This is a genomic window from Sphingopyxis granuli, assembly GCF_001559015.1.
GTDB classification, from domain to species: Bacteria; Pseudomonadota; Alphaproteobacteria; order Sphingomonadales; family Sphingomonadaceae; genus Sphingopyxis; species Sphingopyxis granuli.
Genome location: NZ_CP012199.1, coordinates 4585911 through 4643581 on the forward strand (window position 1 = coordinate 4585911; position 57671 = coordinate 4643581).

The following is a 57671-nucleotide window of genomic DNA, read 5'->3' on the forward strand; positions in this document are numbered from 1 at the left end:
TCATTTTTGTAGTGCTGGCTGCCGCGCGAAATTCGTCGGCGATCCAGAACATTATCTGATCCCGGCGGCCGTCCGGATGGTGGATGCCCCGCCGGGGACGATCTGGACCTGCCCGATGCACCCCGAAATCCGGCAGGACCATCCCGGCGCCTGTCCCATCTGCGGCATGGGGCTCGAGCCGGAAATGGTCACCGCCGACGCTGGGCCGAGTGCCGAACTGATCGACATGTCGCGTCGCTTCTGGATCGCGCTGGTGCTGACCATCCCCGTCTTTGTCCTTGAAATGGGCGGCCATCTGTTCCCGGCACTGCATCATCTTGTGCCTGCGAAGCTGTCGACCTGGGTCCAGTTCGCGCTGGCGACACCGGTGGTGCTGTGGGCCGGCTGGCCCTTCTTCGAGCGCGGCTGGGCCTCGCTGAAAACGCGCAACCTCAACATGTTCACGCTGATCGCGATGGGGACAGGGGTTGCGTGGGCCTATAGCGTTGTAGCGACCCTGGCGCCCGGCATTTTCCCGGCAGCCTTCCGGGCTGGTGATGGAACTGTCGCCGTCTATTTCGAAGCGGCCGCCGTGATCACCACCCTGGTACTGCTGGGCCAGGTTCTCGAACTGCGGGCGCGCGAGCGGACCTCCGGTGCGATCAAGGCGCTGCTCAATCTGGCCCCTAAAACCGCGCGCCGCATCGCCGAGGATGGCAGCGAAGAGGAGGTTTCACTTGACTTGATCGCGGTGGGGGACCGGCTGCGGGTGCGGCCGGGCGAAAAGGTGCCGGTCGATGGCATTGTCGAGGAAGGGCGATCGGCGCTCGATGAATCGATGGTGACGGGCGAATCCATGCCGGTCACCAAAACCGTCGCCGACGTGGTGATCGGCGGGACGATGAACCAGAGCGGCGCGCTGGTGATCCGCGCCGACAAAATCGGGCGCGACACCATGCTCGCGCGCATCGTCCAGATGGTCGCTGAAGCCCAGCGGTCACGGGCGCCGATCCAGCGCATGGCCGATCAGGTCGCCGGTTGGTTCGTGCCGGCGGTGCTGGCGGTCGCGGTTGTCGCCTTTATCGCCTGGGGCATCTGGGGACCGGAGCCACGTCTGGCGCACGGGTTGGTTGCAGCAGTGGCGGTGCTGATCATCGCCTGTCCCTGTGCGCTGGGGTTGGCGACGCCCATGTCGATCATGGTCGGCGTCGGGCGCGGCGCGGGGCTTGGCGTGCTCATCAAGAATGCCGAGGCGCTGGAGCATATGGAGAAGGTCGACACGCTGGTCGTCGACAAGACCGGGACGCTGACCGAAGGCAAGCCCGCCGTTACCCGGATCATCGCGGCGGACGGCTTCGAGGAGCGCGACCTGCTGCGGATCGCCGCCGGTGTCGAACGCGCGTCGGAGCATCCGCTGGCGCTGGCGATCGTTGATGCGGCATTGGCCCGCGACATCGAGATCCCGGCGGTCAGCGACTTCGATTCGCCGACTGGCAAGGGCGCGTTGGGCACGGTCGAAGGCAAGCGTATCACGCTGGGCAATGCCCGCTTCCTGGAGGAAGAGGGCGTCGCCACCTCGCCCCTTGCGACGCAGGCCGACCAGCTTCGCGCGGATGGTGCCACTGCGATCTTCATGGGCATCGACAATCGGGCCGCAGGCGTGTTCGCCATCGCCGATCCGATCAAGCCGACCACGGCGGAAGCCTTGGCTGCGCTTCGCGCCGACGGCATCAAGGTGGTGATGCTGACGGGCGACAATCGCACCACGGCCGAAGCGGTGGCGCGTCAGCTCGGCATCGACGCGGTCGAGGCGGACGTGCTGCCCGATCAGAAGGCGGCGGTCGTCATGCGGCTGAAAGCGGAAGGGCGGGTCGTCGCCATGGCGGGCGACGGGGTCAATGACGCGCCGGCGCTCGCAGCGGCGGACGTCGGCATCGCGATGGGGCATGGCACCGACGTCGCGATGGAAAGCGCGGGCGTGACCCTGCTCAAGGGCGACCTCAACGGAATCGTCCGCGCGCGCCAGCTCAGCGAGGCGACGATGGCCAACATCCGGCAGAATCTGTTCTTCGCCTTCGTCTATAACGCGGCGGGCGTGCCGATCGCGGCGGGGCTGCTCTATCCGGTCTTCGGCATCCTGCTCTCGCCGATGATCGCGGCGGCGGCCATGGCGCTGTCTTCGTTCAGCGTCGTCGCCAACGCGCTGCGCCTCAATCGAGTGCGGCTGTGAACATCGGTGCGGCCTCGAAAGCGAGCGGCGTCTCACAGCGCATGATCCGCCATTATGAGAAGATTGGCCTGATCCCGGCGCCGCTACGCCGGGACAGCGGCTATCGCGACTATACGGATGCCGATGTCCATCGTCTGCGGTTCATCGCTAATGCACGGGATCTCGGCTTTCCGATCGAGGATATCCGAGGTCTGCTGGGGCTGTGGAGCAACAACCAGCGTGCCAGCGCCGAGGTAAAGGCCCTCGCTATCGCCCGCGCCGAGGAACTGGGCCGCAAGGCCGAAGCGCTTCAGGCGCTGCGCCGGACATTGCTCGAACTGGCTGAACGCTGCCATGGCGACGACCGGCCAGACTGTCCAATTATCGAGCGTATGTCCGGCGACGCGGACGGTGCAATCAGTTACATGTGAAGTTTTGGGTCACAGCCAATGTAGGTGAGCGTGTTGGACTCCGCCGCCGGAATCAGGCGGCACCTCTCAACCGGTAACCGCTGCGGGCCATTCGTGTGCGAAACAGGATCTTCGAAATCTGAGCCTGTGCAGCGCGCCCAACCGACGGATGCCATTCGCTGATCCTTTTGAGCATCTGGCGTCTGCCGAGCGTCTGCCGTCGCGCTTGCTTGAGGCGCTTCTCGTCACCCTGCGGATGCTGGTGGTAGTAGCGTTCCCAGCCATGCGACCAAAGCGAGGATGAGCACCGCAGCGCCACCTTCGAGCCAAAGGCTTCGACGCAGCCGCATTACGGCCCCTTCTATGTTGCCGTCCTCGATTCCTGTCGCCAGCGCCGGGGTCAGGTTGAAGCGATTGCTAGCTGCCAGCGCAAGCATCAGTCCGAAAAGAACGAGCTTTATGAAAAGCAGCTGGCCATAGGCACTCTGGAATAGCCCCGATATATTTTGCGGCCCGATCAGCGCGTAGCTGTTCACGATGCCCGTCACGACGACCAAGCCGACGATGACCGTGCCAGCAGTGGCGAACCCGGCGAGCGCACGATGCGCTGTATCGAGTTGCTCAAAGATCGGTGAGCGGCGTGACAGCATCAGGATAAAGGCGGCCAGGGCCCCTATCCACGCTGATCCGGCAAGCAAATGAAGGATGTCACCGGCAAGATGGACCATCCCAGTGAGTCCTTCCGACGCGGCACCATGACCTGACCAGGCGAGGCTGGCGACGGGGATAGCGGCAATAAGGGCAAGAATTGTTATCCCCGTCCCTCGGAACGCCCAGGGCGCAAGGACGGCAGCGCATAATATCGTCAGCGCCAATATACGCGCGAGCAGAGCCCAACCGACGGGCGTCTCGGTCAATATCATCATGACCGAGGCATGGTCGACGTCCTTCAACGCGACGCCAAGCATCGCTGCGACGGCAAGAACGAAGCTCAAGCCGCTCAGCACGATGCCCAACCCGGCCAACGCTGTTGTCAACCAGCGGAGCGGGAGCAGCCTCTCGCGCTCAGACGCCTTCAGGGCATAGAGCGCGAAGAGGAGCAACCCGAACAGCAGCCCAAGATCCGCATAGAGAGACCAGCGGATCGCGACGAGCGAACTGTCCATTCTTCAGCGCACCGTAAAGGTCAAACTGCCAACGATCCGGTGGGTGTCGGCTGCGACGGCGTGCCAGTCGACCTTGTAGCTGCCAGCGGTCAGCGGACGCGCCAGGGTCACGATGAGCGTCTTGCCATCCTCTCTGAGGTGGTCCCGCCTATTTGGACAGTTTGGCGGCTAAGTTAAGCTAATCCCGGTTGTCGTTCATGCCGCCTGTTTGATCATCAGATCATGGGGGGCATGCCCCCCATGATCTGATTGCCCGATCCGCCGATAGGCCTCTGCCGGGGTCCTCCCGGCAAGGCCCGAGTGTGGACGCTGGGTGTTGTAATAGGTGATCCACCGGCCAAGACCAGCCCGCAACTCGGAGCCGGTCTCGAAGGCGTGCAGATACACGCATTCGTATTTCAGGGAACGCCAGAGGCGCTCGATGAAGACATTGTCCATCCACCGCCCCCGGCCATCCATGCTGATGCGGACCTCTGCGTCGCGCAGCACGCTGGTGAAGGCAAAGCTGGTGAACTGGCTACCCTGATCGGTATTGAAGATCTCGGGGCTGCCGAAGCGCGTCAGCGCTTCCTCCAATGCCGTGACGCAGAAGCCCGCGTCCATGGTGTTCGACAGTCGCCACGCCAGTACCTTTCGGGTGGCCCAGTCCATGATCGCGACCAGGTAAAGGAAGCCCCGGCGCATCGGGATATAGGTCACGTCAGCGCACCACACATGGTTGGGCCGCTCGATCGTCAGCTTGCGCAGCAGATACGGATAAACCCGGTGCTGCGGGTGCGGATCGCTCGTGCGCGGCCGCTGATAAATGGGCGATAGCCCCATCTTCGCCATCAGCCGCCGCACCCGTCGTCGCCCAACGTCATGACCATTACGGCGCAGATGCCGGACCATCTGCCGACTGCCGTACCACGGCATGTCGAGGAACGCCGCGTCGATCACCCGCATCAGCGCCAACGTCTCCTCGGTCTCCGGCACTGGCGCGTAATAGTAGCTCGACCGGCTGATCGACAGCAGTCGGCATTGCGCCGCGATCGACAGGCGACGGTGAGCAGCCTCGATCATCGATCGCCTCCGTGCCACGCTCATCGACCGGAGGCTTTCGCTAAAAATCCCGCTCGACCAGCAACTGCCCGATCTTCGCATGCAGCTTGTCCACTTCGGCCTCGCTGGCCGCCCTGGCCGCTTCACCTGCGCCGGAAAATGTGCCTGCCATCCCCGCAATCGCCTGCCGCTTCCACGACGCAATCATCGTGTGGTGAACGCCATGCTTGGCTGCCAGCTCCGCCAGCGTCAGATCGCCCCGGATCGCTTCAAGCGCAACCTTCGCCTTGAAATCCGCGCTGTACCGCTTCCTCGTCGTCTTCATTCCCGTACCATTCCTTCAGGTCGGGACTAGCTTAACACCCTGTCCAGAAAACCGGCACCACCTCACTCCAACCGCAGTTGTCGCTCCGCCAATCTTCATCGGGGCATGGTTTGCCATGCCCGGCATACCGGTCATCGCAAGATCGACACCGGACAGGCGCGGCATCAGTCGCTCGCTGAATGTCAGCGTCAGGCGGTTCGTGGCACCAACCGTCGCACTGGCCGCTGGCGTGGAGCTAACGAGCTTGGGATGGGCCAGCGCCGGCGTTGACAGGCCGATTGACAGAATTGCCAGAAGGGCTGCGAATTTGGTCTTTATCTTCATCGAACATCTCCGTTGGGTTCGATGTACATTACGCAGCCTTGACGCTTACCCCTCATTACCAAGCTTCGATTAGCGATGAGGGGTTTTCCGCTACCATGCGTAAACTACCATGCGTAATGTGGCGGATTGGGGCGGGAGTAGTGAGATGATGGACATAGATGCGGCGCTCAGGCGCTTAAGAGAGCTTCCAGCAGACCCCAGGCTGGAACAAATCGATGGCGCTGTAATGGAAGCGATTGTCTTCCAACGTCGGCATGGCACTCCGTTGTCAAGCACGGCTTTCGGCGTGGCGGCCGTCTTTGCGCTCTCGATCGGATTGCTTGGCTCTGTGATACCAGCACATGAGACCCGCGCCCCATCGATCGCTCCTCTCGGCGCACCGCCGGCATTGGCGCCCTCGACGCTTCTCGGTGCGAGCGAATGACGGACCGTCGTCGCCTATTGCTCATCGCGGTTATCGCCTTTCTCGCAGCGATAGCGGGTGCGTTTATTGGCCGCGCGTTCATTGCCGCGCCGGCACCAGTCGAAAATGAACTTCACTCCTTGCTTCACCATAACCTTAAACTCGACCGCGCACAGCAAACGCAAATGGACGAGATCGAGCGTCGTTTCGCTATCCGTAGGCAGGCACTGGAGCTAGAGCTGCGCGCTGATAATGCCAGGCTTGCCGATGCCATTCAGGCCGAACACGGCTATGGCCCTGCTGTTGGCGCTGCGATCGACCGTTCACATCAGGCGATGGGCGAGCTTCAGAAGGAAACACTTGAGCATGTCTTTGCTATGCGGGCCGTTCTCACACCTGAACAGGCCGCCAAGTTTGACGCCACAGTAGTCAGGGCGCTGACGGCCAAGGAACGGTGAGTCTCGATCTCGCCGCCTGCTCGGACGGCGAGCTGGCAGCGCTCGCGTTGGGCGGACGACAGCCAGCCTATAGAGAATTGATGCTCCGTCACCGAGGCAGCGTGTTCCGCTTGTTGCGCAGTCATATCGGTGACGCGGATGCCGCCGTCGACCTTACCCAGCAGAGCTTCATCGCCGCATTTTCGGCTTTGCACAGTTATGATGGCGAACGCCCTTTTCGGCTATGGATCTCGCGCATCGCAATCAACAAGGCGCGGGACTGGGCACGACGCCGCGCCGTCCGCCGCTTCTTTACCTTTGCCCGCCCTATTGAAGAAGCGTGGCACATTGCGGACGGGACCGCAGGCGCCGATGTCGAATTGGCCGATCGACACGAACTGGAACGCACGATGGCGGCTATTGGCACATTGCCGGCCAATCTCCGAGAAGTGCTCGTACTCCGCACGATCGAGGAGTTAAGTCAGGCCGAAACGGCAGGAGCGCTTGGGATTAGCGGGAAGGCCGTAGAAACCAGACTCTATCGCGCCCGTGCCAGGCTTGCAGAAATATTGAGGGGTTGAGGCTGGCTATGCGTAATCCCTGAAAATTCAGGACAGGGATTGCGGGTTATGGAGTTTACAAACCTCGATCGCCGAGGGCTTCTGCGAGGAATAGGGTTTGCAGGCGGCGCAGCCGCATTCGCTGCCTGGATGCCAGCATGGGCTCAGCCTGTATCCCTGGGCCTTGCCGCTCCTCTTCCGACTGTGTCGGGCACCGACATTACCCTGCGGATTGCGCAACACACCATGGTCATCGACGGACGCCAGTCCGCTGCGATCGGCGTGAACGGCACGGTGCCTGCCCCCCTCATCCGCCTTCGCGAAGGCCAGATGGTGCGTCTCAACGTGATCAATGATCTCGACGAAGACAGCTCCATCCACTGGCACGGCTTGCTCCTGCCGCCCCAGATGGATGGCGTGCCCGGGGTCTCGTTCTCCGGCATCAAGCCACGCTCCAGTTATCTATACGAATTCCCTGTCCGACAGAACGGCACCTACTGGTATCACAGCCACTCCGGGTTTCAGGAGCAGCTTGGCCATTACGGTCCAATCGTGATTGATCCCGCTGGGACCGACCCTGTTCAGTTCGACCGCGAACATGTGATCGTACTTTCAGATCATAGCCCGATCTCGCCCGAAGCAATTTTCAGACGAATGAAGGTGGATGCCGGGCATTTTAACTATCAACGGCAAACCCTGGCTGGCCTTCTCGCTGGCCGAGACCAGCGCCTGAAAGATCGCCTTGACTGGGGTGCCATGCGCATGGACCCGACCGACATTTCGGACACGACGGGGGCTGCTTACACCTATCTCGTCAATGGCCATGGCCCGAAAGACAACTGGACCGCCCTGTTCTCTCCCGGTCAGCGTGTGCGTTTGCGGTTCGTCAACGCGTCAGCGATGACGACCTTCAATGTCCGCATTCCTGGGCTGCGCTTCACCATCGTCCAGGCCGATGGGCAGAATGTCATGCCCATCGAGATCGACGAGTTCCAGATCGGCGTCGCCGAAACCTACGACGCTATCGTCACTCCCACTGAGGATAAGGCGTTCACACTGGTTGGAGAGGCCATCGACCGTTCGGGCATGGCACGCGCGACCCTTGCGCCGCGCGCCGGTATGACGGCTCCCGTGCCACCTCTACGCCCGCGTCCGATCGCGACGATGAAAGATATGGGCATGGATATGTCCGGGATGCAGGGCATGGAAGGAATGGACATGTCCGCCGGTAAGGGTTTGACACGAGGAATCGATCCGACAGCCGAGCAGAATGCTTCCGCGAAGCTTGCAATAGGCGTTGCCGCGGCCGTCGCATCCCAGACTGGAATGGCCGGAATGGATCATTCCAATATGCAGGGCATGCCGGGAAACAGCGGGACAATGGACCATTCTGCAATGGGTCATGGCGCCATGGCAGGCGATCAGACCATGGCCGGCATGGACATGGGTTCGATGAACATGCGGGACTTCTCCAAGGCGCCGCAGGTCAAACGCGGTCCCGGTGTACAGACAATCTCGCCGATGCCGATGGATCGCACGGGCGAGCCCGGACAAGGGCTGGAGGACGTCGGTCACAAGGTTCTCGTCTACAAAGATCTCATAGCACTCGACCGCAATCCCGATGTGCGGGCGCCCTCGCGGAGCATCGACATTCATCTGACGGGCAACATGGAACGTTTCATGTGGTCGTTCGACGGCCAGAAGATGTCCGACGTGCATGAACCCATCCCCTTCATTGAGGGCGAGCGGGTGCGCGTGAACCTTATCAATGACACCATGATGGGCCATCCGATCCACATCCACGGCCATTTCTTCGAACTCGTCACCGGCCATGGTGATCACGCTCCGCGCAAACATACGGTAATCGTCCAACCGGGCGGTAAGGTGACTTGGGATTTTACCGCTGATGCGGTCGGCGATTGGGCGTTCCACTGCCATCTGCTCTATCACATGGAGGCCGGCATGATGCGGATCGTGAGCGTGCGACCGAAGGGAGAGGCGCAATGATCCGTCTCGCCGCGGCCTTAACCGCATCAGCCTCGTTGCTGGTCAATCAACCGGCGCTTGCGCAGGACCATTCGCGGCACCAGGGTATGAGCATGCCGGGTATGCAGATGCCCACGCCGCAAAAACCTGCGGCCAAAAAGGCCGTAGCGAAAAAGCCTGGAGTGAAGAAACAGCTCCGCCGGCAAGGAAAGCCCACTCCGGCCCTCAAGCCGTCACCGCAGGCGCCGACTAAGCCCGATGAAGCGATGAAGGGCATGAACCAAGCCTCAATGCCCGGTATGGACATGGCTCCGCCGGCATCGGCAACCCAGTCTTCGCAGTCGATGCCCAACATGGACATGCAGGACCACAGCCAGCACGGCGCCACGCCACAGGCGGCGCACGCCGGAATGGAAATGACCGGGACGGCGCTTCCCGCCGGCGACGCACCCGCGCCACCGCCGCCAAGCGATCATTATGCCGATCGACTGTTCCCTAAGGTGGAAATGGACCGTGCCCGCGCCAAATCGATGCGCGAGCAAGGCGGGCGAACTGTCTACCAGGTGATGTTCAACTTGGCTGAATATCAGGCTCGTGCCGGACGCGACGGCTATCGTTGGGATGGTGAGGCGTTTGTCGGCGGCGACATCAATCGCTTCTGGCTCAAATCCGAAGGCGAAGGCGCGTTCGGCGACCGCCTCGAGAGCGCTGAGGTCCAGGCACTCTACAGCCGTGCAATTGGACCCTATTTCGACCTGCAGGCCGGCGTTCGCCAGGATTTCGGGCAAGGGCCGAACCGGACCTATGCGACGGTCGGCTTCGAAGGGCTCGCGCCCTATCTGTTCGAGGTCGAAGGCGCCCTGTTCCTGAGCAACAAGGGTGATCTGCTCGGTCGGCTCGAAGGCTATTATGACCAACGCATCACCCAGCGACTGGTCTTGCAGCCGCGTGTCGAGCTGAACCTTTCCGCGCAGGACGTCCCTGAGAACCGACTCGGATCGGGGCTCACCAATGCCGAGCTAGGGTTGCGGCTGCGCTATGAAATCACCCGGCAGTTCGCTCCCTATATCGGCGTGTCCTACGATGCGAAGACGGGCAGGACCGCCGACTTCGCACGAGCAGATGGCGAGGATCCCACCACCACGAGCTTTGTCGCAGGCGTGCGGCTCTGGTTCTGAGCCGCACAACACATGATATTGCGAGGAGATGACTATGGACAAGAAATCTCTTCGGCGACACTGGCCGAGTTGGCCGTTCGTCGGTATACTGGCAGCACTCCTGTTCATCTTTACGGCCGCATTCATCTATTTCGGCATTTATAATATCGCGGCCGACGCGCCGCACACAAAGCCGGTCTATGCGTTGCTGGAAAGTCTCCGCGATCGTTCGATCACGGTGCATGCTCGCGGTATCGCTGCGCCCAAAGACCTTGATGCGCCGCAGCGGGTAGCAGTAGGCGGCGGGCTCTACGGCGAGATGTGCGCCGGCTGTCATCTTGGCCCTGGTGTCGAGCGCTCCGAACTGAGCCAGGGCCTCTATCCGCAGGCGCCCGAGCTTGCAAAGCACTCACATCTGGGGCCCGCCGAACAATTCTGGATCATCAAGCACGGTGTCAAGCTGAGCGCGATGCCAGCGTGGGGCAAAACCCATCCCGATCCCTTGATCTGGGACATGGTCGCCTTTGTGCGTCGGTTGCCTGGCATGTCGGCCGCAGAGTATCAGCGGTTGGTCGCCAGTGCACCTCAGGACCATGACGCGATGATGCAGGGCATGAAGGACGAGCACATGCACGGGGAGTGAAAGATTCGGCAGGCGTGGACCGAGTAGGAGCCAGGGACAGACGCTCGATGATCCACGGTCATTCAGATGCGACTCTGATGCGTCGTGGTGCGGACCTGCGCAATGGGCAAGTCACACGGCTATTCGGCCAAATCATCGTATCACGGCGCTGGGAAATCGACGAGATGAAGGCGGTGCTCAATCGAATAGACTGACAATCGACAAATTTCGAGGGATCCGCCTCGCGCGTGCGTATAGGTGGTGGAACATGAGAGGACTCGGAGCATGAGATTTCACCTAGCTGCGGCAGCGTTGATGCTATCCGCAACGGCGGCCAGCGCGGCAGGACCGATCGTGGTGCATCGCGACCCAGGCTGCGGCTGCTGCGAGCAATGGGCCGCCCAGGTGCGGACGCAATTCGACAGGTCCGTCAGGATGGTCGACGATCAGAACCGATCGGCCCTTCAGCGCGCTCGCGGCGTTCCTGCGTCGCTTTCCTCCTGTCATACCGCTCTCATCGACGGCATGGTCTTCGAAGGTCATGTTCCCATGGCAGACATGAAGCGGGTGCTCGCCCAGCGTCCGAAAGGCGTATCAGGACTGGCTGTCGCCGGAATGCCGATTGGATCGCCCGGCATGGAAGTGCCGGGGCGACGCGGCGATCCCTATGTCGTCACGGCCTTCGGCGCCAACGGCACCCGGATATTCGCACGGCATCAAGGATAGGTTGGCAATTGCCGTCAGGACTGGGTTGTTATAGATTGACTTAACCGTGAAACGCTTTCTCGCCTCGCTGCTCCTCATCGGAGCCCTGATCGGCCTCTTCGGAGCTGAGTTGGCCTATGCGCGAAGCGTTCCTGCGACCGCGCCGGCCAAGACAATGGCGATGGACGCGGATTGTATGGCCATGATGGCCATGCAGCAGCCGGCGCCAAAGGAAAAGCCATGCAAGGGGCTCACCCTTGACTGCATCGCGGCCATGGGGTGCGTGGTGCCGTTGATGGCCGCCGATCTAACTGGAAGTATTGCTGCGCCTCATATTCACGGCAAGCCCAATTTCTGGTCGGCAACGACCGTGCTGGCGGGCAAGAATTTCGCCCCCGATCCTGATCCTCCCATGAACCTTGGCTGATTGAGCGATCGCGTCTGTTCGGCGCGCGGCAGTGTCGCGCCCGACCCAGCGATCCCCCTCCATTCAGTCAAAGGATATTCGTGATGACCATGAAGACGCTTTCGGTCGCCCTCGTTGCGGCCCTCAGCCTCACCGCACCTGCATGGGCGGCCGACAACAGCCAGACCACGCCCCAGGGACATTGGGAGTGGCGGTCGGCACCTCAATATGGTCCGCGGGCCACCGGCCCTGCGCAGAAGCGCGTGTGGGTGCCTGATCAGGCACAGATGGCGAACTGCACGTGCGACATGATGAAGACGCATGCCGCTGATTGCATGAAGTCCATGCATGATGGGCATTCGATGCCATCGGCCGGCTAAGATCAGCCCCGGCGCCTTCGGGTCGCATCATTGCCGGGCTGGCGGTGGCGACGGAACGCCCCCCGTTTCGTCGCCACCCATATGCCCGCGATCCTGTCCCGTGCTGCTCCGATCTCTCCACCGGGAGTTTTCCATGCGTTATGTGTTCGTTGCGTTGCTGTCCGCCGCAATGCCCGGCCTTGCCTTCGCGCAGCCGCTGACCTTCGAAGATGCCCTTTCCAGGGCGGAGGCCGCGCCGTCAGTCCAGGCTCGCAGCCTCGATGTCGAGGCGCGCCGGTCGGCCGCCATAGCCGCCGGCCGGCTTCCTGACCCCAAACTTGGCGTCGGTCTCGACAATTTCCCCGTCTCGGGTCCACCCGCCTTCACCTATGCCGGCGACAGCATGACGATGGCGCGCGTGGGCATCAGCCAGGATGTGCCCAATGCCGCCAAGCGTCATGCCCAGCAGGCTCGCGCCCAGGCCGACATCGCGGCAGCCGAGGCCAATGGCTTCGCCGAAGTCCGTCGCGTCAAAGTGGCGACCGCGCTCGCCTGGATCGACCTCTATTATGCCGAGCGGCGTCTTGCAGCGATTGATGCCGTTATCGCGCGGCAGAATGGCCTCGCGGTCGCAGCGCATTCGGGCGTAGCGTCGGGCGCGGCCCGACCCGCGCAAACGCTCGATGTGCGCCAGGCAATTGCTGCGCTTGAGGACAAGAGAAGCGAAGCTGCGGCCGATTCCGCTCGCGCCCGCTCGACACTCGCCCGTTGGACGGGCGATGCGAACCCGGAGGTCACTGGCACTGTCCCCGATTTCGCGATCAATCCGACCGCCTTGCGTGAGGCGGTCGGCCAGCATCCCGATCTGAACGCAGCGATAGCGCGAACACGGCAGGCCGAGGCAGATGTCGCAGCGGCACGCGCCACGAAACGGCCGGACTGGAGTTTCGATGTCGCCTACCAGCGCCGCGCCGATCGCTATGGCGACATGGTGTCGGCCGGCGTCACGATCAGCCTGCCGTTGTTCGCTGGCAAACGGCAGGACCCGATAATCGCGGCCAGCAGCGCGAGCGCGAGCGCGGCGCTGGCCGAGCAGGAAGACATGCGGCGCGCGCTGGCGGCCGATCTCCAAGCAGGGATTGCCGATCATGTCATGCATCATGAGCAATGGATGCGGTCTCGTGACACGCTGCTGCCGCTGGCGCGACAGAAGGTCGATCTCGAGACCGCCAGCTATTCGGCGGGCCGCGCTGGATTGCTCGACGTGATCCAGGCCCAGACGATGCTGGCCAACAGCGAAATCGAAACGCTCGACCGCGAGGCGCTGGTGGCGCGTGACGGCGCGCGACTTGTCCTGACCTATGGGAGCGACCGCCGATGAACCTTGATCTTTCGCCGCGCATAAAGCTTGGCCTCGCCGCTGCCGCCATTGCTCTGACCGCAGGGGGAGCGGGCTATGGGATTGCCACCTTCAGCCATGACCAGGCAGCTGATCCAGGAGCCGATGCGAGCCGGAAAATACTCTATTGGTATGACCCGATGGTCCCCAGCCAGCATTTCGACAAGCCCGGAAAATCGCCGTTCATGGATATGCAGCTCGTCCCCAAATATGCCGACGAGGGGCAAAGCGAAGCCGGGGTCACGATCGATCCGGCACGCACGCAGAGCCTTGGCCTGCGCGTGGTTGAGGCCCGGATGGGATCGTTGGGGTCCAGCATCACCGCCACCGGCACGATCGATTTCAACCAGCGTGATGTCGCTATCGTGCAGGCGCGCGCTTCCGGCTTCGTCCAGCGCGTTTATAGCCGCGCGCCGGGCGATGTGATCGGTGCAGGCGCACCGCTCGCAGATTTGCTCGTCCCCGAATGGGCGGGTGCGCAGGCAGAGTATCTGGCGGTTCGCCGGACAGGCGACGCGGCGCTGACCCGCGCCGCGCGCCAACGGCTCGCGCTGTTAGGCATCCCATCGAGCACCATCGCCGCAGTTGAACGCGGCGGACGGCCGAACAATGTCATCACCGTGTCGGCTCCAACCGGCGGTGTCATCAAAACGCTCGGCGTGCGTGCCGGCATGACGGTGGCGGCGGGCCAGACGCTGGCGGAGATTAATGGCCTTGGCACCGTTTGGCTCAACGCCGCCGTACCGGAAGCCGTTGCGGGCCAGCTCAAATCCGGTCAGCCAGTACAGGCAACGCTGACCGCCTTTCCCGGCCAAACTCTCTCTGGACGAGTGTCGGCGATCCTCCCCGATGTCCAGGCCGACAGCCGGACGCTGTCCGTGCGGATCGAACTGCCCAACCGCGGCGGTCGCCTGAAGCCAGGCATGTTCGCGACGGTATCGTTCGGTGGCAGTGCGCAGACCGCGCTGCTCGTGCCATCGGAGGCGCTGATTCGAACCGGCAAGCGAACGCTCGTCATGCTCGCGCTCGACAAGGGCCGTTATCAGCCGGCTGAAGTGCAAACGGGCCGGGAGTCCGCGAACGACACCGAAATCCTCGCAGGCTTGAGAGAAGGTGAGAAGATCGTTGCATCAGGTCAGTTCCTGATCGACTCCGAGGCAAGCCTCTCCGGCGTGGAAGCACGGCCGATCGGTGGTCGCGCACCAACGGCAGCCGCCAAACCCGTCAACGGGCCAGCGCTCTATGAAACCGTCGGCAGGATCGAACAGATCACGCCCAGGTCTGTGACGTTCAGCCACGAGCCGGTCCCCGCCCTTGGCTGGCCGGCGATGACCATGACCTTCCGGCTCCTCGATCCGACGATCACACGAGGTCTCAAGACCGGCGATCGCGTTCGTTTCGACTTCGACCAACCACCGACCGGGCCAACCGTGCGCCGGATGACCAGGATGGGGGCCGATCGATGATCGCCGCCCTCATCCGCTGGTCAGTCCACAATCGCTTCCTTGTCGTGATCGGGGTCCTTGCTCTGGTCGGCGTGGGGATATGGGCGGTGCGATCGACCCCAATCGATGCGCTGCCCGACCTCTCCGACACGCAGGTCATCATCCGCACCTCCTATCCGGGCCAGGCGCCGCAGATCGTCGAGAACCAGGTCACCTATCCGCTCACCACCACCATGCTGTCGGTGCCGGGCGCCAAGACGGTGCGCGGCTACTCCTTCTTCGGCGACAGCTTCGTCTATGTGATCTTCGAGGACGGCACAGATCTCTATTGGGCGCGCAGCCGCGTGCTCGAATATCTCAATCAGGTGCAGGGGCGATTGCCGGCCGGCACGCGCAGCGCGCTCGGGCCGGACGCAACCGGTGTGGGCTGGGTCTATGAATATGCGCTGGTCGATAAAAGCGGCCGGCACGACCTGTCGCAACTTCGCTCTTTGCAGGACTGGTTCCTGCGCTACGAGCTGAAAACCGTGCCGGGTGTCGCCGAGATCGCAAGTATCGGCGGCATGGTGAAGCAATATCAGGTGCTGCTCGATCCGGTGAAACTCGCCGCCTACGGTATCACCCACGCCCAGGCGGTAGAGGCCATTCAGAAGGCCAATCAGGAAGCCGGCGGCTCGGTGCTGGAGATGGGCGAAGCCGAGTATATGATCCGCGCCTCAGGCTATCTGAAGACGCTCGACGATTTCCGAGCCATTCCGCTGCGCACCGCTGCTGGCGGCGTCCCGGTGACTTTGGGTGATGTCGCTATCATTCAGATTGGACCCGAGATGCGACGCGGCATCGCAGAACTCAACGGCGAAGGCGAAGTGGCGGGCGGTATCGTCATTCTTCGCTCGGGCAAAAACGCGCGGGAGACGATCGCAGCGATTAAGGACAAGCTCGATACACTCAAGACGAGCCTCCCGCCTGGGGTGGAGGTCATTACCACCTATGATCGTTCGCAGCTCATCGACCGCGCAGTGGAGAACCTCACCCATAAACTGCTCGAAGAGTTCGTCGTCGTCGCGATCGTGTGTGCGCTATTCCTGTGGCACGTCCGCTCGGCACTGGTCGCGATCTTTACCTTGCCCCTGGGTGTTTTGGCGGCGTTCGTCGTCATGCGGTTCCAGGGGGTCAACGCTGACATCATGTCCTTGGGCGGCATCGCCATCGCCATCGGCGCGATGGTCGACGCGGCGGTCGTCATGATTGAAAACGCCCACAAGAAAATCGAGCATTGGGGGCAGGATCATCCCAGCCAGCAGCTCGATAATGATCAGCGCTGGGCGATCGTTACAGAGGCCGCCGCCGAGGTCGGGCCGGCTCTTTTCTTCAGTTTGCTGATCATCACGCTGTCGTTCGTTCCGATCTTCACGCTCCAAGGGCAGGAAGGTCGGCTGTTCGCGCCTCTGGCTTTCACCAAGACCTATGCGATGGCAGGGGCCGCGATCCTGTCGGTGACTTTGGTGCCGGTGCTGATGGGCTGGCTGATCCGGGGGAAGATCCCGGCTGAGCAGGCCAATCCGATCAACCGTTGGCTTACGCATATCTATCGTCCCGCCATCGACTGGACACTGCACCGGCCGAAAACCGTGCTGCTGATCGCGGCGCTGGTGTTTGCGACCACAGCCTTTCCGCTATCGCGGTTGGGCGGCGAGTTTATGCCCAATATGGACGAGGGCGATCTGCTCTATATGCCCTCCGCGTTGCCGGGCATGTCGGCGGCGAAAGCCTCGGAGCTGCTCCAGCAGACCGATCGGCTGATCAACACGGTGCCTGAGGTGCAAAGCGTGTTCGGCAAGGCCGGTCGCGCCGAAACCGCAACCGATCCGGCGCCGCTAGAGATGTTCGAGACAACCATTCAGTTCAAGCCGAGAGACCAATGGCGCCCCGGCATGACGCCCGCCAAACTGGTCGATGAACTCGATCGCACGGTGAAAGTGCCCGGCCTCACCAATGTCTGGGTGCCGCCGATCCGCAATCGCATCGATATGCTCGCGACCGGTATCAAAAGCCCGATCGGGGTCAAGGTCTCTGGTGCCGATCTCGCCCAGCTCGACCGCATCGCCCATGATATCGAGACGGTGGCCAAAACCGTACCGGGCGTTAGCTCGGCGCTGGCCGAGCGGCTGACCGGCGGGCGCTATGTCAATGTCGACATCGACCGCTCTGCCGCCGCTCGGTACGGGCTTAACATCGCCGACGTGCAGGCGATCGTCTCGGGCGCGATCGGCGGTGAGACGATCGGCGAGACGGTCGAGGGGCTGGCCCGCTATCCAATCAGTGTGCGCTATCCACGCGAGTTGCGTGACAGTCTGGAGGGCTTGCGCACGCTGCAGATACTGACCCCGTCGGGCCAGCAGATCACCCTTGGCACCGTCGCGAGCGTCTCAATCGCTGAGGGGCCACCGATGCTCAAGACCGAGAACGCTCGGCCTTCAACCTGGATCTATGTCGACGTGCGCGACCGCGATCTTACCTCAGTGGTTGGCGATCTCCAGCGAGTGGTTGCAAAGCAAGTGCCGCTCTCGCCCGGCGTCAGCATCGCCTACTCGGGTCAGTTCGAGTATCTCCAGCACGCCATTGCCAAACTGAAGCTGGTGGTGCCGGCGACGCTCCTCATCATTTTTGTCCTCCTTTATATGACCTTCGGCCGGTTTGATGATGCGGCGCTGATCATGGGCACGCTGCCGTTCGCGCTCACCGGCGGCATCTGGTTCCTTTACCTTCTGGGTTTCAACCAATCAGTGGCGACCGGGGTCGGATTTATCGCACTCGCCGGTGTGTCCGCCGAGTTCGGCGTGGTGATGCTGATCTATCTGAAACACGCGTTGGCGGAGCTTGGCCCCGATCCGGATACCGCCCAGGTCGAAGCCGCCGTGCGGGAAGGGGCGCTCCTGCGTGTCCGGCCCAAGGCGATGACGGTCGCGGTGATCTTCGCGGGACTTTTGCCGATCCTGCTGGGGAGTGGCACCGGATCAGAGGTAATGAGCCGGATCGCGGCCCCCATGATCGGCGGAATGCTCACTGCACCGCTGCTCTCCATGCTCGTTCTGCCGGCAGCCTATCTGCTGCTACATCGGCCGAAATCGAAACCTGTTTCATGAAGGAGAAAACCATGCACTATTTGCGATTAAGCTTCGCCTTGGGCCTTGCAAGCCTGACCGCCGCCTGTGGCCAGAAGGCCGAGACGCCGGACTCTTCTGAGATGACCGGCAGCACGGATAATATGGCGATGGCGCCCGCCGCCGCCACACCGATCCTGGCCAAAGGGCACGGCACCGTCACCGCGATCGACAAGGGAGCGGGCACCATCACGCTGGCGCACGGCCCGATCCCGGAAGCCAAATGGCCGGCGATGACTATGGCGTTCAAGGCAGCGCCCGCAATAGCGGATACGGCGCAGGTTGGTGAGAAAGTGGATTTCGAACTGAAGATCACCGGCAGTGCGGGTGAAGTGACGGCCCTTACCAGACAACCCTGACGGCAACGCGCTTCATTGCTATCATGAAGCAACCATGATGCAGAGAAATGCGCGATGCGGGATCGTCGGAAAATTGGGGCGCCGGGCATAAGGCTGGCGTTGCTGTCGGCGCTTTTGTTTGGCGCCAGCACACCGCTCGCCAAACTGGTGCTAGGCAACGGCGTCAGTCCCTGGCTGCTGGCGGGGCTGCTCTATCTGGGCTCGGGCCTCGGCCTCGCGCTGGTGCATGGCGGCCGCAGGATGACCGGGCATGGCGCGGCGGAAGCCCCGCTCGCCCGCGCCGATCTGCCCTGGTTGGCCCTCGTCATCCTGTGCGGCGGTGCGATTGCGCCGGTCCTGCTGATGGCGGGCCTCGCGACGACGCCTGCCTCAACGGTTTCGCTGCTGCTTAACCTGGAAGGCCTCGCAACGCTTGCTATCGCCTGGCTGGTCTTCCGCGAAAATGTTGACAGGCGGCTGTTGGTCGGCGCGGCGGCGATCCTAGGTGGCGCGCTCTTGTTATCCTGGCGCGGTGGCGGTCCGAATGGTGGTGGGGTGGGGATTTTGGCGATCGCGGGCGCGTGCCTTGCTTGGGGCATCGACAATAATCTCACCCGCAAGCTGAGCAGCGCTGACCCTGTGCAGATCGCTATGATGAAAGGCGTGACTGCCGGTGCCGTCAATCTCGTGCTGGCGCTGATGCTTGGCGCATCGCTTCCGCCCTTGCCTATCCTTGGCGGTGCGGCGTTGATCGGCTTTCTCGGCTATGGCGTCAGCCTGGTGCTGTTCGTACTCGCCTTGCGGCATCTCGGCACGGCGCGATCGGGCGCTTATTTCTCGACGGCGCCTTTCTTGGGCGCACTGCTGGCAATCGCGCTGTTCGGCGAGCCGATCACGGTAACTCTCCTTCTTGCCGGGGTGCTGATGGCGATCGGGCTCTGGCTGCATCTGACCGAAATGCACTCCCACGAACACACCCACGAAGCACTGGAGCACGCCCATCGCCACGTCGATGACAGCCACCACCAGCACGACCACCCGCCCGGCGTCGCGCTCGGCGAGGCGCACAGCCATTGGCACCGGCATCCGCCGATGGTGCATAGCCACGCCCATTATCCCGACCTGCACCATCGGCATCGACATCCGCATTGACGGGTAAGTTCAGGCAGCGAGGCTGTGCGGCCCCAACAGGATGATGCCCGCACCCGCCAGGCAGGTCGCTCCGCCCAGGATGTGCCATTGATCGGTCGTGTGTTTTCCACCGCCCATAAGCCCGCGATCGCGTTAGAGAACTGCGCTGCTCCCCGCTGCAGAGCATCGGGGAGCAGCGCGACGACTAGTGGGCCAGCGTAAATCGCAGCTTCGCTGCTGGAACAACCGGATTACCGAACCTGCTGGCGGCGGCCGACAAGCCGCATACCATTGAGCACGACCAGGAGAGAGGCCCCGGCATCCGCCGCGATCGCACCCCAAAGCGACGCCATGCCAAACAGCGTCAACCCTGCGAAAACGAGCTTTACCGCCAGCGAGAAGCCGATGTTCTGGCGGATCACGAAGAGCGTTTTCCTTGAATGGCTAATGAGCCATGGCAGGCGAGAGAGATCATCCTGCATCAGCGCGATATCCGCCGTCTCGATCGCCGCGTCGCTGCCAATCGCGCCCATGGCAATACCCAGACCTGCGCGCGCCATGGCTGGCGCGTCATTAACGCCGTCTCCGACCATGGCGACGCGGCCATGTTGCGCGACCAGCCTTTCAATCGCCTCGACTTTCTGCTCGGGAAGCAGTTCGGCGTAAACCTCATCGATGCCGGTTTCGCGCGCGATGGCGTTTGCAGGCCCGCGCGCGTCTCCGGTCAGCATGGCAACCTGCGCGATGCCAAGTTCGTGCAGTTGTGCGACGATCTGCCGGGCTTCGGGCCGTGCCGTGTCACCCAGCGTTATCAATCCGACGACCGAATTTTCCTCACCGACAATGATCCCGGTCAGCCCGGCGACAGCGGTGCGATCCAAATGGGCGGCAAGCGCTTCATCGCTCGCGTCCCCAAATCGCTCTTGAAGATAGCCGGGAGACGCTGCCCAGATCTCGCGACCATCAATCGTACCAACGACGCCCTTGCCGGGCAATGCCGTCACGGATTTGGCGGGGATCACTTCCACGCCGCGTTCCGTTGCGGCATCGAGGATCGCGCGCGCAATCGGATGCTCGCTTCGCGCTTCGATAGCAGCCGCAGCCGTCAGAAGCTCAAGCTCGCTCCGCCCGCCAAGCGGGATCAATTCGACCACTTTGGGACGCCCGAGCGTGAGCGTGCCCGTCTTGTCCATGGCGATCGCGGTGAGATGGGCGGGGGCTTCGAGATAAACGCCGCCCTTGATCAGAACGCCCTGCCGGGCAGCCCCGGTCAGTCCCGCGACAATGCTGACGGGCGTCGAGATGACCAGCGCGCAAGGGCAGGCGATGACCAGCAACACCAGTGCCTGATAGAACCACGTCGCCCAACTTTCCCCGAGCAGGAGCGGCGGCACAAGGAAGACCGCCAGCGCTAGCGCCATCACCACCGGCGTATAGATACGCGCAAAGCGCTCAACCCACTGTTCGGTGGGCGCCCGCTTGCTCTGTGCCTCGCCGACCATGCGCACGATGCGCGCGAGCGTCGTATCCGAGGCAGCGCGGGTCGTGACGATTTCGAGCGCGCCCATGCCATTGATGGTCCCGGCAAAGACCGTCGCGCCTTGTGTGACCGTGACGGGGACGCTCTCGCCTGTAATCGGCGCCTGATCGACCGCGCTCGTGCCCGCAATCACATGGCCGTCGAGTGGAACCTTGCTGCCTGGCGGAACGATCACATGCGTTCCGACCGCAACATCAGCAACCGGCACGTCCTGCTCGACACCAGCGGCATCCCGTATCCGGGCCGTGTCGGGCGCGATGTCCATCAGCGCGGCAACGGCGCGGCGGGCGCGTCCCAGGCTCCATGCTTCCAGCGCGAGTGCGACAGCGAAGAAGAACGCTACCGTCGCGGCTTCAAACCACTGCCCGATGCCGATCGCGCCCGCCACTGCGACGATCATCAGCAGATTCATATCTGGACGCAGCCGCCGTGCCGCAAGGATCGCCTTGGGGGCGACGTATCGAACCGCCGAGAGGATCGCCAGGGAATAGGCGAGCATGGCGAGCAGTGGTGGATGGGCCTCACGGGCCAGACTTTCGTGCAGCACAGCGGCAAGGCCGCTCGCACTTGCATGGATCGCAAAACCCGTCGCGACCAGCACGCCGCTCGCGACCGTCAACACCACCTGGATACGGCGCCGACGGTTCTCATCTTGCGCGGCTGCACTGTTCTCGCCCTCTCTCCAGAGTTCGGCGCGCATTCCGGTGCGCTCGACGGCCTGCAATACACCAGCGTGATCCACGCCACCCGTCGCGCCCGCGACCGACATGCGGCCATTGATGAGATCGAACGACAGGTTCTGCGACCCAACGACCGGCCCGACTTCGCGCTTGAGAAGTGTCACCTCGTCAGCGCAGTCCATTCCGTGGATTTTGAAGATGACGCTGTCCGGACGCTCGGGAATCACCTGGTTGGCAGGCGTTGGTTCCCCCGAGCAGCTGTTGCAATCTGTCGGGACGGCACTCGCGGCGGCCTGATCAATCATAATGTCACCTCGACTCTTCGACATGACACCCTCTATAAAGTCTGAAGTCACTAGAGGGTCAACCATTATGTCTGTCGAGCCATTCAGCATCGGAAAGCTCGCGAAAGCGACCGGAACGAAGGTTGAAACAATCCGCTATTATGAAAGCGTTGGCTTGCTCGCCCCGCCTGCGCGGACGAAGAGCAATTATCGGGCATATTCTGCACAACATCTCGCGCGGCTGAGTTTTATCCGGCGGGCACGGGCACTGGGTTTTTCAATCGAGCAGGTTCAGGCACTTCTCAAGCTCGCCGACCAGAAAGACATCTCGTGCAAGGCCGTGGATGCGATCGCCCGCGAACATCTTGCCGAGATCGACCGAAAGTTGCGGGATCTGAATACCCTCAGAGCCGAATTGAGCAGCGTGATCGTCCAGTGCGGACATGGGAACATCTCTGATTGCCGCATCATCGAGACATTGGCGCCAGATCCCGCTGCGCTTCGCTAAGCGGGAACCGAATTGACAACGATAGGCCAGAGATCACTAATGCAAACAAGTCGCAAATGTGCTTGACCCTCTAGCTGCTAGAAGGTCTAAGGAATGGGGATGCTATCGCCCCCGAACAGCCGCTGCTATTTGACGACTCGCAAGCGAGCGACTTCCTTTCACCGATTGATGCTCCGTATTTTGGCCGTGCTTGGGGCGGCGTCCTGTATGTTGGGCACAAGTGCGGTTGGTTATGCCAAAACGGCCGACGTCCAAACCGCATGGCGGCTGTTGGACTATATGGCGGTGGACTATGGCGGTGCGGTCTCCGGCGGTCAGGTCAAGAGCGCGTCCGAATATGCCGAGATGACCGAGTTCGCTGCCTCGGTCTCCGCACGCCTCACCACGTTGCCGCCAACGCCTGAACGCGCCAAGCTTATAGAGGGCGCGACACGACTTCAGGCGATCGTTGCCGCCAAAGGCCCACCAAGCCAGGTTGCCGATCTTGCCCATGGTCTCGCCGGTGATTTGCTCAAAGCCTATCCGGTCCCGCTCGCTCCAGCCAGAGTGCCCGACTTTGCCCGTGGAGCGACCCTTTTCGCCGAGAATTGTGCGAGCTGCCATGGCGCGGCCGGCGACGGTCACGGCCCTGATGCCGCCAAACTCACGACCCCGCCGATTGCGTTCTCCGACATCGATCGCGCCCGCCAGCGCAGCCCCTTTGCGTTCTATCAGGTGATAGATCAGGGCATCGACGGCACCGCGATGCAGAGTTTCTCGTCGCTGCCGAGCGACGATCGTTGGGCGCTTGCCTTCTATACCGGGCATTTCGCCTTTTCGAACGCCGTCGCGAAGGAAGGGGAGCGCCTGTGGAAAACCGATCCCGGCATTCGCCAACGGCTTCCTGATTTGACGGCACTGGCCGGCATGACTCCCGATGCTCTCGCCAAGAACATTGGAACCGAAAGGGCCGATGCGGTCATTGCCTATCTGCGCCGCCATCCTGAAGCGGTCGTCCAGCAGGCACCGGGCTCGCTTGATGTCGCGCGCACCAAATTGTCACAGAGCCTCGCGGCCTATCGCTCGGGCAATCGCCCTGCGGCGCAGGAGTTGGCGCTGGCGGCATATCTTGACGGATTTGAGCCCCTCGAACCGATGCTGACCGCGCGTGACGCAGCGCTGATGGGACGCATCGAAATCGGCATGGGTGAGCTGCGCGCTGCATTGGAACGTGGCCAATCTGCTGACCAGGTAGCATCGCGCGTCCAAGTGCTCGATGGTCTGTTTGACGATGCGGAAGTGGCCCTGTCACCCGACGCCGCCAGCGATGCTTCGACATTTGTCGGCGCTTTCACAATCATGCTGCGCGAAGGGCTCGAAGCGCTGCTTATTGTCGTCGCCATGATTGCTTTCCTGCGCAAGGCGGAGCGAAGCGATGTTCTCCCTTATGTCCATGCGGGCTGGATCGGCGCGCTCGCTGCCGGAGGCATGACCTGGGCGATCGCGACCTATGCAATCGGAATTAGCGGCGCAAGCCGCGAGCTGACCGAAGGGTTCGGCTCGCTCATCGCGGCCGTTGTTCTACTATCGGTTGGGATCTGGATGCATGGCAAAGCGCAGGCGGATCAATGGCAGCGCTACATTCGCGAAAAATTGTCGCGTGCGCTCTCTCGCCAATCTGCCTGGTTCCTGTTCGGACTCGCCTTCATCGTCGTCTATCGGGAGGTGTTCGAGACTATCTTATTCTATGCCGCGCTGTGGACGCAGGGGAATGGCGGCGTGATGGTGGCTGGAGCTGGGTCGGCGGCGCTTATACTCGTGGCGGTCGCTTGGGCGATGCTTCGCTACAGCCAGACACTGCCGATCGCCAAATTTTTCACATATAGCGCTTGGTTGATGGCTGTCCTGACGGTCGTCTTAGCTGGCAAGGGGGTATCTGCCCTGCAGGAAGCCGGAATCATCAACATCGCTCCGATGGCCTCCGTGCCGCGGGTCTCCATCTTGGGTATATTTCCCACGCTCCAATCTATCGGCGCTCAGATTTTCATGCTGCTCGCCATTGGAGCGGGATTTGCAATGAACCGTCGGCGCGGGATAGCCAGATCCCGTTCGTAGTGCTTAGCGATTGCGACTAAAGTCGAGATGGAGCGGTCGTGCTGATGCTGTACCGCTTGCCGATCGGGCAAGCCGATATGTGTTCGGTCTGGATCACCTCGTGCAATCGCATTCGGCCATATCGTCGACGTGCCAGCGGCTGCAGGTGCATTCGGCACTGGCAGGATTATCTCGACTGGGCGGTCGAATGCTTCCGCATCTCTGCCTCGGGGGTGCAGCCACATACCCAGGTCCACACCGGTACTGCCTGGGCCCAGCTTATAATCGTCGCGAGCATCGTGGCGACGCTCAGGATCAACGGCAACTTTCAAATCATCCAACACGTTAAAGGTGAGTTTGGTTACTCAAGAAAGGTGTCAATGCCGAAGGGTGAAGAGCTCTTGCAAAGCAACGGTACCAAACACGATAGATGAGTTTAGCATATTAGAGTCATGGCATAACATAACATAACCTTGGCAAGGATCGGAACTGCCTGCCAAAGTGACCCTGGTGAAATGCAGAATTATCCTCTTCCTTTCCAACTCAAGAGAGGCTAGACGACATAGCAGATGAACCGGTGGCTTCACATCATAGTTAGTCTGTTCCTCGCCCTTGGTGTGGCGACGATGCCAATGGCGCATGCCGCCGAGTTGAGCTTTGGCACCGGTACTGTTGCGTCGGTCGATAGCTTTCCAGGCTTTTCGAAGAAGAGCAACGATAAGCAGTCCGATCCTGCCAAAGCCTCAGTCAATTTCCATGGTTGCCACGGCCATCATATCGGGATTCCGGTAGGCGCCTCGCCGACACCCGAACTGGTGATCGCGGTCAAGGCTGTGCCAGCACGAAACGGCGCAAGCCTTGCTCCACCGGCGCAGTCCAATACATTCCGACCTCCAATCGCCTGACAACTGAAGCTTCGCCTGGCTGAGCCCGGGCGCGCCCTTCGTTTGTCAGGAGTTCTTCGTTCATGCACCCCATGTTTGCGGCCGCCATGGCTGCAGCGCTCGTGGCCATATCAGCCACGCCCGCTGCCGCGCAGGTGGACAGCCGGCCCATGGCTGGCCCCCCAGCACCATCTGTTCCACCTTCGGTCCGCACCGGACCTCTTCCCACGGTCCTGACTCTCGCGCAGGCGCTTGAGGAAGCCCAAGCCCGTTCGCCGGTTCTTGCCGCAGCCCGCGCCGATGTCGAAGCGGCCCGCGGGCGACTGCGCCAAGCAGGCTTTCGGTTCAATCCAATGCTCAATGTCGAGGTCGAGAATTTCGCCGGAACCGGACCTTATTCTGGTTTCAACGGCACCGAAACCACCGTCTCGATCAACCAGCGACTCGATCTTGCTGGCCGCAGGCGCGCACGAATGACGCTCGCCGAAGCCGAACTGAGGGCGGAAGAATATCGTCTTGCCATCGCGCACGCCGATCTCACCCGACAAGTCCGTATCCAGTTCGCGCTCGGCATCGCTGCGCGCGATAATTTGACCCTGGCTCAAGAAAACGAGGTACGAGCGCGCGAGCTTTCGCGCATTGCACGCGAACTCGTCGATACCGGAAAGGAGCCGCCGTTGCGTGGCCTCCGAGCCGGGGCGGCGTTGGCTGAAGCAACGGCCACGTTGCGGAGCGCAGAAGCCGACGAAACGACAGCCCGGCGCTCACTCGCAGCGCTCTTCGGCGTCGATGCTCCTCCCGCAGAACTCGCCGGCAGCGACATGTTGCCGCCGCCACCGCCTGTCGATGCCTCGCAAACGCTGGATGTGAAGCTCGCCGAAATCAATCGCCTCATTGCCCAGGCGCAATTGGGCCAGGCGCGGGCAGAGGGTCGCCTTGATCCTTCAATTGGCGTGGGCATGCGTCAACTCCGGGAAACGGGCGACCGGGCCATGATCGCCAGCCTTTCCGTCCCGCTGCCGGTGTTCGACCGCAACCAAGGGAATATCGCCGCTGCCAGGTCAGGCATGCAATCGGCTGAGGCCCGACGCAATAGCGTTCTAGCCAATACGCAAGCGGAGATCGCCAATGCCCGAGCAACGCTGCAGGCGGCAGAGGCACGTGTTGCTGCGCTTGAGGGCAGTGGTATCAACCAGGCGCGAGAGGCACTGCGGCTTGCGCAACTCTCGTACCGTGCTGGCAAGTCATCGCTGCTCGAGCTTCTCGATGCGCAGCAGGCCTATGCCTCTACGCAAGGCGAGCTCATTGCAGCACGTCGCGCCCGGGCGGACGCCCAAGCAACGCTGACGCGCCAAGCTGCGACTGCCAACGAGGCGGATATCACGCCATGACGCATGGGCACCTGTCAGCACGCACTGGCGTCCTTTCTCTGGCCACCAGTTCGATAGGCTTTGCCGAACCCCGAGGAGATGGGTCGCCGGGCACCGCGACCTTGGCAACGGGTCATGCCACGCCATCGTCGAACGCCCTTCCTTCCCTGTTTGCAGCGACGCGTCGATGCGCGCGGACGGCCCAGATGAAATTCGGAGATGTTGAATGATCACACAGGATAAACGCCTCCTCGGCGGCGTGGCTGGCGCCGTGCTGCTCGCCGCAATCGGTGGATTTAGCGTCGCTCGCTACACAGCGGAACCGTCCCCCGAAGCTCAAAAGACCGAAAATGCAGAGGAAGGCACCGTAGCTCACGCCGATAACCTTGCCATGACCGAGGAGGCCATCGGTAAGGCTGGAATCGCTGTCGAAGCAGTGCGGGCCGGCGGACTTGGTTCCGAAATCCTCGCGCAAGCCACCGTCACAGCGGCGCCCGCGGGCGAGGCAATCGTGACCGCGCGCGCGGGCGGTGCGGTGACGCAGGTATTCAAACGGCTCGGCGACCCGGTGAAGGCGGGAGAGACGCTTGCAGTGGTGCAGAGCCGGGACGCGGCGCAGATCGCCGCCGAACGTACGGCGGCAAACGCCAAGGCCGCACTCGCGCAAAAGAACCTCGCGCGAGAACGCCAGCTTTATGAGCAAAAGGTGTCGGCTCGTGTGGACTACGAGCAGGCGCAAGCAGAAGCCGTCGCTGCGACGGCGGAGGCCCGTCGCGCTCAGGTCGCGGCCAGCGCCGCAAATATCACGCGCGACGGCGGCGGCGCGATCGTCGCCAGCCCCATTTCCGGGCGAGTGACGGCAGAAAGCGTCACCCTTGGAGCATTCGTACAACCCGAGACCGAATTGTTCCGCGTTGCCGATCCATCGAAGGTCCAGATCGAGGCCGCGGTTGGGCCGACCGACGCCCAGCGACTCGCTCCCGGTGATCGGGCCGTCGTCGAGTTGCCCGATGGCCGAACGATCGAAGCGCGCGTGCGCGCCATTACGCCCGGCCTTGCCGGCGATACGCGTTCCGCCACGGCAGTCCTCGATGTTCGGGGCAGTCTGCAACCGGGACTCGCGGTGCGCGTCCGCCTGTTGCCGAGCCGGGGGGAGGCTTCCAATGCGATCGTCATACCCGATGAAGCACTGCAAACCCTGGAAGGAAGGGACATTGTCTTGGTGCGGACCAAGCAGGGTTTCCGAGCAAGAAACGTCACGATCGGCCAGCGTAGCGCCGGTCGAGTCGAGATTAGTTCAGGCCTGAAGCCGGGCGACATGATCGCAACCAAGAATGCATTCCTGCTCAAAGCCGAACTCGGCAAGGGCGCGGGCGAGGAGGAATAAGCCGTGATCGCAAGTTTGATCGCATTTGCCGTCCGCCAACGCTGGGCCGTCCTCTTCTTCTTCCTCGTCGTCGCCGGCCTTGGCATCTGGCAGCTCACCAAGCTGCCGATCGACGCAGTACCCGACATCACCAACAAGCAGGTGCAGATCAATACGATCGACCCGCGCCTCTCACCGGTCGAGATCGAGAAGCTCGTCACCTACCCGGTGGAAATCTCACTCGCCGGCATTCCGGGTCTCGAAACGACACGCTCGATCTCGCGCAACGGCTTCAGCCAGGTGACGGCGATCTTCAAGGATTCGACCGACCTCTATTTCGCGCGGCAGCAGGTTGGTGAGCGGCTTCGGCAGGCCACTGAAAACCTGCCCGATGGCGTCCAACCGCAGATCGGACCGGTGACGACCGGCCTCGGCGAAGTCGTCATGTATACGGTGGGGTATACCAATCCCGACGGCAAAGGCGCGAAGAAGATGGCGGGCCAGCCGGGCTGGCAGCCCGATGGCAGTTACCTCACGCCCGAGGGTGACCGGATGGTCGATGAGGTCCAGAAAGCGGGCTATCTGCGCACCGTCCAGGACTGGATCGTCAGTCCACAGCTCAAGGCCGTCCCAGGCGTGGCAGGCGTCGATTCCATCGGCGGCTATGCGAAAACCTTTGTTGTCGAGCCCGATCCGACCAAACTCGCCAGCTTCGGCATTTCATACAGCGAACTCGGCGAGGCGCTCGAAAAGGCCAATCTCGCCGTCGGTGCCAATTACTATAATCGGTCGGGGGAAGCCTATCTCGTCCGTGTCGATGCGCGGGTGCGCACCGTCGAGGAGATCAGGAACGCGGTTACAGCGACGCGTGGCGGCGTGCCCGTGACTGTCGGCCAAATCGCCAACGTCAGGATCGGGGGTGACCTGCGCACCGGTGCGGGCAGCATGAACGGCGAAGAAGCCGTGATCGGTACCGTCCTCATGCTGATCGGCGAAAACAGTCGAACTGTGGCACAAGACGTTTCGGCCAAGCTCGATCAGGTTTCGAAGACCTTGCCACCCGGTGTTGAAGTGAAGACCGTTCTTGACCGCGCCAGTCTCGTCAATGCGACTGTGGGCACGGTCGAACGGAACCTGACCGAGGGCGCTTTGCTGGTCGCGGCATCACTGTTCCTGCTGCTCGGCAACTGGCGGGCGGCCATTATCGCCGTGCTCGTCATTCCCTTCTCGTTCCTGATGATGGCGATGGGGATGAACGCATTCCGCGTCCCCGGCAACTTGATGAGCCTTGGTGCGCTGGATTTCGGTCTGATCGTCGATGGCGCCGTGATCATCATCGAGAATTGTCTAGCGCGTCTGGCATATCGCCAGGAGCATGAAGGGCGGCTGCTAACGCTCCGAGAAAGACTCGAAGTGACGATGCATGCCGCGCAGGAGATGATCAAACCCACTGTGTTCGGCCAGGCAATCATCCTCCTCGCCTTCGCGCCGCTGCTCATGTTCACCGGCGTCGAAGGCAAGACCTTCTCGCCGATGGCAATCACCATCATGTTGGCGCTCGTCGCGGCCTTCATCCTCGCGATCACTCTGGTTCCGGCGCTTGTCGCCCTTCTGATCCGTGGCCGTGTGGCGGAGAAGGAAGTGTGGCTCATCCGCAAGAGCAAGGATCGCTACCTGCCGCTGCTCGATAAGGCCATCGCTCGGCCGTGGCCGTTCATCCTCGGAGGCCTCGCCTTTTTCCTGGCGGCAGTTCCGGTATTCGGACTGCTTGGCTCGGAGTTCATTCCACAGCTCGATGAGAAGAACCTGGCGCTCGCCTCGACCCGCGTACCGTCCGTCAGTCTGGAACAGTCTCTGGTAATGCAGCGTAAGGTCGAGGAGGCAGTCAAGAAACTCCCCGAAGTGGAGCTGATGTTCTCCAAGACGGGTACCGCCGAAGTTGCCACCGACCCGATGCCACCGAACATTTCCGACGGCTTCGTTATCCTGAAACCACAGGACCAATGGCCGGCAGGCGTGGAAAGCAAGGCCGACGTGATCGAAAAGATCGAAAAAGTTGCGGGTGGGCAGCTCGGACAGCTCTATGAGGTCAGCCAACCCATCGAACTGCGCTTCAACGAACTGATCGCTGGCGTCCGAGGCGATGTGGCCATCAAGCTCTACGGCGACGATCTCGACAAGATGTCGCAGGCAGCCAACGAGATGGTGCGCGTACTCCAGTCGATACCAGGGGCCGGGAGCGTCAAGGCTGATCAGGTCGGTGGTGCCCCAACACTCGACGTCAAGCTCGATCGGGCACTAATCGCGCGCTACGGCCTGACCGTGCAGGAGGTCGCCGATACTGTCGCGGCGGCGCTCGGCGGTCGTGAATCGGGGCTGATTTACGAAGGTGACCGGCGCTTCGATGTCACAGTTCGCGTGCCCGAGGCGACGCGGGTCAATCTCGATGACATCCGCTCGTTGCCCGTCCTACTGCCCCAGGACGGGGGTGGAACGCGACGACAGGTGCCTCTCGCCCAGGTAGCGCAGATCCGCCTCACCGAAGGGCTGAACCAGGTCTCGCGCGAGAATGGCAAGCGCCGTGTCGTGGTCCAGGTCAATCTGGAAGGCCGCGATGCCGGATCCTTTGTGCAGGAGGCGCAGGCCAAGATCGCGCAGGTAAAGCTGCCGGCCGGCTATTATCTGGAATGGGGCGGTCAGTTCGAGAGCTTGCAGGCTGCGTCGAAACGATTGTCGATCGTTGTGCCTCTGTGCTTCGCGGGCATCTTCGTGCTTCTCTATATGGCGTTGGGTGGGTTCGGACGGGCCACCGCCGTCTTCCTGGCGGTGCCTCTCGGACTTGCGGGCGGCGTATTCACGCTTGCCATGACCGGCATTAACTTCTCCGTCTCGGCAGCAGTCGGCTTCATCTGCCTCGCCGGTGTTGCGGTTCTAAACGGCCTCGTGGTGATGAGCGCCATCCGCGAGCGGATGGAAAATGGCCTGCCGCTGGCCGAAGCCATCCGCGAGGGCATGGCCGAGAAGATGCGCGCCGTGGTGATGACCGGTTTCGTGCCCGCGATCGGCTTCGTACCGATGGCGCTGGCGCACGGCACAGGCGCCGAAGTTCAGAAGCCGCTCGCAACTGTCGTGATCGGCGGCCTCATCGCCGCCACCATTCTCACACTGCTCGTGCTGCCTGCCATCGCCAAGGTTGTCCTCGGCGCAAGTGAAAAACGGAGCCGCAAACGCGATGACAGCACCGAGCCAACCGCGCCCGAAGCAGGATGAAGGAGAAGATCATGACCAAAGCGACAAAGCTGTTGCGGATCTACACGGACGAGGATGCCTATCTTGGCGATCGCAGGGTATTTGAGGTCATTGCTTCTCGCGCGCGGGACACGGGCCTGGCGGGCATCACGGTTCTTGAAGCCCGGTTGGGGTTCGGCAGGTCGGCACACATCCACCAACGCCGCATTTTCGAGAATGGCCGTGCTCTCGTTATCGAGATTGTCGACGACGAAGCCAAGTTGAGGAGCTTCGTCACATCGCTCGATGACATCCCTGACGTCGGACTTGTCACTCTGGAAGCCGTAGAAATTCTTGCCGGAAAGACCGAGCAGGCCCTTCCGGGCAAGAGCGTATGACGAGCGTCCGAAATCGGCTCAAAAAGCCCGCTGCGAGCTCCACGCATGACAGGCGATACTCCGCCCGAGAGCTTGGTGTGTCCGTCCACGAGGCGCCGGCAGCCTTAGGCGCTCATCTAATGACCAGATATGTTTACGGTAGAGAACTCCATCCTATTGCCCGCGCCTCTGGCGCGGGTCTGGCGGCTGGTTGTCGATGTGGATCGCTATCGCGACTGGCATCCAGACATAGGTCTCGAGAGCGACCCGAACGATCCGAAGAAGCTTATCTATACCTATTGGCGCCCAGGTTGGGCGGATCCCATCATTTCGGTCGAGGGTTCCATCATTCGCCTCAAACGACCATCCGAATTCGCCTGGCGCGTCGGCATCAGAGGGCTGTTCGAGATCGAGGAAGGATTTCATCTGGAGAAGGCGCCGCAAGGCACCCGGCTCACGCAGCAGCTGTCCTGTTCGGGAATCGGTTCATGGTTCGGATTTCTTCTCATGAAGCCGTTCATGCGTCGACGGCTTGCCGGGACCGATGGCTCGTTGGAGCGCCATCTTCGGCGGGGCACAGTAATATCGCGCTATTCGCACCGAAACCCCCGCCATCATTAGGCGGTGCGCTATCCTGCCGAAAATCGACCGCCTTCCAGACACGGGCCCTGTTCCGCTCACACGGAAAAACGTTCTGTCGATTCCGCCAGTACTGGCGTCATGAGGTGCGGGCGTTCGACGCGCCCGCACCTCACCATCAACGAGCGGATATCGCTCCAGCGCATGAGTTTCCCATGGGCGCGCCGACAGGAAGAGGGGAGCGGCGATGAAAGACCAGGTGCGCCTCGACATTCCGCTCCTCCTTCCGGAGGTCCACGATGAGGCTGATCGCTGCGTAGACCGACTTACCACTGAGTTGCGAGGGCGGAAGGGCGTTCAGGACGCGCACGTCGTCGCCGCCCGAGGCGACAGGCCCGCACAACTGTGCATCCATTATGACCCGGATAGCCTATCTCTCGAGCGCGTGCGCGAAATCGCCAGAGGCACCGGCACGGCGCTCACCGAAAAATATCAGCATATCCATTGGACAGTTGAAGGGCTGACCCACACCCGCAAGGCACGCACGGTCGCCGACCGGCTTCGACAATTGCCGGGAATTATCGAAGCCGAGGCCAGCGCCGCCGGGACTGTTCGCGTTGAATTCAGCAGATCCGAAACAACCGAAGCGGATATCAGTAAGGCCTTGGCGGACGTAGGCGTGCAACACCGGCCAGCACCGGGCATGCCCGAAGCCTTGGCCGGAAAGCCTCATAGACACGATCATGCCGAGCACGATCATGGGGCAGGGAAGCATGAGCATGCCAATGGCGGCCTCTTTGGACCCAATACAGAATTGATTTTTTCGTTGATTTGCGGCGGAGCGCTCGCAACCGGATTTGCGATCGAAAAATTTACCGCGCCCCCTTCGTGGATTCCGCTCGCCTGCTATCTCGTTGCTTATCTGTTCGGCGGCTGGTTCACGTTGCGCGAGGCAACCGAGAATCTGCGCCTTAAACGCTTCGAGATCGACACGTTGATGCTCGTCGCGGCGGCCGGCGCTGGCGCGTTGGGCGCTTGGGCCGAAGGCGCGCTCCTCTTGTTCCTGTTCAGCCTGGGGCACGCGCTTGAACATTTTGCCATGGGCAAGGCCAAGCGCGCGATCGAAGCTTTGGCCGAACTGGCCCCACGCACGGCCATGGCGCGGCGCGGCGATGGTGAACTGAACGAGATTCCTGTCGAGGAACTCGTCATCGGCGATACTGTGGTCGTAAAACCCAATGAACGGTTGGCCGCCGATGGGTTCGTGGTGGCCGGACGGTCAAGCGTCAATGAGGCGCCCGTGACCGGCGAAAGCGTGCCCGTTGACAAAGAGCCGGTGCCGGAGCGCGCGCATGCCGCAGCCCAGCCGGACAAGGTGCCGGCTCGGCACCGCGTCTTCGCGGGCACCATCAACGGCCCGGGCGCGATCGAAATCGCCGTGACGCGTCTCGCCGCTGACACTACACTCGCCAAGGTCGTCAAGATGGTGAGCGAGGCCGAGACCCAGAAGTCACCCACCCAGCGTTTCACCGACCGCTTCGAACGGTTGTTCGTGCCCGCAGTGCTCGCGTTGGTGGCCGTGCTGTTGTTCGCCTGGGTTGTTATCGATGAGCCCTTCCGTGACAGCTTCTATCGCGCAATGGCCGTGCTCGTTGCGGCCAGCCCTTGCGCGCTCGCCATTGCAACGCCGAGCGCCGTTTTGTCAGGTGTTGCACGCGCGGCACGCGGGGGCGTATTGATCAAGGGCGGCGGGCCGCTCGAGATGCTCGGCTCGCTGGATGCTCTGGCGTTCGATAAGACCGGCACGCTCACAGAAGGGCGGCCGCGCATAACCGACGTCTTACCGACGATCGGCGTCGATGTCGCCGAACTCATGACGATTGCGGTGGCCGTCGAAAGACTCAGCGATCACCCACTGGCTGAAGCCATTGCGCGGGATGGTGTACGATTCTTCGATAATCGACCGGTTCCAACTGCAGCAGATCTCACCAGCTTCACAGGGAGCGGCGTACAGGCCCGTGTCAACGGCGAGACGGTGCTGATCGGCAAGGCCGAGATGTTCGGCCGGGATGGCCTCGCCCCGCTCTCAGAAGAGACAGCGCAGACAATCGAGCGCCTGCGCGAGCAGGGGCGCACGACCATGGCAGTGCGCAGTGGCGACCGCGATCTCGGCGCGATCGGCCTTATGGACACGCCGCGCGCCGCGGCAAGGGAAGCGATTACGCGGCTCAAGGCGCTCGGGATTCGGCGCATGATCATGATCTCGGGGGACAATCAGCGGGTCGCAACCGCGGTCGCGGCCGATGTGGGCATCGACGAAGCTTGGGGCGACCTGATGCCCGAAGACAAGGTCGCAGCGATCAAGAAACTTCGCGCCGAAACCCCCGTCGCAATGGTCGGCGACGGCGTCAACGACGCGCCGGCCATGGCCAATTCGACGGTCGGCATCGCCATGGGCGCGGCAGGCTCGGATGTCGCGCTGGAGACCGCCGATGTTGCGTTGATGGCCGACGATCTCGCACACCTGCCGTTCGCCGTCGGCCTTAGCCGTAGCACGCGCTGGATCATTCGGCAAAATCTGGTCGTCAGCCTGGGCGTGGTCGCGCTGCTGGTGCCGGCGACGATCATGGGTCTGGGCATAGGCCCGGCGGTCATGGCGCATGAAGGCTCGACCCTGCTTGTCGTGTTCAACGCACTCCGGTTGCTGGCCTATCGTGACAATGGAGATGGGCGATGAGCAAGGGCTTCTTGAAATGGAGTTTCGTCGCATTTCCCCTGGTCGCCGCCGGCCCTGCTTATGGCGAAACCCTGCGGCAAGCGCTCATCTATGCCTATCGCACCAACCCGAGCCTGACTGCAGCCAGGGCCGGCCTGCGCGCCACCGATGAAGGCGTGCCCATCGCCAAGGCGGCCGGGCGTCCGACACTGAGCGCCACCGCCGACTATCAGGAATTTGTCCTACGATCCGCCAATAGTTTTTCCGCCCCCTTGCGCGCCGCGAATGCGAACGCCAACCTGTCATTTCCCCTCTATCAAGGCGGCCGCGTCAAAAACTCCATTCGCGCCGCCGATGCACGCGTCGAATCCGGGCGCGCGAACTTGCGCTTCACGGAAGCCGATGTCTTCACGGCAATCGTCTCGGTCTACATGGACGTCATGCGGGATGCTGCGATCGTCGAGCTCAACCACCGCAATGTCGCCGTCCTCGAGACGAACCTCCAGGCTTCCCGCGACCGGTTCGAGGTGGGTGACCTGACCCGCACCGATGTCGCTCAATCCGAAGCGCGTCTCGCTGTAGCGCAAGGGCAGTTGGAGACGGCGCTGGCGCAGCTCGATACCAGCCTGGAGAATTATCTTCGCTTCGTCGGTCTGCCCGCGCGCAATCTCGAGCAGCCACCGGCATTGCCAGGATTGCCCAGGACACCCGCCGAAGCGGTTGCGATCGCTATCGAGAGCAATCCTCAGCTTCTCGCGGCCAGCGCCGATGCGAAGGCCGCGCGCTACGACGTCCGCGTCGCTGCGGCGTCCCGCCTTCCCAGGCTCTCGGCCGTGGCAAGCAGTGGTTACAACAACTATCTGGGTTCGCTCACTAGCAGCCTTCCCGGACGCGTATTCCAGCAAGCGCAGACCACGGCAACCATTGGACTTTCGGCAACGATCCCACTCTACCAGGGCGGCCTGCCAGCAGCCGAAGTTCGACGCGCAACTGCCCTTGAGAGCCAGGCGCTCGAGCAAACCATATTCGTCGAACGCCGTGTCGTCGCGGAAGCCCGGGCCGCCTATTCGCGCTATCAAGCGACGCAGGCCGTGATCCGGTCGTCCAAAGCCGCAATCACGGCCAATGAGCTAGCTCTTGAAGGCGTCCGTGCCGAAAATAGCGTCGGCACGCGCAACGTCCTCGATGTGCTCAATGCCGAGCAGGAGCTTCTCAACAGCCGCGTACAGCTCGTGACCGCCGAGCGCGACGCCTATGTCGCGGGTTTCACGCTGCTCGCGGCCATGGGCCGGGCCGAGGCGCGCGATATCGATCTTTTCGGCGGCACGCTGTTCGAGCCGGGCTTCAGCCGCAAGTCGACCCCAGGGCCGGTGCCTCCCAGGATCGATTCCGACCCCGCTCCCGGCGGTAGAATAGAGTTTGTGCCAGCGCCGGCCGAACAACATCTCGACGACAACGCGCGATCATCTGCCACCTACCCAGCAGTGGACGAAGCACGCTCAACGGACAGAGGGGCCAGCAACCCATGAAGCAGGCTTCCTCATCCGTCAGAACACTCTCCGAAGCGCGGGAGAAAACGGCAAGGCCTGACCAGCGCTCCGTGCCAGCCTGGAGCGGGAGCAAGGATATGGAAGTCTACACCAGAACGTGGATCGCTTGCAGCGCCCTCCATCTCTGGATCATTCTTCGCCGCGTGGAATGGGTCGAGCGCTGGAATCCTTATGTCATCGCCAGACGTCTCACGTCCGACCCAAATGCCATCCGATATTATTTCTCGAATAATCCACGCTCCGCAGTACGCACGATGTTCAACGGAACCCTGGTGATCGACGACCCAGGCATGACCGTCACCATAGAATTTGGAACACGGAACCATTTCCGATTTACCGAGACCCTGAGCATTGAGCGAACGCCGGATCGACAATGGCTTCGCCATGATCTCACTGGCGAAGGCCTCGGCGTCAAGTTGATAGGCCGGATACTGACGCGTCGGATCAGGCCGATGATGCTGCATGCCAACACCATGCTCGATGAGTTCATGACGTCGTTGCAGGCGCCCGTCGAGCGACAAGGCCGCCGCAATGTTCACATGCAACGGGCCCGTTTCGGTTCGGCGAGCCAAATGAAAATGTGCGCCAACGATCTGCGAAAAGGAGACGATCCGTGTCCGAAAACGTAGATGTTCCCGTTGTCGCCGGGTCCAATGGCGCGGCACGACTGGCGCATGAGCATGTCAAGAATGCGAACAGCAGGATGCTGCTGCTTGCACTTATCCTGACGGGCACATTCCTGATCGCGGAAGTGATTGGCTCGTTCGCCTTCAACAGCCTCGCCCTCCTCTCCGATGCCGCGCATATGCTGACCGATGTCGCTGCGCTAACCATTGCCCTGATGGCTATCCGGATCGGAGCGCGAGCGGCGGACGACCGACGCACCTTTGGCTACAGGCGATTCGAGATCCTCGCCGCCGCGTTCAACGCCCTCATGCTGTTCGCCGTGGCGATCTACGTCCTCATCGAAGCCATCAACCGCTTCCGCGATCCCGAGCCGGTTCAATCGACGGGCATGCTGATCGTCGCCGTGGCCGGACTGATCATCAATCTGATTTCCATGCGCCTGCTCCGGTCGGGGAAAGAACGGAGCCTCAACCTCAAAGGCGCCTATCTTGAAGTCTGGGCAGACATGCTGGGTTCGATCGGTGTCATCGGCGGCGCCGTTGCCATTCGTTTCACCGGCCTCACCTGGATCGATCCGGTGGTCGCTGTCGGAATCGGCTTGTGGGTGCTGCCTCGGACATGGATTCTACTGCGCGACACGGCGAACATCCTCCTGGAAGGCGTACCGCGCGGACTGTCCCTGGATGCCATTCGTCAAGCCATCGCCGGCGTTCCGGGAGTGCAGAGCGCCCACGATCTCCATGTCTGGTCGATCACGAGCGACTATATCAGCTGCTCGGTCCACATTGTCGTGAAGGACTTTTCGCTAGCGGAATCGATACGGGGTCGTGTCGCACAGATGCTGGCGCAGTCCTTCCAGATCGAACACGCCACCATCCAAACCGAGAGCAAGCCGTGTGCGGAGATAGGCTCCGCTCACACCTGACGAGCAATGCTTATTTGAGGTTCGGAAGATTTGAACCTCAGCCAACCGAGAGGAGATAATCATGAGTTTATCTGCGGAAGCCAGCCAAGGCATGCTCTGCCCCGTCTGCAAAGTCACGCTGTCGATCTCGGAGCGACAGGGCGTTGAGATCGATTTCTGCCCGCAATGCCGGGGCGTGTGGCTCGATCGCGGAGAACTCGACAAGATCATCGAGCGCTCTGAAACCGCAGCGCCTCCGCAGCCGCGTGCCCCGGAGCGTGAATACGATGAACGCCATCGCTCCGGCCATCACGAGCGCAAACGCAGGCGTGGATTTCTTTCGGACCTGTTCGACTGATCATGAAACGGAGCCGCCGCGGAAACGATGGGCCAGGAGAGAAGCGTGTTTGCAGAAGAAAATGAAACAATCCTGCATTTCTCACCGCCCAAAGTGTGGGCGGCGCTGACCCGCTTTGAGGACTATGAATGGTGGAATCCGTTCATCCGCATTGCAGGCCGACCCGAGGCAGGTGCGCTGGTCCAATATTCGTTCAGGATGAAATCGAACAAACCGCGCTTCTTTACCATCGATGTACGCATCATCACGCTTGAGCCTCAAAGACGTATGACCTTTCGGTTCGGATTTGGGGGGCTGCTCTCTTTCGAGGAGAGCTATGCCGTCGAGCCCGTTCCTGTTGGGTCGCGCCTGGTTCACAGCTTTCGCTGCACCGGCCTTCTTTCTGCGCTCAAACTCAAGAAGATGAAGCGGAACTTCAGCGAAATGCTCGAGATCATCGACCCGCTGTTCGAGCGGTATCTGGGGCCCACTCGGCCGCCTGCTTCGGCCAAGAAGCGCGTCAGGAAGGGATTTCGACCAAATGCCTGACGGCCCGACAAGTTTGGTCCCTCTGCAAGCAATTTTGCGGAAGAATGGCCTCCGCCAGATGAGGCCATCTTCCCTTGCGGTCCGGACCACGCCGTGGGCGCGCCCCCCGCGCCCACGGCGAAACCTACGCAAGTCTGGTCAAACCCGGCATTGGCGCATCCTTCGGGGCCCAGAATGCATGAAGGAACAAGCATGACTTCTATGTCGAAGGGTGATGGCTGGGCCCGTCGAATCGCGCTGTCACGATGCCTCGTATTGTTGACGGTCCCCCTTGCTGGTCTGCTGGCCGGATGCTCTGAATCCGATCAAGCCGACACATCCAATATGTCCGCGAACACGACTCTCCCCATTCAAATGCCCCCCGCCATCGTGGCGAGCCACACCTATAGATGCACCGGCGGGAACGTCCTCTATGTCGACTTCTTGGCGGACGGCACCTCGATCAATGTGAAGCAGCGGCCTTCCGGCCCGTCGCTTCGACTGACGGCGCCCTCGCAAGGACTCACCTATGTCGGCGACGGCATGAATCTGGCGCTCAATGGCAAGGACATCGAAATTGATGAGCCGAAGAAGCCGTCGCGCATGTGCAAGCGATCTTGAGGTCATAGGCGACAGCGATGTCGAGACGACGAAAGAACGGAATTTGAGGGAGAGAACGTGATGACAAGGCCCTTCAGACCTGCGCTTATCATCACATTCCTCGCCCTATTGACGGGCTGCATTTCTGGTCCCCCCCTCCAGACTACGGTTATCACCAACCCGAGCAAGCGCCTGGCGATCTATGGCGTCCGAACCTACCAGGCTAAGAAGGGCGTCCTTGTGATGGGCACCGTTCGCCGGCCGGCTCTGGCCAAAGGGGCGATATGGGGCCATCTGCATATCGTCGGCCTATTCGACGATCGACGACCACCAATCACTGTCGACACCAGATGGGGTAGCCTATCGTCTCGAGGGAGCAGATCCGCGCCCTTCAGTACGGTGTTACCAACATCCGACCCGCTTGCGATCAAAAGCGTCAGGATTGAGTATCGAGCCGAGCGGGATCGCGCTAGGACACCTCATCTCGACTAAGCTCGCGCGGCCGCCCCGGGTTACCCAGCCACCGTATGCCTCCCGGATGAACGATAGCATGGCTTCAAGCCGAAGCCGTCGACGCCTTTGCCCGATGCCTTATCGGAGAAGATCTTGTCGAATACTACATCCTCGAGCTGGCGATCAGCATCGCAATCGAACGCGCTGAATCGGACGTGTCCGACCCTCTGCCCCCATCGCCTGCTTCTGACAAAACAAATCTGTCAGGTTGAAATCCCTGAAATCCACCGACGGATGTCAAAAAAATCCAGCGTTCTTATTTTATTCGTTCTTATGAACAGCATAGCATCAGATCAAGCTATATTCAAAGTTGGCGCTAGAAGGCCAAGACCCTGAGCAATTGTGGTCTCACTGGCTTCAATCAGGTGAAAACTGAAGTGCGTCCAATATAGGACATTCGGCAACGTCGCCACCCGTACATTTAGCCAGCGTTGTCGCCAACGTCGCCTCTATATTCTGCAAGTCGGCGATGCGGTGTCGAACATCTTCAAGATGAATTTGAGTTCTTCCCATCACTTCTGCGCAAGTCTGCGCCCCTTTGTCGGTCAGTGATAACAGAGACCGTATTTCATTCATTACATAGCCAAGATCGCGAGCACGCAGGATAAACTGCAACCTTTGCACCAACTCCGGCGAATAGACCCGATAGCCGTTAGCGCTGCGCGTCGGCGCTGGCAGCAATCCTACCTTCTCATAATAGCGGATGGTTTCGAGATTGCAGCCGGTCTTCCGGGCCAGCTGGGCGCGTAAAATGCCAGATTGTGGCTGCATGAAAAACTCTCTTGAGTCTGTACGTACTACAGACATTACACTGCGAATCGCAAAGTCGGAAGAAAGGATTTGCGGCATGGCCTCAGCGCCTGAGTCGGGGCGGCCAACCCTCACTGAAAACCGCGAGCCGCAGCGGGCAAGCTGGTTTGCCACAGGCGCGCTGATCGGCGCGGGGCTAGCCTCGGCCTGCTGTGTCGTGCCGCTCCTTTTCGTCACACTTGGTATTTCCGGCGCGTGGATCGCCAACCTGACCGCGCTCGAACCCTACAAGCCCTATGTTGCGGCGGTGACGCTCGCGTTGGTTGGGCTTGGCTTCTGGCATGTCTATTTCAAGACACAACCGCGCTGTGAAGACGGCTCATGCTGCGTTCGTCCGCACTCGGCCCGCACCACCAAGGTCGCACTGTGGTTGGGTCTCGTCATCGTCATCCTTGCGCTCACTATCGACTGGTGGGCGCCCTGGTTCTATTGAAAGGATACTCCCATGAAGAAGACATTACTCGTTGGGCTGGCCGTACTGGCAATGACTAGCAGCGGGGTCGTCCTGGCGCTTGGAGATTCTGCACAGGATCGTCCGGCTGCTACCGCAACCGCGCAACGGCAAACCACCTTTGCCATTGAAAACATGACCTGTGCTACTTGCCCAATCACCGTGCGCAAGGCGATGAAAGGTGTCGCCGGAGTGACGGCGGTGAACGTCGATTTCGCGGCCAAGACGGCGCGCGCCACCTATGATCCACGACGCGCGAATGCCGCGCAAATTGCGGCAGCATCGACCGATGCGGGTTATCCGGCACGCTCTATTCAAAACTGAATGACGGCGCTCATCGCGCCTTGAGAAAGCGGTATCCAATGAACGGCTGTCGCAACCGCCCTAGGCGGGATGGGTATGACGTGGCCGTCGTCGGCGCGGGCTCGGCGGGTTTTTCAGCCGCGATCACCGCTGCCGAACTCGGGGCGAAAGTAGCGCTGATCGGCCATGGCGCGATTGGCGGCACCTGTGTCAATGTCGGCTGCGTTCCGTCCAAGACGTTAATCCGCGCCGCCGAGGCGGTGCACGGTGGGCGAGCGGCCACCCGCTTTCCCGGCCTTGGCGGTAACATCCAGCTAGGCGATTGGGCTCAGCTCGCGGCGTCAAAGGATGAACTGGTCAACACGCTGCGCCAGGAAAAGTATGTCGATCTGCTGCCCGCCTATGAGGATGCAAGCTATATCGAGGGCAAGGCACGCTTTGCCGATGGTGCGTTGATCGTGGACGATGTGCCGGTACAAGTCGGCAAGGTCATTTTGGCGATGGGCGCGCGGGCCAGCATTCCGGCGATTCCCGGGCTGGATACCGTGCCCTTTCTCACCAGCACGACAGCACTGGCGCTTGATTGCCTACCTCGATCGCTGGTGATCATCGGTGGTGGGGTGATCGGTGTTGAATTAGGCCAGATGTTCGGCCGCCTTGGTGTAGCGGTCACCATCTGTTGCCGCAGCCGCTTGCTCCCCGAAATGGACCTGGAAGTGAGCACTGCGCTGCAAACCTATCTGGAGACCGAAGGCGTGCGTGTATGCACGGGCATCGGCTATCAGCGTGTCGCAAACACAGTTAACGGGGTCGAACTTACCTGCGAAAGCCGGTCCTGTGACGGTGAAGATTGTTCCGACACCGTTGTAACGGTTCAGACTATCAGGGCAGAGCAAGTGCTGATTGCGGCGGGGCGACGACCCAACAGCGACGGACTCGGGCTAGCGGAGCGCGGCATATCTCTTGCCCGCAGTGGTGGGATCATCGTCGATGACTATCTCGAAACGGCCGCTCCCGGTGTTTACGCGGCCGGCGATGTCACGGGACGTGACCAGTTCGTCTACATGGCCGCCTATGGCGCAAAGCTGGCGGCGCGCAATGCGGTCGAAGGCAATCAGCACCGCTATGACAATAGCACTATGCCAGCGGTGGTGTTCACCGATCCGCAGATCGCCAGCGTCGGGCTGACCGAAACGGCTGCGCAGGCGAAAGGGCTGGATGTCAAAGTGTCACTGCTTCCACTCGATGCCGTACCAAGGGCGTTGGCGGCGCGTGACACACGCGGCCTTATCAAGCTGGTCGCCGACAAGGCGAGCGACCGTCTGCTGGGAGGTCAGATCATGGCACCCGAAGGAGCGGACTCCATTCAGACATTGGTGTTGGCGATCCGACATGGCATGACCGCCGCAGAACTCGGCGCGACGATCTTTCCTTATCTCACCACCGTCGAAGGGCTGAAGCTCGCCGCCCAGACATTTGACCGGGATGTTGCCAAACTATCCTGCTGTGCGGGATGACCTCCAGGGCTTCAATCTACGAAAGCAGGGTTCGCTCCCGTACCAAAGCTGTTCCGCTACGAAATCGAGGAGTTGGAGGCCGTACATAGCGGCCTCCAACCCGGCTCACGATGAGGTTAGCGGCTCTGGATCTCCGTTCTGTGCAGCCTCCTCGACGCGCCGACCGTATCGGGCGTAGAGTGTCGGCAGCACGAACAGCGTAAGAAGCGTCGCCGAGAGGAGCCCGCCGATCACCACCGTGGCGAGCGGCTTTTGGACCTCGGCGCCCGAGCCAGTGGCGATGGCCATGGGCACGAACCCGAGCGAGGCGACGAGTGCCGTCATCACCACCGGTCTCAGCCGCATCATCGCGCCTTCGTAGGACGCCTTTGCCCGGTCCATGCCATTCGCGATCAATCCCTGGATTGACGTGACCATGACGAGCCCGTTTAGCACCGCGATGCCCGACAGCGCGATGAACCCCACCGCCGCCGAGATCGAGAAGGGCATGCCTCTCAGGAACAGCGCCAGCACGCCCCCGACGAGCGCCAATGGCACGCCAGTGAACACGATCGCCGCGTCGCGAACGCTTCCAAGCGCACCATAGAGCAGCAGCATGATCAGTGCAAAACAGGCGGGAACCACCAACATCAGCCGTTCGCTGGCCGATTGGAGGTTCTCGAACTGACCACCCCAATCGAGATACTGGCCGGCAGAGAGGCGCACCTCCCGGTCGATCGTCTCCCGCGCATCAGCAACGACACTGGCAACATCGCGGCCACGCACATTGGCCTGAACCACGACGCGTCGCTTGCCGTTCTCGCGGCTGATCTGGTTGGGACCATCGGAAACGCCGATGTCCGCAACGCTCTGGAGAGGCACGAACCCACCATTGGGGAGGGGCACCGGAACCTGTGCCAACGTCTGCAGATCGGCGCGTGCCATATCCGACAAGCGGATGGTGACCGAAAAACGCCGGTCACCCTCGAAGATCATTCCGGCATCGCGTCCGCCGATGGCGGCGGAAACAGTGTCCTGAACGGTCTGGGCAGTGATGCCGAGCCTCGACATGATGTCACGGCGCGGCCGGATATCCAGCATTGGCAAGCCTTCCGTCTGCTCCACCCGAACATCGACAGCGCCTTCGGTCTTGCGCAGGATTGCAGCGATCTGGTTCGCCGTGTCGTTCATAGTATCGAAATCGTCACCGAAGACTTTAATCGCGACGTCACCGCGCACCCCGGCGATCAGTTCGTTGAAGCGCATCTGGATCGGCTGGGTTATCTCAAACGCGCCGCCCGGAATGCTTTCGAGGACTGTCTCCACCTTTGCCACGAGATTAGCTTTGGACAGGCCCTTGTCGGGCCACTCGCTTTTCGGCTTCATGATGATGAACGTATCGGAGATGTTAGGCGGCATCGGATCGGATGCGAGTTCCGCCGTGCCCGTCTTTGAGAAGACGAACCGCACTTCCGGAAGCTTCGCAATCTCTTGCTCGATACGGGACTGCATCGCCTGACTCTGATCGACCGATGTCCCCGGAACGCGCAACACCTGTGCGGTCAGATCGCCCTCGTCGAGCTGCGGAAGAAACTCCTGCCCAAGAAACGAGAACGTCAGGATCGCGGCCAGAAAGGCCCCGACGCCAACCCCCATAGTGAGGGTGGCTCGCTTCATCGCCTTGTGAAGCCCCGGCTCATATCTGCGCTTGAGCCAAGACATAATCCGGCCTTCCTTCTCCTCGACCGGCTTCGACAGCCAGATTGCGAGCATCGCCGGCACGAAAGTGAGTGAGAGGACAAATGCCGAGACCAACGCCATGATGACGGTCAGCGCCATCGGCGTGAACGTCTTGCCTTCGACACCGGTCAGCGTCAGAAGCGGGACATAGACGAGGATGATGATTGCCTGTCCGAACACGGTTGGACGGATCATCTCGCGCGCGGCCTGGGCGACGACCGACAACCGTTCTTCGGGACGCAGAGTGCGTCCGTAATGATGTTGGCGTTCGGAAATACGCCTCAGCGCATTTTCTACGATGATGACGGCACCGTCGACGATGAGGCCGAAATCAAGTGCGCCGAGGCTCATAAGGTTGGCCGAAACACCGCCCCTGAGCATGCCGAAGCTGGTCATCAGCATGGTGATCGGAATCACCAACGCTGCAATCAGCGCCGCGCGGAAATTGCCGAGCAACAGGAATAGCACGACGATGACGAGCAACGCGCCTTCGATCAGGTTTTTCGAAACCGTCTTGATCGTGGAATTGACCAGCGATGTGCGGTCGAGCACCGGCTGCACCACCACGTCGGTCGGCAGCGAGGCATTGATTTCATCCAGCCTTGCCGCCACCGCCGAGGCGACCGTTCGGCTATTCTCACCGATCCGCATGACCGCAGTGCCAACGACAACTTCCTTGCCGTTCTCCGATGCCGAACCATAGCGTATCGCCTGGCCGAGACGAACCTGCGCCACTTGATCGAGCCGGATCGGCACGCCTTCACGGGTGGCGATAACGGTTCCAGCAAGCTCCCCAATGTTGCGGATGCGCGCATCGGAACGCACGGCCAACCCTTCGCCACCACGGTCGACAACGCCGGCGCCGACCCCAACATTGTTCTGCTCCAGCGCCTGCGCGAGAGCCGTCAAATCCATGCCGAGCGCGGCGAGCCGCTGCATGTCAGGGATCACTTGGAACTGCTTTACATAGCCGCCAATCGTATCCACCCCGGCAAGACCCGGCGTGTTTTTGAGCAGCGGCGCAACGATCCAGTCCTGCGCTGTGCGCAGATAAGTCGCCTTATCGGCTTCGCTGACAAGGCGATCCCCTTCCGGCGTTATATAGCTGCCATCGGGTTGTAGTCCTGGCTCTCCGGGCTTGTGGGTGTCTTCGCCGCGATGTTCGAGATGGACCGTCCACATATAGACTTCGCCGAGTCCGGTCGCGATCGGCCCCATGGTAGGCGTTGCGCCTTCGGGCAGACCTTCCTCCGCGACGCGCAAGCGTTCCGACACTTGTTGGCGCGCGAAATAGATATCGGTCGATTCTGAAAACACGGCCGTGATCTGAGCAAATCCATTGCGGCTGAGGGATCGGGTGTATTCGAGACCTGGCACGCCCGCGAGCGCGGTTTCGATAGGAAAAGCGACTTGTGTCTCGACCAGTTCAGGCGAGAGTGCAGGCGCAACGATATTTACCTGAACCTGGTTGTTGGTGATGTCGGGAACGGCATCGATCGGCAGACGACTGATCGCCCAGCCTCCGATCACCGCGGCGATAAGCGTCATGAGCAGGATGAACCAGCGCCGCTCGACTGAGAATGTGACAATACGGTCGATCATGATCAATGTCCGTGCTCCGCTTCACCCTTGCCTAGCTCTGCCTTAAGGGTGAAGCTGTTCAGCCCGGCGAGCCGTTCATCACCCTTCAGTCCCGACGTCACCACCACGTTGCCTCCGCTTGGGCTTCCAAGCGTGACGGGCGTGGCCTTGAAGCCATGATCGGTACGCACAAACACGGTGGGGCGCCCCTCAACCGTCTGGATCGCGTTTTGCGGGACGAGCACCGATCCGGCACCGCCGCCCGGCAGTCGGATCGAGGCGGTGACGGGCTCCCCGACCCGCCACTGTCCGGAGCGATTGTCAATGATGGCGATCACCGTTGCGAGGCGAGTAGCCTCGTCGAGTATCGGTGATACGAAGTCGACTCGCGCTACCGACTTGCGGTCGCCGGAGACGATCTCGATTTCAGAGCCGGGCCTTACCCTTCCGGCATCGGCCGGGGAGAGCGCGACAGTGACCGCGACGCGCGACAGGTTGGCGATGCGGAACAGCTCGGCATCGGCCGCGACGGTTTGGCCCAGGGTTGCGCTGCGCGAGACGACCTGCCCCGACAAGGGTGCCGTCACTCCGATACGGTTGAGCGCACCACCTCGGCCACCCGCTGCAGCGACTTGCTGCTGAGCAAGGCGCTGCGCGATGCGGGCCTCGGTCGCGGCAGTGCGAGCGGCGATCAGATCCTGTTCGGGCGAAACGCGCTGGTCGAACAGGCTCTGCTCGCGACGCAGGTTTGATTCCGCAAGGGTCAGTCGTGCCCGAGCCGCTTCGATCTCGGCATTGAGCGAAGCGGCCTCACGGCTTTCGATGATCGCAAGCGTCTGCCCTTGCCCAACTGACTGACCGAGGTGACGGGTCAGTGAAACCACCCGTCCGCCGATGGCGGCGGACACGACCTGCATCCCTTGCGGATCGCCCTCGATCGTCGCCGGCAACGTCAACGCACCGCCGCCGCTACGGACGACACGGACCAGTTCGATTCCTGCCTTGCGTATCTGTTCAGGGCTGAGGTCGATGACGCCCTCATCTTCGGCGTGGCCGGCTTCTTCGGCGGTGGCGGCATTTTCGGTCGTTTCCGGGGCCGGCTCACGACTAGAGCAACCGGCCAGCAGCAATGCAGCGAAGCTGAGCGGCAATGCCGCTCTCAAATAGGACTTCATGGTCAATTCCCCTGTTCGGGCGCGGGAGCGGTCAGGCGCTCAAGCCGCGCCTTGGCATTCTGATAGACAGCGCGCGCATCGATTGCGGCGAGCCGGGTCTCGGCCAGCGTCCTTTCGGCATCGAGCAGTTCGAGTTGCCCGAACTTGCCTTCGCGATAACCGATCCGCGCGATGCGGGCGGCTTCCTGTGAGGCTGCAAGAGCAGGACCGTTGGCTGCCCGCGCTAGGGTAGCTGCGTTGTCTGCTTCTGTCCGGGCATCAAGGATCGCTTGCTCAACATCGAGCCGGGTCATGCGGCGTTGCGCTTCGGCCCGGCTGCGCTCGGCGCTTGCCTGCCCTACGGCGGCTCTACCCGAATTGAACAGCGGGATCGGAACCGAAATGCTGAACAATACAGCAGTGTCGTTCGATTCAGAGAATCGCCGCACACCCGGCCCAACTGTCACGTCTGGAATGCGCTGTGACCTTGCAAGCCGCACACCGGCATCGGCAACCGCAAGATCCGCATCGGCGGCAGCGAGCGCCAAGGTGCCCTCGGCACTTGGCACCAGTTGGGGACCATAGGAGCCAGACAGAGTATCCAGCCAAGCAAGATCAAGGGGCCCGACCACAGGCTGTCCGACCCTGCGACCGAGATTAATGCGCGCACTCTCGAGGATTCGCCGGGCGTTTTCGGCCGCCGCCTCGGCGTTGACACGGGCAACGTCCGCTCGCTGTTCTTCGATTGGCGAAGCCCGTCCGGCCCGAACGCGCACGCGCGCGCCATTCAAAGCGTCGTTCGCGATGCGTGTCTGATCAAGAGCTGTCGTCAGCCGCCGTTCGGCTGCCACCGCATCGATGTAGAGCTGCGTGACCTGAAGCCGGATATCGACCTCTGTGATGGCGGCGGCAAGCTGCGCGCGTGTCGTACGCGCGTCGGCAACGGCGATCCGGGCTGACCGCTTGCCGCCAAGCTCGATCGGGATCGAAACTCCGACAGTCGTTTCAGCACCCCGAAGCCCACGATAGAGGCCGGTGCCGGAAATATTCTCTACCTCTGTCGAAACGGTTGGATTGGGACGCAGGCCCGCGATAGTCCGGCCTGCCTCGGCAGCAGCGATGTCGGCGCGAGCCGCGTCGGCGGCGGGGGCGCTGCCTCCCGCGGCCGCCACCGCCTGATCAAGGGTAAGCGGCGGGGCCGCAGGGGGAGCCGTTGTGGCAATATCCTGTGCTTGCGCCACGGCGACGCAAGACACGGCAGCCAACAAGGCTGCAAACATTCTGTGCATGCTGATTTTCCTGATTAACACGAGCAAGGCTCGCCGCCGCCACGCAGTGCGCGGCGACGGCGAGCTGACTACGAATCAATCAGGCCATGGGCGGGCGTAGCGGTGGCCCGACCCACCATCGAGCATACACATCGCTAGCGGGGAAACAGAACTTTGCGGGCACTCCGCAAGTTAAATCATGGGACGTGCCGGAAACAGCTGTGAATAGGCAATGGCCAGCGCAACCGCCATGATTGTGCGGTACATCTTGGTCGGAGACATCGGATGACCGCTCCGAGTCACGGTCAGCGTGCATTTCTCCCGAACATTCAAGCGCTACGGTAGCTGGAAGCTCGCGCGCATGCACCATCGTCGACGCGATCAGTGACGTCATCAAAAGACAAAAAAGGAGCATGCTCCAGCGCAACATGATGTGTGCCATAGCGGACTATCCTTTCCATGTCACAGGAAAGGTTCGAAAGTGACCGTCACCTCTCGCACCACCGAGTCGTGGTTACCACATTCTTCGCACGTTCCACATGCCGCAGCCCTCAGAAGTGCATGTCGGCAAAAAATGCGGTCAGTAGAAGCGGCGACACATATTGTCGGCCTTGTCCAGTTTCGGGCATCAAATACCACTGTGAGCCGTCACATCCCAGGCTACGCCAGCGTAGTAGATGTGGCGGCCCTTTGCGGCAATGACGTTCGAATCCATCACTGGCATGACTGTTCCGCGCCTAATTCCGATCATTCCCGATGTCCCATGACCAGACTGAAACCGGACGACCAGCATTCCGGTGTTTGCCCAAAATCCACCTCAGCGCCCGCTGATCGCGATGCTGGAGAGATCCGAGGCCGGATCAATGGCTACACCCGATTCCTTCCGCTCGGAATAGCGGTTCACCAGCGTATCCGCATGCGACCGCAGCAGCACCGTGAAGCGGACCAGTTCCTCCATCACATCGACGATGCGATCGTAATAGCTCGACGGCTTCATCCGCCCGGCCTCGTCAAACTCGTTGAACGCCTTCGCTACCGACGACTGGTTGGGAATGGTGAACATCCGCATCCAGCGGCCCAGCAGCCGCAGCGTATTGACGCTGTTGAACGACTGCGATCCGGCCGACACCTGCATGACGGCCAGCGTGCGCCCCTGGGTTGGACGCATACCGCCCATCGCCAGCGGCAGATGATCGATTTGCGTCTTCATGATGCCCGATATCTGGCCGTGCCGCTCGGGGCTGCACCACACTTGCCCCTCCGACCAGAGGGAGAGTGCGCGCAGCTCATGCACGGCGGGATGATCGTCATTTGCAACCTGATCGGGCAGCGGCAGGGTCGATGGATCGAAGATACGGGTTTCACACCCGAACAACCGGAGAAGGCGTGCTGCCTCCTCGATGCACAGGCGTGAGTAGGAACGCTCGCGAAGCGATCCGTAGAGCAGCAGGATGCGCGGCGCGGGATCGTCAGGCCCCAGGCCCACTGCCGGGCGATCGATTACATATTTGCGATCCAGCGCCGGTAGATGTTCCGGATCGGAAAGATGACGGAGCGACATAGCTTATCTCGCTAAAGCTGGCGCAGTGGCAGGGAACCAGCGCCGCCCGAGCCATAGAGCAAGGTGGACCAGCAGGATCAGGACCGGCACCTCGACCAGCGGGCCGATCACCGTCGCGAAGGCAACGGGCGAGGCCAGGCCGAACGCGGCGATGGCGACGGCGATCGCCAGTTCAAAGTTGTTGCCGGCGGCGGTGAACGCGATCGCGGTGGTGCGCGGATAGTCCGCCTCGATCAGCTTGCCCATGAAGAAGCTTACGAGGAACTGGACGACAAAGTAGATCGTCAGCGGGATAGCAATCCGCACGGCATCAACCGGCAGCCGCACAACGTCTCCCCCCTTCAGGGTAAACATGGCGACGATCGTGAAGAGCAGTGCCACCAGCGTGATCGGTCCGACCCGCGGCAGGAACCTGCCCTCATACCAGGCGGCGCCGCGCTTCGCGACGAGAAGCCTGCGTGTCAGGTATCCCGCCACAAACGGCAGGCCAAGATAGAGCAGCACGGCTTGGGCGATGGTCCAGAAGCTGACGTCGATGACGCTGCCTTCAAGCCCGAATAAAGGTGGCAGGACCGTCAGGAAGAACCAGGCGTAAACGCTGAAGAAGGCGATCTGGAAGATCGAATTGAAAGCAACCAGGCCGGCCACATACTGATTGTCGCCCTTGGCGAGTTGGTTCCACACCAGCACCATAGCGATACACCGGGCGAGACCGATGAGGATGACGCCGGTCATATATTCAGGGCTGTCACGCAGGAAGATAACGGCGAGCGCGAACATCAGCGTCGGCCCGATGAGCCAGTTCTGCACCAGCGACAGCACCAGCACACGCTTGTCGGCGAATACCTTGGGCAGGTCCTCGTAGCTGACGCGCGCGAGCGGTGGATACATCATCAGGATCAGCCCGATTGCGATCGGCACATTGGTGGTGCCAATGGTCAACCTGTTGAGCGCTGCCGGCAGACCGGTGAAGGCCGTGCCCAGAGCGACGCCCAGCGCCATGGCGGCGAAGATCCAGACCGTCAGGTAGCGATTGAGAAAGCCAAGGCGCTCAGGCTTGGAGAAGTGCTCCATCAAATCACTTTCCGGCCGGCGTCATCGATGACGCGTTCCCCATCTTCCTTGGCGAAAGCACCACGCTGCGGTGCAGGAAGAATATCGAGGACCGCTTCAGAGGGGCGGCAGAGCTTTACGCCGAGCGGCGAAACCACCAGCGGCCGGTTGATGAGGATCGGAAATTCCATCATCGCATCGATCAAGGCCTCGTCGCTAAGACTTTCATCGCCAAGCCCGAGGTCGGCGTAGGGCGTGCCCTTCTCCCGCAGCAGCGCACGCGGCGATATGCCCGCGCGCGTGATAAGTTCGACCAGCAGCGCCCGGCTAGGCGGTGTCTTCAGATATTCGACGACATGCGGCTCGATCCCGGTGTTGCGGATCATGGCCAGTGCATTGCGCGAGGTCCCGCACTCCGGGTTATGGTAGATGATGATGTCGGTCATTTTGCGCTCCGTCAGCAGCAGGTGAGTTCGGCCAGAAGGGGCTCGCACAGCTCCGCGCGCCCCTGGCAGCAATCCTTGGCCAAGAAGACCATCAACCCCGTCAACGCATCAATGTTGGCTCGCTGGATCTGATGGCGTCCGCGCTTCTCGGCGAGCACAAGTCCTGCCTTCACGAGAACGGCGAGATGCGTGGAAAAGGTGCTTTGGCTCAGCCCCGAAGCCTCGACGAGATCGCCCGTCGACAAGCCCTCAGGCTCATGCCGAACCAACAGGCGGAAGGCTTCCAATCGCGTTGGATGCGCGAGCGCTGACAGGATCGAAAGGGCGTTATCTGTGTCCATGCATCGGAATTATACGATGCGTTCGGTGGCGTCAATAATTCATCGATAATTTCCGATGAAATGTCATCTTTGCCGGCGACCCAGTGATACTGGGGCTCAATCAAATTCTTACGCAATGGCGCTTGTTGCTCCGTTGGCAGTTGTCAACGCCGTTGACCACCGCTTGCGAACAGGGAACGCCTTCCTCCTGACGTCGAGCCCTGCGGGTCTGGCCCTACCTCCATCAGCGGGGACACCCCGCAACGCCCCGAGAGGGAGAGTGCGGCCGGATTGGCCGTGACGGGTTGAAAGGCAGAGGGAGTGTCCACTGCCGGCCCGTCGCGGAGACTCGCGATGGCACGTACCAACACCACCTCTCGCACCGACAGCGATCGGACAGACCTCTATCAGTCCATCACCGACAAGATCATCACTGAGCTGGAGGCCGGCCGCGTTCCCTGGGTGCAGCCGTGGGCTTCGTCGAAGGCATCGCTAGACATGCCGCGCAACGGCAAGACCGGCGATCGTTATTCCGGGATCAACATTCTGATCCTCTGGGACGCCGTGGTCGCCAACGGCTTCTCGACCAACAGCTTCCTTACCTTCCGGCAGGCGCTCGCACTGGGCGGCAATGTGCGCAAGGGCGAGCGCGGCACGACCGTCGTCTATGCCCATCGCTTTACGCCGGACAGCGAACGCCGCCGCGCCAGCGAGGACGGTCGTGAGCCGGGTTCGATCCCCTTCCTCAAACGCTACACCGTCTTCTCGACCGACCAGTGCGAGGGATTGCCGGATCGGATCGCCGCCCCGCCGCCGCCCGTGCCCGAAGGGCTCATCCGGCCTGAAGCCGAAGCGCTGATTGCCGCGACCGGCGCCGACTTCCGCATCGGCGGCGACCGCGCCTTCTATGCGCCCGGCCAGGACTATGTGCAGGTGCCGCGCCCGGACGCCTATTTCGACCCCATAAACTGGCATCGGACAGCATTTCACGAGCTATCGCACTGGGTCGGCGGTCGAAGCCGGCTCGACCGCGATCAGACTGGCGCGTTCGGTTCGAAAGAATATGGACGCGAAGAGCTGATCGCCGAGATGGGGGGCGCCTTCGTCTGCGCCGCGCTCGGCATCGTGCCGACCGTCCGGCACGCCGATTACCTCGGTTCCTGGCTGGACATCATCCGCGAGGATAATCGGGCCATCGTCCGCGCGGCCAGCGCCGCCTCGAAAGCCGCAAACTTCCTGCTCGACTTCCGTGGTGAGCTCGCCACGGATCAGCCCGATACAGGCGGTCCAACGACGTGGCGGGAGGCGGCATAATGCGCTTGCCCCTCCAGCGCTAGCGCCTGGGCCCAGGCCGCAGGGAGAGTGAGGGGATGGCCTTCGGCTTTGTGACGGGCTTGCAGCCGAGAGAGAGTCTCCCGGCGGCCCGTCATGGAGTAACCGACATGGTAAAAGCTGCCCCCAAGATCGTCCTCAGCGGCGCGCGGGATATCCCGCTCGACCTGATCGACCTGTCCCAGTCCAATGTCCGGCGCGTAAAGGCCGGCGTCTCGATCGAGACGCTTGCCGACGACATCGCCCGGCGTGGCCTCCTGCAAAGCCTGAACCTGCGGCCAACCCTTGATGATGAGGGTCAGGAAACCGGCCGGTTCCATCTGCCTGCCGGCGGCCGGCGCTTTCGCGCGCTGGAACTGCTGGTCAAGCGCAAGCGGCTGGCGAAGAACGCCCCGGTCCCCTGCATCGTCAAGAATGCTCATGATCCGATCTCGGAGGAGGAGGATTCGCTGGCCGAGAACACCCACCGCGAACAGCTCCATCCGCTCGACCAGTTCCGCGGCATGAAGCGGCTCATCGACCAGGGCGACGATATCGAGACGATCGCCGCCACCTTCATGACCACGCCCGCCGTGGTGCGCCAGCGCCTGAAGCTGGCGTCGGTGTCGCCCGCGTTGCACGAGATCTATGCCGAGGACGGCATGACCCTCGATCAGCTCATGGCCTTCTCGGTCAGTGATGACCATGCCCGCCAGGAACAGGTGTGGGAGCTGCTTGCTCATAGCTGGAACAAGGAACCCTCGTTCATCCGGTCCAAACTGACTGAGAACACGGTGCGCGTCTCGGACAAGCGGGCGCTTTTCGTGGGCATTGACGCCTATACCGAGGCGGGCGGGTGCGTACTGCGCGACTTGTTCACGACCGACGATGGCGGCTGGCTTCAGGACGCGGCGCTGCTCGACACGCTGGTCGCCGCGAAGCTTCAGGCCGAGGCTGAACGGATCGGCGGCGAAGGCTGGAAGTGGGTCACGGCGGCCGTGGACCTGCCTTATGGTCATCTGGGCAGCCTGCGCGAGATCGACAGCGATCCGGCGGCGCTTACCGATACGGAATCGGCGCGGGCCGAGGCGTTGACGGCTGAAGGCAACGCCATCGAAGCGGAATATGAGGACGTCGAGGAACTGCCGGAAGACGTGGCGGCGCGGATCGACGCGATCGATGATGAGCTGGCCGGCCTGATCGAGCGGCCGAGAACCTATGATCCCCGAGAAATGGGTATCGCCGGCGCCTTCGTCAGCCTCGACACCGACGGGTCGCTCTATATCGAACGTGGCTGGGTCCGCGCCGAGGATGAGCCGCCGGTCGAGGCCGAAACGGGCGATGATGGGATTGAGGGCGATCAGGCCACCGATCCGATCGGCCTGCAGCAGCCGGCTTCGTCGGCGCGGTCCAGCGTCGTCACCGTGGCCGCAGCTGCGACGGATGACACCGATGACGATGATGAGCAGATCATCAAGCCGCTGCCCGATCGCCTGGTGTCGGAACTGACCGCGCATCGCACGCTTGCCTTGCAGGATGCGTTCGCCGCCAGCCCGTCGACGGCCTTCGCCGCCGTGCTGCACTCCATGGTGTTGTCCGCCTTCTATCATGGGCGCACCGAATCCTGTCTCGGCGTCTCGGTGCAGCGCACCAGCTTTCCGAACCAGGCGCCCGGCATGAAGGACAGTCCCTCGGCCCGGTCGATCGCGGCGCGCCACGAAGCCTGGGAGAAGCGGCTGCCCGATTCCGACAAGGACTTGTGGGACGCGTTGATGCTGCTTGACGGCGGTGATCAGGCGGCGCTGTTCGCCCATTGCGCCTCGTTCGGGGTCAATGCCCTGTGGGAGCCGACCAGCCGCTATGACGGCCGGGTGTCGGCGCATGGCGTCGAGCGGCGGCTCGCGCACAGCCATGTGCTGGCGCGTGCGGTCGGTCTCGATATGGTGGCGGCGGGCTGGAAGCCGACGGTCGAGAATTATCTCGGCCGGGTCGCCAAGCCGCGCATCCTGATGGCGGTCGCCGAAGCCAAGGACGACCAGACGGCAGGTCTGATCGACCATCTGAAGAAGGGCGACATGGCCCGCGAGGCCGAACGGTTGCTGGCCGATGCGGACTGGCTGCCAGAACCGCTTCGTACTCCGATGATCGAAGATGCGTTCGGTCCGGCGGCGGTCGATCGGGACGAAAGCGTCGAGGGTGATGCCGAGGCGCTGCCCGCGTTCCTTGGCGGGGACGACGACGAGGGGATGGCCGAGGACGATCTGTCCGACGCCTATGCAATCGCGGCGGAATAGCCCTCCGCTCCGGGCGGGGCGGCCCCGGTCGCCCCGCCCCCCTTTCCAACACCCATCACCAGAAGCCCGGCCACGCGCCGGGTTTTTGCGTATCTGGAGATATTTCATGACGTCCAAATCCATAGTCGGCGCCGATGAGCTGAGCGATCTCATCCGCGCCGCGCCGCTCGGCGCGCTCCTGCGCTATGCCGACGGCCAGCCCAGACCGCCGGCCCGGTTCAACAAGAAACTCGCGGCCTGGGAGCGGACCAATGGCGTCGGCCGTCTGATCAAGAAGACGCCGGCTGTCGTGCGGCCGACCTATTCCATACCCGAGGGTTTCACGCTCCATCATGGTGACTTCGGCAGCGGCGGCGTCATCGTGATGGTGGTGACGATGACCTGGCACGTCACCAGCCCGCTGTCTTTCGAGGTCATCGAGGCGCCCGCGCCGGGAATGGTCCGTGTGCTCACCCAGTGGGAAGGCGTGGACGAACTTCGCCATCTCGCGCCCGACATGGCGACGGCGCAGAGCTGGTTGGCCAGCCATCGCTATTCAAACGCCCGGTTCGAAGTCGTTGGCGACGAGGCGAACGCCATCCTGCCAGATCTCGGGAGGGCGGCATGAACGCGGATGATGTGATCGCCGTCGTCTTTGGGCGCTCGGCCGACGGCTATCTGGCCGCTCGCGTCGAGGATATCGCCTTCATCGCCATCCCGGTGAAGGACGGGCTCAGGATCGCAACCGGTTGGCGGCTCAGGAAGTCGATCGACCAGTGGACCGCAGCCGATGTCTATGGCGCGTCGGCGACTGTCGCGGATGGAGCGGCCTTTCAAACTCATGTCGAGGAGAACGCCCAACATCGCCGCCAGCTTCGAACGCTTGGGCGCCGGGAGGTTCGCCAGCGGCTTTCCACACCCTGGGGCCTGGCGCAGTCGAGTGAGATCTATGCCAATGGCGTTGTCTTCCATTCGACCGCCAGCCATGGCGGGATTAAACTCGACCGAGCCCGCAACATGGCAATGCCCGGCGTACTGCGCGTTGCGGGCGGCTGGTATGAGGAAGATTGCGAATGGGCCAAGGTCGCCATCGGCTTTCCTGACCTGTTCACCGATTACGAGCGCTGTCACGCCGATCGCACGCTGCGCGACTATTATCCCGAATGCTGGGAAGCCGTGCACGGCCGCGCCCAGAGTAAAACTACGGGAGACGGCCGCTTCAAGCGCAGCGTTCTCCGGCTGACGCCAGCTCCAGAGTGAGAGGCAGGCCGGAAGGGAGCGAGCCGGTCGGATCGAGAGAGAGCGTCCGCTGGCTTGCTCCAGTCCCGCTCTCCTCGGACACTTCCCATGACCCCTTCCACATCCGTTGCCCGGTTGGCGGCGTCATTGCCTGTCGCGCCCGGTTTCGCCGCGACCGGCCAGGCGATCCTCGCCGCCGCTAATCTCATCCTGCCCGATCTTGAACGGGGTCGCGCCATTGACGCCCGTGCGCTGCGCTCCGCGATGGAGACCGCGTTTCACGGCTCCGACGCGGACGGCGCCTGGGACTGGAAGACCGCCTATGACGCCTGCGAAGCGGCGCAGATCCTGTTCCTGCGTAAATATGGTTCTACGATTCTCCGTAAATCCGTATCGCCGGCCGCCGCCCTGGCGATGATCGAGAAAATCGGCGCC

The 57671-nt window shown here is 62.1% G+C and carries 51 protein-coding genes and 1 pseudogene (2 of these 52 cut by a window edge); 39 read left to right on the forward strand and 13 right to left on the reverse strand.

What is annotated here, in order from left to right:
• Both SGRAN_RS20955 and cueR read left to right on the forward strand, forming a co-directional pair.
• A protein-coding gene (locus SGRAN_RS20955) for a heavy metal translocating P-type ATPase (protein WP_067186604.1) crosses the window boundary here: on the forward strand, window positions 1–2209 show its 3' portion. It extends 167 nt beyond the left edge of the window; the window shows 2209 of its 2376 coding nt (coding positions 168–2376); its start codon lies beyond the left edge, outside the window; its stop codon occupies window positions 2207–2209.
• Window positions 2206–2619, forward strand: a complete 414-nt coding sequence (gene cueR / locus SGRAN_RS20960) for a Cu(I)-responsive transcriptional regulator (protein WP_067186606.1) — start codon at window positions 2206–2208, stop codon at window positions 2617–2619. Before SGRAN_RS20955 ends, cueR begins: the two co-directional genes overlap by 4 nt.
• 224 nt (window positions 2620–2843) lie before the next feature.
• On the opposite strand, the gene copD is transcribed toward cueR, so the two are convergent.
• The 4 genes and pseudogenes from copD to SGRAN_RS20980 all read right to left on the reverse strand — a co-directional run bounded on the left by copD (window position 2844) and on the right by SGRAN_RS20980 (window position 5454).
• The gene (gene copD, locus SGRAN_RS20965) at window positions 2844–3764 is read right to left on the reverse strand and encodes a copper homeostasis membrane protein CopD (RefSeq protein ID WP_067186608.1); all 921 of its coding nucleotides are present in this window, start codon (window positions 3762–3764) and stop codon (window positions 2844–2846) included.
• 3 nt (window positions 3765–3767) lie between these two features.
• A pseudogene (locus SGRAN_RS21970) lies at window positions 3768–3884 on the reverse strand (copper resistance protein CopC); the annotation flags it as partial.
• Window positions 3885–3959: 75 nt separating this feature from the next.
• A protein-coding gene (locus tag SGRAN_RS20970) for an IS3 family transposase (protein WP_148650941.1) occupies window positions 3960–5130 on the reverse strand; the annotation gives its coding sequence in 2 pieces (ribosomal slippage) (window positions 3960–4872 and window positions 4871–5130; 1173 coding nt in all).
• Window positions 5131–5145: 15 nt separating this feature from the next.
• Complete coding sequence (locus SGRAN_RS20980; RefSeq protein ID WP_067186612.1) at window positions 5146–5454, reverse strand: copper resistance protein CopC; 309 nt, start codon at window positions 5452–5454, stop codon at window positions 5146–5148.
• Between the two features lie 420 nt (window positions 5455–5874).
• Here SGRAN_RS20980 and SGRAN_RS20985 point away from each other — a divergent pair, with 420 nt between their 5' ends.
• The 13 genes from SGRAN_RS20985 to SGRAN_RS21045 all read left to right on the forward strand — a co-directional run bounded on the left by SGRAN_RS20985 (window position 5875) and on the right by SGRAN_RS21045 (window position 19587).
• Window positions 5875–6315, forward strand: a complete 441-nt coding sequence (locus SGRAN_RS20985) for a Spy/CpxP family protein refolding chaperone (protein ID WP_067186613.1) — start codon at window positions 5875–5877, stop codon at window positions 6313–6315.
• Entirely contained in the window at window positions 6312–6875 is a 564-nt protein-coding gene (locus SGRAN_RS20990) for an RNA polymerase sigma factor (RefSeq protein WP_067186615.1), read from the forward strand. The genes SGRAN_RS20985 and SGRAN_RS20990 overlap by 4 nt, the downstream gene beginning before the upstream one ends.
• Window positions 6876–6923: 48 nt before the next feature.
• The gene (locus tag SGRAN_RS20995; protein WP_067186616.1) at window positions 6924–8861 is read left to right on the forward strand and encodes a copper resistance system multicopper oxidase; all 1938 of its coding nucleotides are present in this window, start codon (window positions 6924–6926) and stop codon (window positions 8859–8861) included.
• Window positions 8858–10018, forward strand: a complete 1161-nt coding sequence (locus SGRAN_RS21000) for a copper resistance protein B (RefSeq protein WP_067186618.1) — start codon at window positions 8858–8860, stop codon at window positions 10016–10018. The genes SGRAN_RS20995 and SGRAN_RS21000 overlap by 4 nt, the downstream gene beginning before the upstream one ends.
• Window positions 10019–10052: 34 nt before the next feature.
• Window positions 10053–10640, forward strand: a complete 588-nt coding sequence (locus tag SGRAN_RS21005) for a c-type cytochrome (RefSeq protein ID WP_067187238.1) — start codon at window positions 10053–10055, stop codon at window positions 10638–10640.
• 264 nt (window positions 10641–10904) lie between these two features.
• Entirely contained in the window at window positions 10905–11345 is a 441-nt protein-coding gene (locus SGRAN_RS21010) for a DUF411 domain-containing protein (protein ID WP_067186620.1), read from the forward strand.
• A 46-nt stretch (window positions 11346–11391) separates the two neighbouring features.
• On the forward strand, window positions 11392–11751 hold the full coding sequence (locus SGRAN_RS21015) for a hypothetical protein (RefSeq protein WP_067186622.1): 360 nt from the start codon (window positions 11392–11394) through the stop codon (window positions 11749–11751).
• A gap of 83 nt (window positions 11752–11834) precedes the next feature.
• A complete protein-coding gene (locus tag SGRAN_RS21020; protein WP_067186624.1) occupies window positions 11835–12110 on the forward strand; it encodes a hypothetical protein in 276 nt (91 codons plus the stop codon).
• Between the two features lie 133 nt (window positions 12111–12243).
• Complete coding sequence (locus SGRAN_RS21025) at window positions 12244–13470, forward strand: TolC family protein (protein ID WP_067186625.1); 1227 nt, start codon at window positions 12244–12246, stop codon at window positions 13468–13470.
• The gene (locus SGRAN_RS21030) at window positions 13467–14954 is read left to right on the forward strand and encodes an efflux RND transporter periplasmic adaptor subunit (RefSeq protein ID WP_067186627.1); all 1488 of its coding nucleotides are present in this window, start codon (window positions 13467–13469) and stop codon (window positions 14952–14954) included. The genes SGRAN_RS21025 and SGRAN_RS21030 overlap by 4 nt, the downstream gene beginning before the upstream one ends.
• Window positions 14951–18079 carry an efflux RND transporter permease subunit gene (locus tag SGRAN_RS21035; protein WP_067186629.1) on the forward strand — a complete coding sequence of 1043 codons (3129 nt, stop codon included), beginning with the start codon at window positions 14951–14953 and terminating at the stop codon, window positions 18077–18079. Before SGRAN_RS21030 ends, SGRAN_RS21035 begins: the two co-directional genes overlap by 4 nt.
• 11 nt (window positions 18080–18090) lie before the next feature.
• Window positions 18091–18456 carry a copper-binding protein gene (locus SGRAN_RS21040; protein ID WP_210434181.1) on the forward strand — a complete coding sequence of 122 codons (366 nt, stop codon included), beginning with the start codon at window positions 18091–18093 and terminating at the stop codon, window positions 18454–18456.
• A 54-nt stretch (window positions 18457–18510) separates the two neighbouring features.
• Window positions 18511–19587, forward strand: coding sequence for a DMT family transporter (locus SGRAN_RS21045; protein WP_067186633.1), 1077 nt, complete (start codon window positions 18511–18513; stop codon window positions 19585–19587).
• Between the two features lie 230 nt (window positions 19588–19817).
• Here SGRAN_RS21045 and SGRAN_RS21050 read toward each other — a convergent pair whose 3' ends face one another.
• Window positions 19818–22091 (reverse strand): heavy metal translocating P-type ATPase, encoded by a 2274-nt coding sequence (locus tag SGRAN_RS21050; RefSeq protein WP_237233596.1) that lies wholly within the window; start codon window positions 22089–22091, stop codon window positions 19818–19820.
• Between the two features lie 67 nt (window positions 22092–22158).
• On the opposite strand from SGRAN_RS21050, the gene SGRAN_RS21055 reads away from it, so the two are divergent.
• From SGRAN_RS21055 to SGRAN_RS21125, 16 genes are all read left to right on the forward strand, one after another.
• Complete coding sequence (locus tag SGRAN_RS21055) at window positions 22159–22578, forward strand: MerR family transcriptional regulator (protein ID WP_067186635.1); 420 nt, start codon at window positions 22159–22161, stop codon at window positions 22576–22578.
• 207 nt (window positions 22579–22785) lie between these two features.
• Window positions 22786–24672, forward strand: coding sequence for a cytochrome c/FTR1 family iron permease (locus SGRAN_RS21060; protein ID WP_237233606.1), 1887 nt, complete (start codon window positions 22786–22788; stop codon window positions 24670–24672).
• A 44-nt stretch (window positions 24673–24716) separates the two neighbouring features.
• Window positions 24717–25085, forward strand: coding sequence for a hypothetical protein (locus SGRAN_RS21065; protein WP_067186638.1), 369 nt, complete (start codon window positions 24717–24719; stop codon window positions 25083–25085).
• 135 nt (window positions 25086–25220) lie between these two features.
• On the forward strand, window positions 25221–25556 hold the full coding sequence (locus SGRAN_RS22440) for an amidohydrolase (protein ID WP_148650943.1): 336 nt from the start codon (window positions 25221–25223) through the stop codon (window positions 25554–25556).
• A 62-nt stretch (window positions 25557–25618) separates the two neighbouring features.
• Window positions 25619–26926: a TolC family protein gene (locus SGRAN_RS21070; RefSeq protein WP_067186640.1), complete on the forward strand. Its 1308-nt coding sequence runs from the start codon at window positions 25619–25621 to the stop codon at window positions 26924–26926.
• A 205-nt stretch (window positions 26927–27131) separates the two neighbouring features.
• Entirely contained in the window at window positions 27132–28292 is a 1161-nt protein-coding gene (locus SGRAN_RS21075) for an efflux RND transporter periplasmic adaptor subunit (protein WP_067186642.1), read from the forward strand.
• 3 nt (window positions 28293–28295) lie between these two features.
• Window positions 28296–31541, forward strand: a complete 3246-nt coding sequence (locus SGRAN_RS21080) for an efflux RND transporter permease subunit (protein ID WP_067186643.1) — start codon at window positions 28296–28298, stop codon at window positions 31539–31541.
• Window positions 31542–31552: 11 nt separating this feature from the next.
• Window positions 31553–31897, forward strand: a complete 345-nt coding sequence (locus tag SGRAN_RS21085; protein ID WP_067187242.1) for a DUF190 domain-containing protein — start codon at window positions 31553–31555, stop codon at window positions 31895–31897.
• 129 nt (window positions 31898–32026) lie between these two features.
• Window positions 32027–32497: an SRPBCC family protein gene (locus SGRAN_RS21090; RefSeq protein ID WP_067186645.1), complete on the forward strand. Its 471-nt coding sequence runs from the start codon at window positions 32027–32029 to the stop codon at window positions 32495–32497.
• 205 nt (window positions 32498–32702) lie between these two features.
• Window positions 32703–35192, forward strand: coding sequence for a heavy metal translocating P-type ATPase (locus SGRAN_RS21095; RefSeq protein ID WP_067186647.1), 2490 nt, complete (start codon window positions 32703–32705; stop codon window positions 35190–35192).
• Complete coding sequence (locus tag SGRAN_RS21100) at window positions 35189–36700, forward strand: TolC family outer membrane protein (RefSeq protein WP_067186649.1); 1512 nt, start codon at window positions 35189–35191, stop codon at window positions 36698–36700. Before SGRAN_RS21095 ends, SGRAN_RS21100 begins: the two co-directional genes overlap by 4 nt.
• 98 nt (window positions 36701–36798) lie before the next feature.
• Window positions 36799–37350 carry a hypothetical protein gene (locus SGRAN_RS21105; protein ID WP_067186650.1) on the forward strand — a complete coding sequence of 184 codons (552 nt, stop codon included), beginning with the start codon at window positions 36799–36801 and terminating at the stop codon, window positions 37348–37350.
• Window positions 37335–38273, forward strand: a complete 939-nt coding sequence (locus tag SGRAN_RS21110) for a cation diffusion facilitator family transporter (protein ID WP_067186652.1) — start codon at window positions 37335–37337, stop codon at window positions 38271–38273. The genes SGRAN_RS21105 and SGRAN_RS21110 overlap by 16 nt, the downstream gene beginning before the upstream one ends.
• Before the next feature lie 61 nt (window positions 38274–38334).
• A complete protein-coding gene (locus SGRAN_RS21975) occupies window positions 38335–38610 on the forward strand; it encodes a TFIIB-type zinc ribbon-containing protein (RefSeq protein WP_082737393.1) in 276 nt (91 codons plus the stop codon).
• A gap of 45 nt (window positions 38611–38655) precedes the next feature.
• The gene (locus tag SGRAN_RS21120; protein ID WP_172709687.1) at window positions 38656–39138 is read left to right on the forward strand and encodes an SRPBCC domain-containing protein; all 483 of its coding nucleotides are present in this window, start codon (window positions 38656–38658) and stop codon (window positions 39136–39138) included.
• 192 nt (window positions 39139–39330) lie between these two features.
• On the forward strand, window positions 39331–39738 hold the full coding sequence (locus SGRAN_RS21125) for a hypothetical protein (RefSeq protein ID WP_237233608.1): 408 nt from the start codon (window positions 39331–39333) through the stop codon (window positions 39736–39738).
• Window positions 39739–40587: 849 nt separating this feature from the next.
• Here the strand turns inward: SGRAN_RS21125 and SGRAN_RS21980 are convergent.
• Window positions 40588–41079, reverse strand: coding sequence for a MerR family transcriptional regulator (locus SGRAN_RS21980; protein WP_455363797.1), 492 nt, complete (start codon window positions 41077–41079; stop codon window positions 40588–40590).
• On the opposite strand from SGRAN_RS21980, the gene SGRAN_RS21130 reads away from it, so the two are divergent.
• From SGRAN_RS21130 to merA, 3 genes are all read left to right on the forward strand, one after another.
• Window positions 41078–41473, forward strand: a complete 396-nt coding sequence (locus tag SGRAN_RS21130) for a mercuric transporter MerT family protein (protein WP_067186659.1) — start codon at window positions 41078–41080, stop codon at window positions 41471–41473. The genes SGRAN_RS21980 and SGRAN_RS21130 overlap by 2 nt on opposite strands.
• A gap of 12 nt (window positions 41474–41485) precedes the next feature.
• Window positions 41486–41815: a heavy-metal-associated domain-containing protein gene (locus SGRAN_RS21985; protein WP_082737396.1), complete on the forward strand. Its 330-nt coding sequence runs from the start codon at window positions 41486–41488 to the stop codon at window positions 41813–41815.
• An 80-nt stretch (window positions 41816–41895) separates the two neighbouring features.
• Window positions 41896–43311, forward strand: coding sequence for a mercury(II) reductase (gene merA / locus SGRAN_RS21140; RefSeq protein ID WP_082737489.1), 1416 nt, complete (start codon window positions 41896–41898; stop codon window positions 43309–43311).
• Between the two features lie 105 nt (window positions 43312–43416).
• Here merA and SGRAN_RS21145 read toward each other — a convergent pair whose 3' ends face one another.
• The 7 genes from SGRAN_RS21145 to SGRAN_RS21175 form a co-directional block, all read right to left on the reverse strand.
• Window positions 43417–46632 carry an efflux RND transporter permease subunit gene (locus SGRAN_RS21145; protein ID WP_067186667.1) on the reverse strand — a complete coding sequence of 1072 codons (3216 nt, stop codon included), beginning with the start codon at window positions 46630–46632 and terminating at the stop codon, window positions 43417–43419.
• Between the two features lie 2 nt (window positions 46633–46634).
• Complete coding sequence (locus SGRAN_RS21150) at window positions 46635–47786, reverse strand: efflux RND transporter periplasmic adaptor subunit (protein WP_082737397.1); 1152 nt, start codon at window positions 47784–47786, stop codon at window positions 46635–46637.
• A gap of 2 nt (window positions 47787–47788) precedes the next feature.
• Window positions 47789–49054 (reverse strand): TolC family protein, encoded by a 1266-nt coding sequence (locus tag SGRAN_RS21155; protein WP_067186671.1) that lies wholly within the window; start codon window positions 49052–49054, stop codon window positions 47789–47791.
• Window positions 49055–49850: 796 nt separating this feature from the next.
• Window positions 49851–50594 carry an arsenical resistance protein ArsH gene (gene arsH / locus SGRAN_RS21160; protein ID WP_067186673.1) on the reverse strand — a complete coding sequence of 248 codons (744 nt, stop codon included), beginning with the start codon at window positions 50592–50594 and terminating at the stop codon, window positions 49851–49853.
• Window positions 50595–50597: 3 nt separating this feature from the next.
• Window positions 50598–51668: an ACR3 family arsenite efflux transporter gene (arsB, locus tag SGRAN_RS21165; RefSeq protein ID WP_067186675.1), complete on the reverse strand. Its 1071-nt coding sequence runs from the start codon at window positions 51666–51668 to the stop codon at window positions 50598–50600.
• Window positions 51668–52093 carry an arsenate reductase (glutaredoxin) gene (arsC, locus tag SGRAN_RS21170; protein WP_067186679.1) on the reverse strand — a complete coding sequence of 142 codons (426 nt, stop codon included), beginning with the start codon at window positions 52091–52093 and terminating at the stop codon, window positions 51668–51670. The genes arsB and arsC overlap by 1 nt, the downstream gene beginning before the upstream one ends.
• Window positions 52094–52104: 11 nt before the next feature.
• The gene (locus tag SGRAN_RS21175) at window positions 52105–52434 is read right to left on the reverse strand and encodes an ArsR/SmtB family transcription factor (RefSeq protein WP_067186681.1); all 330 of its coding nucleotides are present in this window, start codon (window positions 52432–52434) and stop codon (window positions 52105–52107) included.
• A 333-nt stretch (window positions 52435–52767) separates the two neighbouring features.
• On the opposite strand from SGRAN_RS21175, the gene SGRAN_RS21180 reads away from it, so the two are divergent.
• The 5 genes from SGRAN_RS21180 to SGRAN_RS21200 all read left to right on the forward strand — a co-directional run.
• A complete protein-coding gene (locus SGRAN_RS21180; protein WP_067186683.1) occupies window positions 52768–53727 on the forward strand; it encodes an ArdC family protein in 960 nt (319 codons plus the stop codon).
• Between the two features lie 128 nt (window positions 53728–53855).
• Window positions 53856–56018, forward strand: coding sequence for a ParB/RepB/Spo0J family partition protein (locus tag SGRAN_RS21185; protein WP_067186685.1), 2163 nt, complete (start codon window positions 53856–53858; stop codon window positions 56016–56018).
• Between the two features lie 106 nt (window positions 56019–56124).
• Window positions 56125–56625: a hypothetical protein gene (locus tag SGRAN_RS21190; protein ID WP_067186687.1), complete on the forward strand. Its 501-nt coding sequence runs from the start codon at window positions 56125–56127 to the stop codon at window positions 56623–56625.
• Between the two features lie 11 nt (window positions 56626–56636).
• Window positions 56637–57257 (forward strand): DUF7007 domain-containing protein, encoded by a 621-nt coding sequence (locus tag SGRAN_RS21195; RefSeq protein WP_210434184.1) that lies wholly within the window; start codon window positions 56637–56639, stop codon window positions 57255–57257.
• Between the two features lie 87 nt (window positions 57258–57344).
• Window positions 57345–57671: the 5' portion of a strawberry notch-like NTP hydrolase domain-containing protein gene (locus SGRAN_RS21200; protein WP_067186692.1), read on the forward strand. 4026 nt of this gene lie beyond the right edge of the window; the window shows 327 of its 4353 coding nt (coding positions 1–327); it begins with the start codon at window positions 57345–57347; the stop codon falls past the right edge of the window.

Coding starts and splice junctions, on each gene's coding strand:
- copD (WP_067186608.1), bottom strand. CDS start 3,764: ATGGACAGTTCGCTCGTCGCGATCCGCTGGTCTCTCTATGCGGATCTT.
- SGRAN_RS20980 (WP_067186612.1), bottom strand. CDS start 5,454: ATGAAGATAAAGACCAAATTCGCAGCCCTTCTGGCAATTCTGTCAATC.
- SGRAN_RS20985 (WP_067186613.1), top strand. CDS start 5,875: ATGACGGACCGTCGTCGCCTATTGCTCATCGCGGTTATCGCCTTTCTC.
- SGRAN_RS20995 (WP_067186616.1), top strand. CDS start 6,924: ATGGAGTTTACAAACCTCGATCGCCGAGGGCTTCTGCGAGGAATAGGG.
- SGRAN_RS21000 (WP_067186618.1), top strand. CDS start 8,858: ATGATCCGTCTCGCCGCGGCCTTAACCGCATCAGCCTCGTTGCTGGTC.
- SGRAN_RS21005 (WP_067187238.1), top strand. CDS start 10,053: ATGGACAAGAAATCTCTTCGGCGACACTGGCCGAGTTGGCCGTTCGTC.
- SGRAN_RS21010 (WP_067186620.1), top strand. CDS start 10,905: ATGAGATTTCACCTAGCTGCGGCAGCGTTGATGCTATCCGCAACGGCG.
- SGRAN_RS21020 (WP_067186624.1), top strand. CDS start 11,835: ATGACCATGAAGACGCTTTCGGTCGCCCTCGTTGCGGCCCTCAGCCTC.
- SGRAN_RS21025 (WP_067186625.1), top strand. CDS start 12,244: ATGCGTTATGTGTTCGTTGCGTTGCTGTCCGCCGCAATGCCCGGCCTT.
- SGRAN_RS21030 (WP_067186627.1), top strand. CDS start 13,467: ATGAACCTTGATCTTTCGCCGCGCATAAAGCTTGGCCTCGCCGCTGCC.
- SGRAN_RS21035 (WP_067186629.1), top strand. CDS start 14,951: ATGATCGCCGCCCTCATCCGCTGGTCAGTCCACAATCGCTTCCTTGTC.
- SGRAN_RS21040 (WP_210434181.1), top strand. CDS start 18,091: ATGCACTATTTGCGATTAAGCTTCGCCTTGGGCCTTGCAAGCCTGACC.
- SGRAN_RS21045 (WP_067186633.1), top strand. CDS start 18,511: ATGCGGGATCGTCGGAAAATTGGGGCGCCGGGCATAAGGCTGGCGTTG.
- SGRAN_RS21050 (WP_237233596.1), bottom strand. CDS start 22,091: ATGATTGATCAGGCCGCCGCGAGTGCCGTCCCGACAGATTGCAACAGC.
- SGRAN_RS21055 (WP_067186635.1), top strand. CDS start 22,159: ATGTCTGTCGAGCCATTCAGCATCGGAAAGCTCGCGAAAGCGACCGGA.
- SGRAN_RS21060 (WP_237233606.1), top strand. CDS start 22,786: ATGTTGGGCACAAGTGCGGTTGGTTATGCCAAAACGGCCGACGTCCAA.
- SGRAN_RS21065 (WP_067186638.1), top strand. CDS start 24,717: ATGCTGTACCGCTTGCCGATCGGGCAAGCCGATATGTGTTCGGTCTGG.
- SGRAN_RS22440 (WP_148650943.1), top strand. CDS start 25,221: ATGAACCGGTGGCTTCACATCATAGTTAGTCTGTTCCTCGCCCTTGGT.
- SGRAN_RS21070 (WP_067186640.1), top strand. CDS start 25,619: ATGCACCCCATGTTTGCGGCCGCCATGGCTGCAGCGCTCGTGGCCATA.
- SGRAN_RS21075 (WP_067186642.1), top strand. CDS start 27,132: ATGATCACACAGGATAAACGCCTCCTCGGCGGCGTGGCTGGCGCCGTG.
- SGRAN_RS21085 (WP_067187242.1), top strand. CDS start 31,553: ATGACCAAAGCGACAAAGCTGTTGCGGATCTACACGGACGAGGATGCC.
- SGRAN_RS21090 (WP_067186645.1), top strand. CDS start 32,027: ATGTTTACGGTAGAGAACTCCATCCTATTGCCCGCGCCTCTGGCGCGG.
- SGRAN_RS21095 (WP_067186647.1), top strand. CDS start 32,703: ATGAAAGACCAGGTGCGCCTCGACATTCCGCTCCTCCTTCCGGAGGTC.
- SGRAN_RS21100 (WP_067186649.1), top strand. CDS start 35,189: ATGAGCAAGGGCTTCTTGAAATGGAGTTTCGTCGCATTTCCCCTGGTC.
- SGRAN_RS21105 (WP_067186650.1), top strand. CDS start 36,799: ATGGAAGTCTACACCAGAACGTGGATCGCTTGCAGCGCCCTCCATCTC.
- SGRAN_RS21975 (WP_082737393.1), top strand. CDS start 38,335: ATGAGTTTATCTGCGGAAGCCAGCCAAGGCATGCTCTGCCCCGTCTGC.
- SGRAN_RS21125 (WP_237233608.1), top strand. CDS start 39,331: ATGACTTCTATGTCGAAGGGTGATGGCTGGGCCCGTCGAATCGCGCTG.
- SGRAN_RS21130 (WP_067186659.1), top strand. CDS start 41,078: ATGGCCTCAGCGCCTGAGTCGGGGCGGCCAACCCTCACTGAAAACCGC.
- SGRAN_RS21980 (WP_455363797.1), bottom strand. CDS start 41,079: ATGCCGCAAATCCTTTCTTCCGACTTTGCGATTCGCAGTGTAATGTCT.
- SGRAN_RS21985 (WP_082737396.1), top strand. CDS start 41,486: ATGAAGAAGACATTACTCGTTGGGCTGGCCGTACTGGCAATGACTAGC.
- SGRAN_RS21145 (WP_067186667.1), bottom strand. CDS start 46,632: ATGATCGACCGTATTGTCACATTCTCAGTCGAGCGGCGCTGGTTCATC.
- SGRAN_RS21150 (WP_082737397.1), bottom strand. CDS start 47,786: ATGAAGTCCTATTTGAGAGCGGCATTGCCGCTCAGCTTCGCTGCATTG.
- SGRAN_RS21155 (WP_067186671.1), bottom strand. CDS start 49,054: ATGCACAGAATGTTTGCAGCCTTGTTGGCTGCCGTGTCTTGCGTCGCC.
- arsH (WP_067186673.1), bottom strand. CDS start 50,594: ATGTCGCTCCGTCATCTTTCCGATCCGGAACATCTACCGGCGCTGGAT.
- arsB (WP_067186675.1), bottom strand. CDS start 51,668: ATGGAGCACTTCTCCAAGCCTGAGCGCCTTGGCTTTCTCAATCGCTAC.
- arsC (WP_067186679.1), bottom strand. CDS start 52,093: ATGACCGACATCATCATCTACCATAACCCGGAGTGCGGGACCTCGCGC.
- SGRAN_RS21175 (WP_067186681.1), bottom strand. CDS start 52,434: ATGGACACAGATAACGCCCTTTCGATCCTGTCAGCGCTCGCGCATCCA.
- SGRAN_RS21180 (WP_067186683.1), top strand. CDS start 52,768: ATGGCACGTACCAACACCACCTCTCGCACCGACAGCGATCGGACAGAC.
- SGRAN_RS21185 (WP_067186685.1), top strand. CDS start 53,856: ATGGTAAAAGCTGCCCCCAAGATCGTCCTCAGCGGCGCGCGGGATATC.
- SGRAN_RS21190 (WP_067186687.1), top strand. CDS start 56,125: ATGACGTCCAAATCCATAGTCGGCGCCGATGAGCTGAGCGATCTCATC.